Source organism: Pseudomonas sp. Leaf15, assembly GCF_001421425.1.
GTDB lineage: Bacteria > Pseudomonadota > Gammaproteobacteria > Pseudomonadales > Pseudomonadaceae > Aquipseudomonas > Aquipseudomonas salomonii.
Genome location: NZ_LMKI01000023.1, coordinates 519,045 through 576,715, shown reverse-complemented (window position 1 = coordinate 576,715; position 57,671 = coordinate 519,045). Strand labels below are relative to the sequence as shown.

At 60.9% G+C, this 57,671-nt stretch carries 47 protein-coding genes and 2 pseudogenes (2 of these 49 cut by a window edge); 16 read left to right on the top strand and 33 right to left on the bottom strand.

The window, feature by feature from the left end:
* The 4 genes from ASE80_RS18840 to ASE80_RS18825 form a co-directional block, all read left to right on the top strand.
* Positions 1–1,281, top strand: partial view of an efflux RND transporter permease subunit gene (locus ASE80_RS18840; RefSeq protein WP_056860274.1) — the 3' portion only. 1,095 nt of this gene lie to the left of the window's left edge; 1,281 of the gene's 2,376 nt are visible here — the last part of the coding sequence; its start codon lies beyond the left edge, outside the window; its stop codon occupies positions 1,279–1,281.
* Between the two features lie 188 nt (positions 1,282–1,469).
* Positions 1,470–1,766 (top strand): DUF5629 family protein, encoded by a 297-nt coding sequence (locus ASE80_RS18835; RefSeq protein ID WP_056860273.1) that lies wholly within the window; start codon positions 1,470–1,472, stop codon positions 1,764–1,766.
* A complete protein-coding gene (locus ASE80_RS18830) occupies positions 1,753–2,925 on the top strand; it encodes a lactonase family protein (RefSeq protein WP_056860272.1) in 1,173 nt (390 codons plus the stop codon). The genes ASE80_RS18835 and ASE80_RS18830 overlap by 14 nt, the downstream gene beginning before the upstream one ends.
* Before the next feature lie 158 nt (positions 2,926–3,083).
* Positions 3,084–3,263 (top strand): hypothetical protein, encoded by a 180-nt coding sequence (locus ASE80_RS18825; RefSeq protein ID WP_056860271.1) that lies wholly within the window; start codon positions 3,084–3,086, stop codon positions 3,261–3,263.
* 126 nt (positions 3,264–3,389) lie between these two features.
* On the opposite strand, the gene ASE80_RS18820 is transcribed toward ASE80_RS18825, so the two are convergent.
* From ASE80_RS18820 to ASE80_RS18810, 3 genes are read right to left on the bottom strand one after another with little or no spacing between them, the layout of a single operon-like run.
* Entirely contained in the window at positions 3,390–3,983 is a 594-nt protein-coding gene (locus ASE80_RS18820; protein ID WP_056860270.1) for a glutathione S-transferase, read from the bottom strand.
* Positions 3,980–7,618, bottom strand: a complete 3,639-nt coding sequence (locus ASE80_RS18815) for an SbcC/MukB-like Walker B domain-containing protein (RefSeq protein ID WP_056860269.1) — start codon at positions 7,616–7,618, stop codon at positions 3,980–3,982. The genes ASE80_RS18820 and ASE80_RS18815 overlap by 4 nt, the downstream gene beginning before the upstream one ends.
* The gene (locus tag ASE80_RS18810; RefSeq protein WP_056860268.1) at positions 7,615–8,856 is read right to left on the bottom strand and encodes an exonuclease SbcCD subunit D C-terminal domain-containing protein; all 1,242 of its coding nucleotides are present in this window, start codon (positions 8,854–8,856) and stop codon (positions 7,615–7,617) included. The genes ASE80_RS18815 and ASE80_RS18810 overlap by 4 nt, the downstream gene beginning before the upstream one ends.
* Before the next feature lie 273 nt (positions 8,857–9,129).
* On the opposite strand from ASE80_RS18810, the gene ASE80_RS31200 reads away from it, so the two are divergent.
* Entirely contained in the window at positions 9,130–10,053 is a 924-nt protein-coding gene (locus ASE80_RS31200; RefSeq protein ID WP_177336527.1) for a hypothetical protein, read from the top strand.
* Between the two features lie 327 nt (positions 10,054–10,380).
* Here the strand turns inward: ASE80_RS31200 and ASE80_RS18800 are convergent, their stop codons facing one another.
* Entirely contained in the window at positions 10,381–10,680 is a 300-nt protein-coding gene (locus ASE80_RS18800; RefSeq protein ID WP_082463651.1) for a DUF6124 family protein, read from the bottom strand.
* A 382-nt stretch (positions 10,681–11,062) separates the two neighbouring features.
* Here ASE80_RS18800 and ASE80_RS18795 point away from each other — a divergent pair, with 382 nt between their 5' ends.
* Positions 11,063–11,671, top strand: a complete 609-nt coding sequence (locus tag ASE80_RS18795; protein ID WP_133257288.1) for a hypothetical protein — start codon at positions 11,063–11,065, stop codon at positions 11,669–11,671.
* Positions 11,672–11,747: 76 nt separating this feature from the next.
* Here the strand turns inward: ASE80_RS18795 and ASE80_RS18790 are convergent, their stop codons facing one another.
* From ASE80_RS18790 to ASE80_RS18760, 7 genes are all read right to left on the bottom strand, one after another.
* Entirely contained in the window at positions 11,748–13,388 is a 1,641-nt protein-coding gene (locus tag ASE80_RS18790) for a BatD family protein (protein ID WP_056860266.1), read from the bottom strand.
* Positions 13,385–15,124, bottom strand: coding sequence for a tetratricopeptide repeat protein (locus ASE80_RS18785; RefSeq protein WP_056860265.1), 1,740 nt, complete (start codon positions 15,122–15,124; stop codon positions 13,385–13,387). Before ASE80_RS18785 ends, ASE80_RS18790 begins: the two co-directional genes overlap by 4 nt.
* On the bottom strand, positions 15,121–16,209 hold the full coding sequence (locus ASE80_RS18780; protein ID WP_056860264.1) for a vWA domain-containing protein: 1,089 nt from the start codon (positions 16,207–16,209) through the stop codon (positions 15,121–15,123). Before ASE80_RS18780 ends, ASE80_RS18785 begins: the two co-directional genes overlap by 4 nt.
* Entirely contained in the window at positions 16,202–16,696 is a 495-nt protein-coding gene (locus ASE80_RS18775; RefSeq protein WP_056860263.1) for a DUF4381 domain-containing protein, read from the bottom strand. The genes ASE80_RS18780 and ASE80_RS18775 overlap by 8 nt, the downstream gene beginning before the upstream one ends.
* Positions 16,693–17,625, bottom strand: a complete 933-nt coding sequence (locus ASE80_RS18770) for a DUF58 domain-containing protein (RefSeq protein WP_056860262.1) — start codon at positions 17,623–17,625, stop codon at positions 16,693–16,695. Before ASE80_RS18770 ends, ASE80_RS18775 begins: the two co-directional genes overlap by 4 nt.
* Positions 17,626–17,630: 5 nt before the next feature.
* The gene (locus ASE80_RS18765) at positions 17,631–18,590 is read right to left on the bottom strand and encodes an AAA family ATPase (RefSeq protein WP_003174327.1); all 960 of its coding nucleotides are present in this window, start codon (positions 18,588–18,590) and stop codon (positions 17,631–17,633) included.
* A 278-nt stretch (positions 18,591–18,868) separates the two neighbouring features.
* Positions 18,869–19,222: a hypothetical protein gene (locus ASE80_RS18760; protein ID WP_056860261.1), complete on the bottom strand. Its 354-nt coding sequence runs from the start codon at positions 19,220–19,222 to the stop codon at positions 18,869–18,871.
* A gap of 494 nt (positions 19,223–19,716) precedes the next feature.
* Between ASE80_RS18760 and ASE80_RS18755 the strand changes: the two genes are divergently transcribed.
* On the top strand, positions 19,717–24,585 hold the full coding sequence (locus tag ASE80_RS18755; RefSeq protein ID WP_056860260.1) for an NAD-glutamate dehydrogenase: 4,869 nt from the start codon (positions 19,717–19,719) through the stop codon (positions 24,583–24,585).
* A 195-nt stretch (positions 24,586–24,780) separates the two neighbouring features.
* On the opposite strand, the pseudogene ASE80_RS30840 reads toward ASE80_RS18755, so the two are convergent.
* The 5 genes and pseudogenes from ASE80_RS30840 to ASE80_RS18730 all read right to left on the bottom strand — a co-directional run.
* A pseudogene (locus ASE80_RS30840) lies at positions 24,781–24,984 on the bottom strand (FCD domain-containing protein); the annotation flags it as partial.
* Between the two features lie 247 nt (positions 24,985–25,231).
* Positions 25,232–25,834 (bottom strand): hypothetical protein, encoded by a 603-nt coding sequence (locus ASE80_RS18745; protein WP_056860258.1) that lies wholly within the window; start codon positions 25,832–25,834, stop codon positions 25,232–25,234.
* 69 nt (positions 25,835–25,903) lie between these two features.
* A pseudogene (locus tag ASE80_RS18740) lies at positions 25,904–26,562 on the bottom strand (GntR family transcriptional regulator).
* 17 nt (positions 26,563–26,579) lie between these two features.
* Positions 26,580–27,281: a FadR/GntR family transcriptional regulator gene (locus ASE80_RS18735; protein WP_056860257.1), complete on the bottom strand. Its 702-nt coding sequence runs from the start codon at positions 27,279–27,281 to the stop codon at positions 26,580–26,582.
* A gap of 145 nt (positions 27,282–27,426) precedes the next feature.
* Positions 27,427–28,752 carry a C4-dicarboxylate transporter DctA gene (locus ASE80_RS18730; RefSeq protein WP_177336530.1) on the bottom strand — a complete coding sequence of 442 codons (1,326 nt, stop codon included), beginning with the start codon at positions 28,750–28,752 and terminating at the stop codon, positions 27,427–27,429.
* Between the two features lie 217 nt (positions 28,753–28,969).
* Between ASE80_RS18730 and ASE80_RS18725 the strand changes: the two genes are divergently transcribed.
* Positions 28,970–29,599 carry a DNA-3-methyladenine glycosylase I gene (locus tag ASE80_RS18725; RefSeq protein WP_056860255.1) on the top strand — a complete coding sequence of 210 codons (630 nt, stop codon included), beginning with the start codon at positions 28,970–28,972 and terminating at the stop codon, positions 29,597–29,599.
* Between the two features lie 49 nt (positions 29,600–29,648).
* Here ASE80_RS18725 and ASE80_RS18720 read toward each other — a convergent pair whose 3' ends face one another.
* The 7 genes from ASE80_RS18720 to ASE80_RS18690 form a co-directional block, all read right to left on the bottom strand.
* Positions 29,649–30,416 (bottom strand): SDR family oxidoreductase, encoded by a 768-nt coding sequence (locus ASE80_RS18720; RefSeq protein WP_056860254.1) that lies wholly within the window; start codon positions 30,414–30,416, stop codon positions 29,649–29,651.
* Between the two features lie 22 nt (positions 30,417–30,438).
* Positions 30,439–31,506 (bottom strand): phosphotransferase family protein, encoded by a 1,068-nt coding sequence (locus ASE80_RS18715; RefSeq protein WP_056860253.1) that lies wholly within the window; start codon positions 31,504–31,506, stop codon positions 30,439–30,441.
* Between the two features lie 130 nt (positions 31,507–31,636).
* Complete coding sequence (locus ASE80_RS18710; protein ID WP_056860252.1) at positions 31,637–33,529, bottom strand: pilus assembly protein TadG-related protein; 1,893 nt, start codon at positions 33,527–33,529, stop codon at positions 31,637–31,639.
* 90 nt (positions 33,530–33,619) lie between these two features.
* Positions 33,620–34,570: a 2-hydroxyacid dehydrogenase gene (locus ASE80_RS18705; RefSeq protein WP_056860251.1), complete on the bottom strand. Its 951-nt coding sequence runs from the start codon at positions 34,568–34,570 to the stop codon at positions 33,620–33,622.
* Positions 34,571–34,665: 95 nt separating this feature from the next.
* On the bottom strand, positions 34,666–35,190 hold the full coding sequence (locus ASE80_RS18700; protein ID WP_056860250.1) for a cysteine hydrolase family protein: 525 nt from the start codon (positions 35,188–35,190) through the stop codon (positions 34,666–34,668).
* 182 nt (positions 35,191–35,372) lie between these two features.
* The gene (locus ASE80_RS18695) at positions 35,373–35,987 is read right to left on the bottom strand and encodes a TetR/AcrR family transcriptional regulator (protein ID WP_056860249.1); all 615 of its coding nucleotides are present in this window, start codon (positions 35,985–35,987) and stop codon (positions 35,373–35,375) included.
* A gap of 133 nt (positions 35,988–36,120) precedes the next feature.
* Positions 36,121–36,561 carry a hypothetical protein gene (locus tag ASE80_RS18690; protein ID WP_056860248.1) on the bottom strand — a complete coding sequence of 147 codons (441 nt, stop codon included), beginning with the start codon at positions 36,559–36,561 and terminating at the stop codon, positions 36,121–36,123.
* A gap of 493 nt (positions 36,562–37,054) precedes the next feature.
* Between ASE80_RS18690 and ASE80_RS18685 the strand changes: the two genes are divergently transcribed.
* The 3 genes from ASE80_RS18685 (at position 37,055) to ASE80_RS18675 (ending at position 40,711) form a co-directional block, all read left to right on the top strand.
* A complete protein-coding gene (locus tag ASE80_RS18685) occupies positions 37,055–38,332 on the top strand; it encodes a serine/threonine transporter (protein WP_056860247.1) in 1,278 nt (425 codons plus the stop codon).
* Between the two features lie 125 nt (positions 38,333–38,457).
* Positions 38,458–39,075 carry a ParB-like protein gene (locus tag ASE80_RS18680; RefSeq protein WP_056860246.1) on the top strand — a complete coding sequence of 206 codons (618 nt, stop codon included), beginning with the start codon at positions 38,458–38,460 and terminating at the stop codon, positions 39,073–39,075.
* Positions 39,065–40,711, top strand: coding sequence for a SulP family inorganic anion transporter (locus ASE80_RS18675; protein ID WP_056860245.1), 1,647 nt, complete (start codon positions 39,065–39,067; stop codon positions 40,709–40,711). Before ASE80_RS18680 ends, ASE80_RS18675 begins: the two co-directional genes overlap by 11 nt.
* 136 nt (positions 40,712–40,847) lie before the next feature.
* Here ASE80_RS18675 and acnB read toward each other — a convergent pair whose 3' ends face one another.
* The gene (gene acnB / locus ASE80_RS18670) at positions 40,848–43,457 is read right to left on the bottom strand and encodes a bifunctional aconitate hydratase 2/2-methylisocitrate dehydratase (RefSeq protein ID WP_056860244.1); all 2,610 of its coding nucleotides are present in this window, start codon (positions 43,455–43,457) and stop codon (positions 40,848–40,850) included.
* Between the two features lie 394 nt (positions 43,458–43,851).
* Between acnB and ASE80_RS18665 the strand changes: the two genes are divergently transcribed.
* Complete coding sequence (locus tag ASE80_RS18665; protein WP_056860344.1) at positions 43,852–44,322, top strand: DUF1289 domain-containing protein; 471 nt, start codon at positions 43,852–43,854, stop codon at positions 44,320–44,322.
* A gap of 125 nt (positions 44,323–44,447) precedes the next feature.
* Here the strand turns inward: ASE80_RS18665 and ASE80_RS18660 are convergent, their stop codons facing one another.
* Positions 44,448–45,311: a universal stress protein gene (locus ASE80_RS18660; RefSeq protein WP_056860243.1), complete on the bottom strand. Its 864-nt coding sequence runs from the start codon at positions 45,309–45,311 to the stop codon at positions 44,448–44,450.
* A gap of 150 nt (positions 45,312–45,461) precedes the next feature.
* Here ASE80_RS18660 and ASE80_RS18655 point away from each other — a divergent pair, with 150 nt between their 5' ends.
* Positions 45,462–46,064, top strand: coding sequence for a tRNA-(ms[2]io[6]A)-hydroxylase (locus tag ASE80_RS18655; RefSeq protein ID WP_056860242.1), 603 nt, complete (start codon positions 45,462–45,464; stop codon positions 46,062–46,064).
* On the opposite strand, the gene ASE80_RS18650 is transcribed toward ASE80_RS18655, so the two are convergent.
* Genes ASE80_RS18650 through ASE80_RS30830 form a run of 5 tightly spaced genes read right to left on the bottom strand, consistent with a single transcriptional unit; the run spans position 46,020 to position 51,331 of the window.
* The gene (locus ASE80_RS18650; protein ID WP_056860241.1) at positions 46,020–47,219 is read right to left on the bottom strand and encodes an MFS transporter; all 1,200 of its coding nucleotides are present in this window, start codon (positions 47,217–47,219) and stop codon (positions 46,020–46,022) included. The two genes, ASE80_RS18655 and ASE80_RS18650, sit on opposite strands and share 45 nt — an antisense overlap.
* Positions 47,220–47,263: 44 nt before the next feature.
* Positions 47,264–47,650 (bottom strand): ectoine synthase, encoded by a 387-nt coding sequence (locus ASE80_RS18645; protein WP_056860240.1) that lies wholly within the window; start codon positions 47,648–47,650, stop codon positions 47,264–47,266.
* 12 nt (positions 47,651–47,662) lie between these two features.
* Positions 47,663–48,781 (bottom strand): hypothetical protein, encoded by a 1,119-nt coding sequence (locus tag ASE80_RS18640; RefSeq protein WP_082463649.1) that lies wholly within the window; start codon positions 48,779–48,781, stop codon positions 47,663–47,665.
* The gene (locus ASE80_RS30835; RefSeq protein ID WP_236708849.1) at positions 48,774–49,862 is read right to left on the bottom strand and encodes a class I SAM-dependent methyltransferase; all 1,089 of its coding nucleotides are present in this window, start codon (positions 49,860–49,862) and stop codon (positions 48,774–48,776) included. The genes ASE80_RS18640 and ASE80_RS30835 overlap by 8 nt, the downstream gene beginning before the upstream one ends.
* Entirely contained in the window at positions 49,796–51,331 is a 1,536-nt protein-coding gene (locus ASE80_RS30830; RefSeq protein WP_111452757.1) for a class I adenylate-forming enzyme family protein, read from the bottom strand. Before ASE80_RS30830 ends, ASE80_RS30835 begins: the two co-directional genes overlap by 67 nt.
* A gap of 566 nt (positions 51,332–51,897) precedes the next feature.
* Between ASE80_RS30830 and ASE80_RS18625 the strand changes: the two genes are divergently transcribed.
* On the top strand, positions 51,898–52,605 hold the full coding sequence (locus ASE80_RS18625; protein WP_056860237.1) for a winged helix-turn-helix domain-containing protein: 708 nt from the start codon (positions 51,898–51,900) through the stop codon (positions 52,603–52,605).
* The gene (locus ASE80_RS18620) at positions 52,606–53,883 is read left to right on the top strand and encodes an ATP-binding protein (RefSeq protein WP_056860236.1); all 1,278 of its coding nucleotides are present in this window, start codon (positions 52,606–52,608) and stop codon (positions 53,881–53,883) included.
* A 150-nt stretch (positions 53,884–54,033) separates the two neighbouring features.
* Here the strand turns inward: ASE80_RS18620 and ASE80_RS18615 are convergent, their stop codons facing one another.
* The 3 genes from ASE80_RS18615 to ASE80_RS18605 all read right to left on the bottom strand — a co-directional run bounded on the left by ASE80_RS18615 (position 54,034) and on the right by ASE80_RS18605 (position 57,249).
* A complete protein-coding gene (locus ASE80_RS18615) occupies positions 54,034–54,825 on the bottom strand; it encodes a MipA/OmpV family protein (RefSeq protein WP_056860235.1) in 792 nt (263 codons plus the stop codon).
* A gap of 17 nt (positions 54,826–54,842) precedes the next feature.
* On the bottom strand, positions 54,843–56,666 hold the full coding sequence (locus ASE80_RS18610; RefSeq protein ID WP_056860234.1) for a serine hydrolase domain-containing protein: 1,824 nt from the start codon (positions 56,664–56,666) through the stop codon (positions 54,843–54,845).
* Between the two features lie 94 nt (positions 56,667–56,760).
* Positions 56,761–57,249, bottom strand: a complete 489-nt coding sequence (locus ASE80_RS18605) for a GFA family protein (protein WP_056860233.1) — start codon at positions 57,247–57,249, stop codon at positions 56,761–56,763.
* A 91-nt stretch (positions 57,250–57,340) separates the two neighbouring features.
* Here ASE80_RS18605 and ASE80_RS18600 point away from each other — a divergent pair, with 91 nt between their 5' ends.
* Positions 57,341–57,671, top strand: partial view of an AAA family ATPase gene (locus ASE80_RS18600; protein ID WP_056860232.1) — the 5' portion only. Its footprint extends 785 nt past the window's final position; the window shows 331 of its 1,116 coding nt (coding positions 1–331); the start codon lies at positions 57,341–57,343; its stop codon lies off the right edge, out of view.

The window sequence follows — 57,671 nt, the reverse complement described above, 5'->3', positions numbered from 1 at the left end:
GCCATCGGCGCCTCCATTGGCGTGGCGGTGATCGTGTTCACCAACCTGATCCTGCTGCCGGTGGCGATTTCCTACGCGGGTATCAGCAAGCGGGCCATCGAACGGAGCAAGAAGGACGCGCACCGCGAACACCCCTTCTGGCGCCTGCTGTCCAAATTCGCCAGCGCGAAGGTTGCGCCCGTCTCGATTCTGCTCGCGCTGGTCGCTTTCGGCGGCGGCCTCTGGTACAGCCAGAACCTCAAGATCGGCGACTTGGACCAGGGCGCACCGGAACTGCGTCCGGATTCGCGCTACAACAAAGACAACAACTTCATCATCAGCAACTACTCCACCAGCTCCGATGTGCTGGTGGTGATGGTCAAGACCAAGGCCGAGGGCTGTTCGCGTTATGAAGCCATGGCGCCCATCGACCAGTTGATGTGGAAGATGCAGAACACCGAGGGCGTGCAGTCGGCGATCTCGCTGGTGACCGTGTCCAAGCAGATGATCAAGGGCATGAACGAGGGCAACCTCAAATGGGAAACCCTGTCGCGCAACCCCGACGTGCTGAACAACTCCATTGCCCGCGCCGACGGCCTGTACAACAACAATTGCTCCCTGGCGCCGGTACTGGTGTTCCTCAACGACCACAAGGCCGAAACCCTCGACCGCGCCGTGCATGCGGTGCAGGACTTCGCCAAGGAAAACAACAAAGACGGCCTGGAATTTATCCTCGCCGCCGGTAACGCCGGGATCGAGGCCGCCACCAACGAGGTGATCAAGGAGTCGGAGCTGACCATCCTGATTCTGGTGTACCTGTGCGTGGCGACCATGTGCATGATCACCTTCCGCTCCTGGGCGGCGACCCTGTGCATCGTGTTGCCGCTGGTGCTGACCTCGGTGCTGGGCAACGCCCTGATGGCGTTCATGGGCATCGGCGTCAAGGTCGCGACCTTGCCGGTGGTGGCGCTGGGCGTGGGGATAGGCGTGGACTACGGCATCTACATCTACAGCCGTCTGGAAAGCTTCCTGCGCGCCGGGCTGCCGTTGCAAGAGGCCTACTACCAGACGCTCAAGTCCACCGGTAAAGCCGTGCTGTTCACCGGTTTGTGCCTGGCCATCGGTGTGTGCACCTGGATCTTCTCGGCCATCAAGTTCCAGGCCGACATGGGCCTGATGCTGACCTTCATGCTGCTCTGGAACATGTTCGGTGCGCTGTGGCTGTTGCCGGCACTGGCGCGGTTCCTGATCAAACCCGAGAAGCTGGCGGGGCAGAAGGGCAATTCGCTGTTTGCGCACTAGTGGTTTAACGGTTTTACTCGGTCAACCTGTGGGAGCGGGCTTGCTCGCGAATGCGGTGTATCAGTCGCCAGATGCATAGACTGAACGACCGCTTTCGCGAGCAAGCCCGCTCCCACATTAATTCCAGGTCCAACCTATAGGTTACGGCGTGGGCTATCATGGGCACTTTCCCCAAATGATTGACTGCCATGACTGCCGACACCGCTACCTTGCTCGATGCTTTTAAAGACTGCCAGATGGTCGAAATCGATGGGCTGCACACCTTCGATTTCAGCCTGGATGACCAGAAACTGTTGATCATTTGCATGGACGGTCGCGCCGAGAAGCGCTGGAGTTTCAGCCTGGAGCAAGTCAACGCGGCGGTGTTTGATCCAACCTTGCAAAGCTGGACCCTTACCGGTGACTCGGGCGAGCATCGCCTGGTGTGCATGAGCGGCGTCACCGGCAACAATAACGACGAGGACGAAGCGGATGATGATGCGTAAATTCTGGCCCCTGCTGATGGCGGGCAGTGTTGGTGCGATGTCGGTGCAAGCCGCGCCGGCCGACACCTATGAACTGTTGGTGGGCAGCTACACCGCCGGCACCAGCGAAGGTATTTACCGCCTGCAATTTGACAGCCGCACCGGCCAGTTCAGTGGCAAGCCCGTGCTGGCGGCCAAGGCGGCCAACCCGTCGTGGCTGACGATTTCCCAGGACCGCAAGCACCTGTTTGTGGTCAACGAGAACGGCCCGGGGCAAAAAGACCCGGTCGGCCGCGTCAGCAGTTACAGCATCGACCCGCAGAATCATCAGCTCAGCTTGATCAACCAGGTCCAGAGCCTGGGCAACGAGCCGACCCATTCCAGCCTGGCCGCCGATGGCCGTTACCTGTTTGTCGCCAACTATTCGGTGCTGGAGGATCCGGGCGGCAGCCTGGCGGTTTTGCCGGTTGATGCCAATGGCAAGCTCTCGGCGCCGGTGCAGTTGAGCGGGCACCCGGCCAGCCGCGTGAACCCGGAGCGTCAGGCCTCCAACCACGTACACTCGGTGGTGTCGTCGCCGGACGGCAAGTATGTGTTTGTGCAGGACCTGGGCGCCGACAAGGTGTTTGCCTACCACTACGACCCCAAGGCCAACCACGAACTGCCATTGACCCCGGCCGCTCCCGCCTTTGTGCAATTGCCGCCGGGCAGCGGCCCGCGCCACCTGTTGTTCAGCGCCGATGGCAAACATGCCTGGCTGACCACCGAAATGAGCGCCCAGATCGCGGTGTTCGATTACAACGACGGCAAACTCAGCCAGACCCAGTTGGTCGATTTTGCCGCCGGGCAGCCGGTGTCCGACAAGGCCGGTGCAGCGGTACACGCCTCAAGCGACGGCAAATTCCTGTATGTGAGCAACCGTGGCACGGCCAACCAGCTGCTGGTGTTCAGCATCGACCCGGCCACCGCGCACCTCAAGGAATTGCAGCGCCGTTCCGTCGAAGGCGACCATCCGCGCGAGTTCAGCCTCGACCCGAGCGGCAAGTTTTTGCTGATCGCCAACCAGAAAAGCAATGAAATCGTGGTGGTCGAACGCGACCCCAAGACCGGCCTGCTGGGTAAAACCGTGCAGAAACAGTCGATCGATGCGCCCAGCGACCTCAAGTTCCTGGTGCGTTAATAAGCCACAGGCCCCGCAATGCGGGGCCTGACTCTTTGTATTAATTGTATTAATAGCGGCTACTGTTTCAAAGCATTACCAAGGTTCAGCCCTCGGGCGTAAGTTTGGTTCCAAGGCCTTCCCGGCCACCTAACCAAACGAACACAAGGGTTACCGCCATGAACTTGAACCTCTTCTCCATCATCGCCGCTTCCGCTGTTTCCGCCACCGTGGCACTGCCAGCTGCCGCCAGCGTGGAAGTCTCCGGCAAAAAATCCAGCACCACCGCCTACACCCAGAAATACCTGCAACAAAGCGCCAACTTCTATGCCGCACTGGATCACAAAGCCCAGCACTGAGCTTGAGCCAAACGACGGTCAAATGTGGGAGCTGGCTTGCCTGCGATGAAATCAACTCGGTGTATCAGTTGCACCGAGTCGTCGGCATCGCAGGCAAGCCAGCTCCCACATTTGATTGTGTGGATCTCAGGGTTTTGCCATCACCGCCACAAAAAGCGGCGATTCCAGAAAGCGCTGCAACCAATGCTGCAAGCGCTTGTACGGCGTCTGAGCAAACCACTCGCGGTCCACATGCGCAAACTGGCGCACAAACGGCGCCAGTGCCGCATCTGCCAGGCTCAAACGCTCCGCCAGCAAGTAGTCATTTCCCGCCAGCAAACTTTCCAGCTTCTGCAAAAACACCTCGCCCTCGGCCCGATAGTGTTCCATCGGCTGCTCCGGGTAGCGCTCGGCGTACTTGTATCGATTCAAATGATGTTTGAACACCTGGTCGTTCTCAGCAATCAGTGCCTGAACCCTCGGGTCGCCCTGTAGCAACCAGTCGTCAGGATCGTGCTGCGCCAGCGCCCATTGCATGATCTCCAGGCTTTCCTCGAACACTCGGCCGTTCACGCAAAGCACCGGTACCGTGCCCTTGGGCGACAGCGCGAGCATCTCGGCCGGCTTGGCCTTGAGGCTCACTTCGATGATGTGCACGGGCACGCCCGAGTAGCGCAAGGCCAGGCGTGCCCGCATCGCATACGGGCAGCGCCGAAACGAATAGAGCAGCGCCTCGCTCACTTGACCTCCAGCGTACTCAAACCATTGCCCTGACGCTTGACCTGGATCTGCACCGGGATGCGCTCGTGCATTTCCTGCACGTGGGAGATCACCGCCACCTTGCGGCCCTGGGCCTGCAAACCGTCGAGCGCGTCCATTGCCAATTGCAGCGACTCAGGGTCGAGGCTGCCGAAGCCTTCGTCGATAAACAGCGACTCGATCTTCAAGGTGCTCGACGCCATCGACGCCAGCCCCAACGCCAGCGCCAGCGACACCAGGAACGTCTCACCACCCGACAGCGAATGCACCGAGCGCAATTCATCGCCCATCTCCGTGTCCATGACCAACAGCCCCAACATGCTGCCGCCGCGCTTGAGGCGATAGCGGCGCACCAGTTGGCGCAACTGCACGTTGGCGTGGTGTACCAGCAGGTCGAGGTTATAGGCCTGGGCGATCTTGCGGAACGTGTCGCCGGTGGCCGAACCAATCAGCGCATTCAGGCGTGCCCAGCGCTGCCACTCGTCATAGGCCCTGGCGATATGCTCGCCCAGGACATGGTTGGCGTCCTGGCGACGCTGGTCCTCAGATTGACGCGCACGCAATTCGGCGCAGCGGCTGTCGCCCTCGGCCAATTGCTGATTAAGCGCGGCCAGATGGCTGTCCAGCTGTTCGGCGTCCAGGTTGCCATTGTGCAAGGCCTGGTGTTCGGCCAGGCGCTGCTCGCGCTCCTGCAACAACACCCTGGCTTGCTCCACGGCTTTTTCGCTGTGCTGCAACTGCTGGCGCAAGGCACTGACCTGGCTGTCATCAAAGGCCAGCAAACGCGTGAGCCCGTCGTTATCGAGTTCTGGATGAAGCGCGCGCCATTCACCCAGGCGCGCGGCGAGGGTCTGCTGCTCGGCGGTCAGCGCCTGTTGGCGTTCCTGCAGGGCCTTGAGGTCGGCGGCCAATTGGATCAGGGCATCGCGGCTGTCTTGCAGCTGTTGGCTGGCGTCGCTGTCGCTGCGGCGTGATTGCGCCACGGCCTGATCCAACTGCTGTTGCCACTGTTCGGCAGTGGCGTGCTCGCCCAGCAATGCGCTGAGCTGTGCCTGGGCGGCCTGTTGCTGCGTGGTCAGCTCGCTGACGTGCTGCTGCAAGGTTTCCAGCTGCTGCTGGCGATGCTGCTGATGGGTCTGCTCTTTCTCGATGGCCTGCTGGCGCTCTTGCTGTTCGGCCAACTCATCGCGCTGATGGCCCAACTGTTCCAGGCGCTGGCTGACGTGCTGGTCCAGTTGCATAAACGTGGCTGCCGGTTCACGGCGCAAACCCTCGAGGGTGTCGGCCGGTAGCAGGCCGGCGAAGGCGTGCAGTTCTTCGTCCAGGCGCTCACGGTCGTTGGACAGTTCACGTTGCTGGTCCACCAGCAACTGGCGGGCTTGCTGGCTGGCATCCTGGGCCGCTTGCAGTTGTTGCTGCAAACGCCCGGCATTTTGTTGCAGGTTGAGCAGGGCGCTTTGGCGTTGCTCATCCTGGGCAATGTTCTGCGTCAGCTGACTCAACTGCTGGCCCAGCCAGGCGCTGCGTTTGCCGGCGTCCTGGTTGAACAGCGAGGCGGACAATGGGTGCGCTTGCAGGCTCGGCGTCAGGCTCTGCTGTTGCGCCGCCAACTGCTCCTGCTGGAGCAGGAATTCCTTTTGCTGGGCAATCAAGCCGCCCACTACGGCACGCAGTTCGGTGAGTTTTTCCTTGAGGGTGTCGACGGCCGTCTGCGCCGTGGCCTCTTCGTTTTCATCATGGCGGCCAAGGCTTTGCAGCAAGGCTTCGGGTTGATGGTACGGATGCTCATGGCTGCCGCACACCGGGCACGGCTGGTCGTCCTGCAACTGCTCGCGCAACTCCTCGACACTGGCACTGCGGGCCAAACGCTGGCGCTCCAGCAGTTGCTTGGTGACCGACAGGGTTTGCTCGGCCACCGTCAGTTCGGCCTTGGTTTGCAGGCCGGTCTGGTTCAGCTGCTCGCGCTGTTGCTGCGCGTCTGCGAGTTTTTGCGTCAGCGCGGCACTCTGTAGATCCAGCTGCTGTTGGCTGTCCCACAGGCGCGTGAGGTCTTCAAAGGCGCGTTGCTGCTTGCGGTTGTCTTGCAAGAGGCCGGCGAGCAGTTGGATTTGTTCGGCCACGGCGTGCGGTTCGGCACCGGCTTCCTGGTACAGCAGGTCCAACGCCTCGCGTTGCTGGGTGAATTTTTCGGCCGCGGTGGTGGCTTTGTGTTCAAGCTGCGGCAGTTCGGCCTGGCCCTTGTTCAGGCGGTTGCCGATCAGCATCAGTTGTTGCAGGCGGTCGCGGTAGGCGGTCCAGGCGTCGCTGAGCGGTGCCAACGCGGCGCTGCGCTCTAGTTCAGCGGCCAGGCGTTGCAGGCGCCCGGTAACCTGGGCCTGCTTCTCCAGCAAGCCATTGAGCAACGATTGCCCTTCGGCGCAGGCGGTGTCCTGTTGCTGCTTGTCGTCGCTGCGTTTGGCCAGGTCTTTGCTCAGGTGGGCGAGGGTGCTCTGCTGTTCGAACGCCTGGCGCAGCAAGGGCACGGCGTCGGCCTGGTGTTTCAAGGCGTCAGCCAGGGCGACCTGGGCGGCGGCCTGCTGTTGTTGCGCCTGCTCCTGGCGTGTTTGCAACGCGGTTTGCTGCTCGAGGTGCTGTTGAATCTGCACCGCCAGCGGCGTCAGCAGGGTGTCGAGTTCAGCCAGGCGCGCGAACTGATGGCGTTGTGGTGCTAACTGCTCCAGGCGGTTCAGGTCCTGACGTTGCGGGCCTTGGCTGTCCCAGACCTGTTGGGCTTGCTGCAACTGTTCGGTGGCACTGAGCTGGCGCTCCTGCCACTCACGCAGCTCCTTGAGCCAGGTGTGCTGCAATTCCAACTGCTTGAGTTGAGCCTGTTGTGTCTTGAGGTGCAGCTGCGCCTCGGCCAATTGCTGGTCGAGTTCGGCGCGGGCCTCAGGCGCCAGCGGCACCAGGCCGGTGGCCTGGTCTTGCAGCTGTTTATGCGCGTCCCGGGCATCCTTGGCCTTGTCAAAGGCGCGGCGGCCGAGCTGGGTGTACAGCGCGGTGTCGGTAAGCTTTTCCAGCAGTTCGCTGCGCTCATTGTCGTTGGCCTTGAGGAACGCGCTGAACTCACTTTGCGCCAGCAATACGGCACGGGTGAACTGCTCGAAGTTCAAGCCCAGGGCCAGCTCCAGCTGGGTTTTGTATTCGGTTTTCTGGCTGGCCAGCAGTTGGTCGCTGTCCAGGTCGATCAGGCTTTGGCGGCTGTTCTGCAACTTGCCGCTGGCCTTGTCGCGGGCGCGGTTGGCTTCCCAGCGTGCCCGGTAGCGACGGCCGTTGACGCCGACAAAATCCACCTCGGCATACCCGCCGCCGGTGCCGCGGCGGATCAGGGTGCGCGGGTCGCCGATGGAGATATCGCTGTCGGCATCCGGCATCTTCGCCTGGGCGGTATCGCCCAGGCGCGGCACGGCGCCAAAGAGGGCCAGGCACAAGGCATCCAGCAGGGTACTTTTACCCGCGCCGGTAGGGCCGGTAATTGCGAACAACCCGGCACTGGCCAGGGGCTCGGCGGTGAAGTCGATTTCAAACGGACCCGCCAGGGAGGCGAGGTTTTTCAGGCGGATGGCGAGGATCTTCATGGCTGTTCGCCCTCCTGTTGCACTTCCTGGAGCAGCACGGCGAAATCCTTCAAGGTCTGTTCATCCACCTCACTGCCGTAGTTGTCCTGCCAGGCGCGGCTGAACAGCTCCTGGGGCGTGAGCTGGTCCAGTTCGACCAGGCGGTCTTCGTCCGTGTCGTCGCTGCCGCGTTTGCCCGCGTATTCGGCGGCGATGCGCACCAGGCGCACGGCCTTGCCTTGCAGGGCGGTTTCGATTTGCTGGCGCAGGTCCGGTTGCGGCTCATCGAGGCGCACGCGCACTTCCAGCCAAGGGTGGCGCTGGGTTTCGGCGAGCAGGTCGATGTCGGGCAGGTCGGCCAGTTGCGCGAGGATATCCGCCAGTGGCGCGGCGTCCAGCCGTTGCAGGTTGACCGAACGTGGGATCAGGCGTGGCTCCACGCCCACCAGGCGCTGGCCCTGGAAGGTCACATCGAGAATCTGGTGCTTGTAGCCGATTTCGGAAAACGACAGGGGAATGGGCGAGCCGCTGTAGCGAATGCGCTCTTCGCCGTTGACCTGCTGCGGCTTGTGCAAATGGCCCAGTGCCACATAGCTCACACTGGCGTCGAACAGGCTGGCAGGCAGGGCTTCGGCATTGCCGATAATCAGGCTGCGCTCGGAATCCTCGGACACCGAACCACCGGCCATGTGCGCATGGCTGATGGCAATCAGCGCCTGGCCTTTCTTGCGCCTGGCATTGGCGGCCGCGATCAGCCATTCGTGTACCTGGCCGATGCCGCGCAGGTAATCATCACCCAAGTGCGCACCCGTGACTTCCGCCGGGCGCAAAAACGGCAGCGCCAGGCACCAGGCGGCGATCTTGCCTTTGGCGTCGGGCAGCGGTATCAGCAGGCGCTCGGCGTCCAATTGGCCGTCATCCAGCCACAGCACGCGACCCAGCGCATGGGTGCGCAAACGGCGCATCAACGGCGCGGGCAGTTCGATCCGCGAGCCGGAATCGTGGTTGCCGGCGATCATCACAATGGTCAGTTTGGGGTTTTGTTCGTGGGCGCTGATGATGAAGTCATACAGGCGCTCCTGGGCCTTGAGCGGCGGGTTGACCGTGTCGAAGATATCGCCGGCGATCAGCAGCGCATCCGGCTGCTCGGCTTTTAACTGGCCCAGCAGCCAGTCGAGAAAACAGGCGTGTTCGAAGTCGCGTTCCTGGCCGTGCAGGTTTTGGCCAAGGTGCCAGTCGGAGGTGTGGAACAGACGCAAGGCGAACTCCGTTAAATACAAGAGGTGAATGGCCGCCGTGAACAGAGAAGGGCGGTGAAAAAGAGGGGAGTTTACCTGTAAAAACCGCTGGCATGCGGGCTTGTCGGGGGAGCGACCGGGGAATCTTCGCCACACCACCGTGGAAACATTTGCCGACGAATGCAGCCCCATTCGGTGTTCCCTGTAAGGGAACCAGGGTTCTGGCCTGCGTCAATAAGAATGACCTCCCGTATTCAGCGAGGTATCTCTTTGTCCTTTTGGAGTCACTGCACAATGTCTCTGGGTAACATTCATCAACACCAACCTGAACAACGTGGCTTTTTTACCGCAGGGGAACTCTTCCCCATCTATGTGCCAACGCCTGCGCGCGGTCCCATCGACCCGCTGCGCGGCGAGAAAAATCAGCCTGTTGTGCCGAGGGAAAATCTCCCGCGTCCCCCGGGCGACACTCGGTCTGCTGAGCAAATCATTAATGACAACCCCATACTCAAATGGCTGGACAGCCAAAAAGATATTCGTCGTGACTGGGTGGGGAAAGTGAACGGCAAAATAGTCGTGAGACAACCGGTACGTGAAAACAATATCTACTTTGAAATGGCCTATAAACACTTGGGTGATTGGACCTCCAGTAACCCTTATCCCCAGTCCAGAGCGGATGCGGCCTACAACGCGGCCAGGGTACTTAATTGGATTGATGGGTCCCTGAGTGCAACCGGCAAAATCCGCAGTCAGGACGCAAACAACGGCGTACTGGAAGGGTTCACCCGCAGCGGCTACGCGGTGGCCGAAACACCGGCAAGTATGTGGCAAGCCTTCACCCAGGAGGGTTATGGCGCGCTCAGCGATAAGCAATGGCTGACGCCACGCGAAGACGGGCCGCCTACAGTCGGCCCCCAGCCATTCTGGAGCGACGAGTACTTACTGCGGCACATCGCCTACCACTTCCGCGAGTTTGCCGCCGGTAAAAACGACCGTTTTGTGAACATTAACGAGTTGAAAGAAGCCGCCGGCATGGTGCCCAGCACCCGGACGTTTTCGGCACAGACACAAGAGAGCGCTTTGGAACTTCTGGCCCGCCCTGAGTTGCTGCTGGCGCTGGATATCGGGATTGGCGACGATGGGCCGGGTAAGCAGGACGGCCGCTTCGATATCGAAAACATCGCCTATGTCTACAAGCGCAGCCGCGCAAAGACGTAACGTTCACGCGTAGACGCTGACCAGTGGGAGCAGGCTTGCCTGCGATGGCCATAGGTATCTACACAACCGGTTAGTGGCCATTGGGCTGTTGTGGCGAGCAGGCTTGTCGAATCGTCGCACCGCCTGCGTTGGGCTGCGAAGCAGCCCCAAACCCAGACACTGAGTTCTTTCAGGAAAATTGCAGTGCCTTTACTGGGGCCGCTTCGCGGCCCAACGCAGGGCAAGCCTGCTCGCCACAGGAGAGATTGGCTGCCTTCAGAGGTTGTGTAGAGACCTATGGCCATCGCAGGCAAGCCAGCTCCCACACCAGCCGGTTCCTGCAGAGCGTTACCCGGCGTGCAGGCACTCCAGTGCACGGTCTGCGAGGGTTTTGGCCTGGTTGACCAAGTGCTCGGTGGCGCCGGCCATGTGGCGCTCATCACCTGTCAGCGCCTGGCGGGTGCCCGCTGCGGTGGCGGCTGCACAGCGCAGCACGTCGCAGATTTGGGCGAGGGCGTCCTCGAAGCTGAGGTCGTGATGCACGGCGAAGGCGGGCGGCGAGTCGGGTTGTAGATAATGGCTGAGGGCGCGTTCAAAGATTTCGCGGTCGGGGGTGAAGCGGGGTGGGTCTGGAACGATTTTTTTCATGAATGAAACTCCTAAGTTTGGGAGCCATTCTTTTGCAGATCTCACTCGACAAAAGGTGGCAGCTATGTGCGGGGTGAGATAACCGGTCAGGAGCACCCGGCCAGACCAAAGTCTGCCCGCACACAGCCGCCATAGAGCATGTTGCTCGCGGTTGTGGCACTTGGCACTCCGTTCACAGGATCTCACCCCTGATCGCTGATAGGCAGCGACGAAGCGAAGGCTAGCCAGTGAAGTGAGCAGGCGCAAGGCCAAAGGATTGTCTAGGAAACTTCCCGCAAATTAAAGGGATATGGACTGCTGGCCTTTAATAATGCGCAACAACCCTTGGCATTTAGAGGGGAACCGGGCGCCTGGCGGGTGCCAACTACCTTGTGTGCCCCGCTTGGCGGTGGCCTTTCTCTATGTCTTTTCAAGGGTTATTCAGATGCTTAATTTTTCTATTGGTTTTCACTTTGTCAGGCCTCTGCTGGAACAACTGCTAAGTCCTGCAAAAGTGACTGTCGCGCGCTCTGCTTCTACAGTTGCCATCACCGGTGAAAAAGCCTTGGGCAGCGTGCCCACGCAGAACGTCCAGCGGCCCGCGAATGATCGTCGTAGCGCCGAGCAGATTATTCTCGACAACCCCATTCTAAAAAATCTGGGGCCGCAAAAAGACCTCCACCTGGCACTCATCAAGGAGCGTCTGGGTGATTGGAGCGCCAGCAACCCTGATCCGGCGTCGAGGGCGGACGCTGCCTACAATGCTGCCCGGGTTCTCACCTGGATTGACACGTCGTTGACGGCAGTGGGCGAAGACCGCGGTCAGTACTCGAACAACGGCGTCCTGGAGGGCTACACCCAAACCGGCTACGCCGCATTCGGCACGCCAGCCGGGGCGTGGGAGGGGTTTATAGAGCATGGCTACGACATCCTGAACCGCGATCGTCGTCTGGAATGGACCAATGACGCGAATGTGACCCCTGAAGGCAATTACCGCGACACTTATCGTTAACAGTTGACTGAGGCTTGATCGCCGATCAAGCCATGCCCACACCACATGGGTTTTGTGCTGTCAGACAGGTAGAGATTTACTTGGGATACAGCGGCGGCAAGCTGGTGGTATCCGTGGCCGGGTCTTGCGCACGTTCGACCATTGGAATCGCTTTGACCGCACGCCACAGATCTTCACCCAGCCAGTATTGGCCGCTCTCGCTGTACAGCGCGCCATTCAGCCCATCCAGGGCATCCGACAACGGCACAAACCGCGCCGCCATGTCGGCCAGGGTTTCCGGCTGTTGCCGCGCCCAGGCATCCAGCGCCTGGCGCGTGGCTTGCGGGTCGTTGGCCTGGGTGGCGCGTTTGAGGTCGTCCAGCAGCGAGCGTGGGCTCGGGCCGGTTTGCGCGGCGCGCTGCACGGCAGGTTGGCGACGGGCGCGCCACCACAGGCCGAAACCCAACAGCGTGGTGCAGGCGAGTATCAAGGTGCTCAGTTGCCACAGCCACAGGCGGCTATCGTCCGGTGCGGTAATCACCGTTGGCATGGCGGGCGTGTCCACCACCAGGCTTGGGTTGGTCGCCACTTGCAGCGTGCGCGCGGGCAGGCTGGTGCGTTCCAGGTGATCTTCGTGGGTGTTCCACCACACCACTTCCACGGCGGGCATTTCCACGCTGCCGGCGCGGGTGGGCACTAGGGCTTCGCGGTCTTCACGGCTGCCGATCAGGCCTCGGTCGCTGTTCTGGTTGGCGAGCACCGGTTGGTCCGGGTAACGGCGCAGGCCGTTGATCTCGCTGGTGGGCAGTGCCGACAATTGTGCGCTGGACAAACCCTCGGCCTTGACCGTGAGGCTGCGCGTCAGGGAGTCGCCGACTTGTACGTGATCGGGTTCAGGGTTCCAGGCTTCGCTCAGGGTCAGGCTGCGCGCAGGCAGCCAGGCGGCGTCGGCGGGGTAAAATTCCGGCTTGGGTTTTACCGTCAGCGGCAACTCGGCCGAGCTGACATGAATCAACTTGCCCGGTTTGGTGCCTTGCAGGGTGTTCTCCTGGGGCGGCCGCGATTCCACCAGGGTGGCACTGAAAGTCTGCGCCGGTATCACCAGGGCACCGCTGTGCTGCGGGTAGATCGCATAACGGGTTTCGATCACGCCGTGGCGAATGCTGTTGATGACCTTTTCGTAGGTGCGCGACTCGCCCAATTGCTCGATGCGCGCATCCGGGATTTGCAACGGCGTGAGGCTGCTGTCGTCATACAGCGACACCGAGTGGTACACGCGCACGGTCAGCAGCGCCTGGGCCTGCACGTACACACTGCTCTGGTCGAGGTTGGCTTCGATAAACACCGGGGCCAGTTCGGCGCTGGTGTTCTGGCTGGCGGTTTCCAGCACTTGCAGGCTGATCGGCTGGGTCTTGAGTTCGCCCACTTGCAGCGGCGGAATCACCACGGTGCCGTTTTCCTTGGGCAGCAACGTGATGATCCAGCGCGTGGTGGCGTGGTTATCGCCGCCCAGGGTGGTGAGCTGGTTGATCTGGCGCGTGCCGCTGACTTCGAACTGCGCATCCAGCGGTGACAAGTCGGGTTTGCCGAACTGGGTGACGTCACTGGACTCCACCGTCAGCTCCACCGTTTCCCCGGAATTGACGCGGCTGCGGTCGACACTCGCCACCAGGTTGGCCGCCTGGGCGTGGCCTGCCGACAGTGCAAGCAGGAGCAGAAGGGTGGTGCGGCGGCTCATCGAGTCTTGTCCTGATGTTGTTGCTGTTCGTACCAGAATTTACGTCGCAGCAGTTCGCCGGGGTTGTCCGGGATCTGCTGCAGCCATTGCTCCAGCGCCTGGCGATGCTCGCCATCGAGGTTGGCATCGGCGGGGCGCAAGGGCGGGGTGGTGGTGTGCTCGTCGCCCAGTTCGCTGCCGGGTACGTCATTGCCGCCGGCTTTGGGGGTGGCGCCCGTCTGGTTATCGCCGGCACTGGCCTGGCCTTGGCCTTGGGGCGATTGCTCGCCGCCCGTGGCACTTTGGCCGCTGCTGCCCGGTTGCGCAGTTTGGCCGGGTTGGGTGGTTTCGTCATCCTCATTTTTGGCGGGCTTGGCCGGTTCGGGCTGGGTTTTTTCCTGGATCAGGCTTTCGACCAGCGCTTTGTTTTTCAACGCCGGTTGCAGGTCGGGCTGGGCTTCGAGCGCTTGCTCATAAGCGTCGATGGCGGCTTCCAGTTCACCGGATTTGGCCAGGGCATTGCCGCGATTGTAGTGGGAATAGGCGTCATTGCCCTGGGCAAAACGCTTGATCGCCTCGGCGTAGTTGCCCGCCTCATACAGCGCTACCCCTTGCCATTGCGGGTCTTCGAAGTGTTCGGCGGCCTCGCTGGGGCGCTTTTTCTTCAGCAGGTATTGGCCCTGCTGGTCGGGGCGCAGCCACAGGTCCTGAAGTTCAAAGGCATAGCTGGGCTGCGGCGCACCCAAGAGCAGCAACGGCAAGCAGAACAGCCAGCCACGGCGGCCCGCACACGCGGCGAGCAGCAGCAGGGGCAGCAGCAACCAGTAACCCTGGTCGGCCCAGGTATCGAGGTGCAGCAGCTGGCCGTCATTGCGCAGCTGTTGCGGGCCGTCGAGCAGGTTGAGCTGGCGCAGGTCTTTGTCGTCCAGGCGCGCGGCGCGGTAACGGCCGCCCATCTCACTGGCGAAGGCCTTGAGGGTCGGGCTGTCCAGGCGCGGCACCAGAATGGCGCCCTGGTCATCCTTAAGGAACTCACCGCTTTCCTGGGTCACCGGCGTGCCTTCGCGGCTGCCGATACCGAGAATCGACAGGGTCGGGGCCTGGGCGCCTTGCAACTGCAGGCGAATGCCCTGGCGCTCCTGTTTGGACAGCGACGAGCCCACCAGCAGCAGGCGCCCCTGGCCAAGGCCGGCTTGCTTGAGCAGGCTCAGGGCTTTTTCTACCGCCAGGTCGGCGCGATGGCCGGGCTCGGGCATGATCGAGGGGCGCAAGGCTTCGAGCAGGTTGCGGCTGGTGGCCAGGTCGTCCGACAGCGGCACCAGCGTGTGCGCGCTGCCGGCATACACGACGATGGCGGTGGGCGCGTTGTCGCGCGCTTGCAGCAAGTCGTAGAGCTTGCGCCGCGCCTGCTCCAGGCGATTGGGCGGGCTGTCGGTGGCGAGCATTTCCGGGGTCAGCTCCAGCAGCACCACCAGCGGGTCGGCGGGTTTCTGGCTGTTCTGTTCAACCCTTTGCCAGCTGGGGCCGAGCAACGCCAACACGGCCAGCAGCCAGGCGATACCCAGCACCACCCAGGGTGATTTGCTCTCGCGACCGTTGCCGCCACTGAGCAGCGCCGCATGAAAGGCCGGCGGCAAAATCATCTGCCAGCGCCCGGCGCGCTTTTGCCGGTGCCACAGCTGCCACAGCAGCCAGCCGAGCAACGGCAGCAGCAACAGCCACCAGGGGCGGAACCAGTGCGGCCACAGGTCGATCATCTACGCCTCCGCAAGCGCAGGCGTTTAAGGCGTTGGCGCCATTGCGGGTGTTGCTGCAAAAAAATGCCTTTGGTCGAGAGCTTATTGAACCAGCGTTGCAATGCGTTATTGGGCCAGCGCTCCTGCACCACCAGCAGCATGCTCAGTATCAGGGCCAGCGCCAAGGGTGCGCTGTACAGCGCCTGGGCCGGGCGTGCCTGGGTCGGTTGTTGGGCCACCGGTTCCAGCTGGTCGAGGGTTTGCTTGATCTTTTGCAGCTCATCGCCGTCGCGGGCGCGGAAGTAGCGGCCACCGGTGGCGTCCGCGATGGCCTTCAAGGCCGGTTCATCGAGGTCCAGGCTCGGGTTGACGCCCAGGATGCCCAACGAGCCGGTTTGCTCCGGGTCGGCGCCGATGCCGATCGGGTAGATTTTTACGCCTTCTTCGGCCGCCAGGCGCGCAGCGGTCAGCGGGTCGATCTGCCCGGCATTGTTGGCGCCATCGGTGACCAATACCAGCACACGGCTTTGTGCCGGACGCTGGCGCAGGCGTTTAAGGGCCAGGCCAATCGCATCGCCGATGGCGGTGTTTTTGCCGGCGATGCCGATGCGCGCTTCATCCAGCCAGGTACGCACGGTGCGCCGGTCGAAGGTCAGCGGTGCTTGCAGGTACGCCTGGCTGCCGAACAGGATCAGGCCCACGCGGTCGCCTTCGCGGCTTTCCAGGAAGTCGCCGAGCAAATGCTGCACCAGGCTCAGGCGGCTGACGTCATCGTCGTGCCAGTGCATATCGGGGAAGTCCATGGAGCCGGACACGTCCACGGCCACCAGCAAATCACGGCCGCTGGCGGCAATTGGCAGCGGTTCGCCGAGCCATTCCGGGCGGGCGGCGGCGGTCAACAGCAGCAGCCACAACACCACGAACGGCGCTTGCTGGCGCCAGCCGGGCAGGTTGACCCGCGCACGGCGGCGCGCCAGGCCTTCAAGGTCGGCCAGGTAGCTGACCTTCAACGCGGGCTCGCCGCTGTCGGCCACCGGCAGGATAAAGCGCATCAACCACGGCAAGGGCAACAGGGCGAAGATCCACGGCCAGGCGAACTCAAACATGTTTGCGAATCCAGGTATCGACCGCTTGGGTCAGGCCGGCGATGGCCTTGTCGTCGAGTTTGCATTCGGGTTTGTAGGCGCCTTCGACCAACACCATCCAGCGCGTAAGGCCGGCGGCGGGGCAACGGTTGTCGAGGAACGCCAGCCATTTGCGCCCGTTGAGCGTGTGGCTCTGGCTGTAGGGGTAGTCGTTGCGGCACAGGCGCTTGAGCAGGCCATTGAGTTGTTGCAGCCAGGCACCGGCGGGCGCGCCGTCGTAAGGTTTGGGCATCAGCGCCAGTTCGGCCAGGGCGGCGATGCGCAGCGGGTCCAGTGGTTGTTCGGCGCGGGCCACGGGCCGGCTTGTGGGCAGGAACCGGCGCAACCACCACAAGCCCCAGCCCAGCAGGGGAATCACCAGCAGCAACAACCACCAGCCTGGGGCAGGCGGCCAGAAGCCGATGGCCGGCGGGGCGATCAGGGGCTGCAGTTGGTCGAGGCTGCTCATTGCTTTTTAACCGGGCGTTGCGGGTTGAGGTATTCGCGCAGTTGCTCGACCATTTCGCTTTGGGTGCTTAAGGGCATCAATAGAATGCGCAGCTTCTGTGCGAGCAGTTCCCAGCGCGCAATACGCTCCTCGGCCTGGGCTTTGTAAGCCTGGCGCAAATCGAAGTTCAGGGTGTCCAGTTCCAGTTGTGCGCCTCTTTGCGCGAAACGCAGCAGCCCCGCGGCGGGCAGGGCGTGGTCCAGCGGGTCAGAAATAGGCAGCAACAGCAGGTCGCAATGCCGTGACAGCAGGCTCAGTTGCTGCTCGGCGCCTTCGGTCAGGGCGCGCTCGTCGCAGATCACAATCACCAGACTGCCCGGGCGCAGCACTTCGCGGCCACGGCGCAGGGCCATGCCCAACGCGTCGGCTTCGGGGCGACTTTCGGTGTTCAGGCTCTGGTTCACCCGCACCAGACGGTTGAGCAATTGCAGCAGGCTTTGTTTGCTGCGCCGGGGCTTGATTTCGTAGTGCTCGCTGTCGCCGAACACCAACCCGCCCACACGGTCGTTGTGCCCCAGCGCGGCCCAGCCAATCAGGCTGGCGGCTTGGGCGGCGAGTACCGATTTGAACATCTGGCCGGAGCCGAAAAACAGCCGGCAGCTTTGCTCGACCATGATGAAAATCGGCCGTTCGCGTTCTTCGTGGAACAGCTTGGTGTGCGGCTCCTGGGTGCGCGCCGTGACACGCCAGTCGATGGTGCGCACATCGTCGCCGGCCTGGTACACGCGCACCTGGTCGAAGTCGACCCCGCGCCCACGCAGCTTGGAGTGGTGCAGGCCGATCAACGGGCTGCGCTGGCTGGGTGTGGAAAACAGCTGCACTTCGCGCACGCGATGGCGCATCTCAATCAACTCGCTGAGTGTGACGCGGATTCCATCGCCGGCATTCATGGGGTTCAAGCGACGGCTACGACGTCGAGAATGCGTTGCACCACGCGGTCCTGGTCAATGCCGGCCGCTTCGGCCTCGAACGACAGAATAATGCGATGGCGCAGCACGTCGAACAGCACCGCCTGGATATCTTCCGGGCTCACAAAGTCGCGCCCGGCCAGCCACGCATGCGCACGGGCACAGCGGTCGAGGGCGATGGAGCCGCGCGGGCTGGCGCCGTAGGCGATCCACTCGGCCATTTCCGGGTCGAACTTGGCCGGGGTGCGTGTGGCCATGACCAGTTGCACCAGGTATTCCTCCACCGCATCGGCCATGTACAGGCCGAGGATTTCCTTGCGCGCGGCAAAAATCGCCTGCTGGCTTACGCGCCGCTCAGGCTTGGTTTCGCCATTGAGTGCTTCGCCCCGCGCTTGCTGCAGGATGCGCCGTTCGACGGCCGCGTCCGGGAAGCCGATTTTGACGTGCATCAGGAAACGGTCGAGCTGGGCTTCGGGCAACGGGTAAGTGCCTTCCTGCTCGATGGGGTTTTGCGTGGCCATCACCAAAAACAACGGCGACAGGTCGTAGGTGCTGCGGCCCACACTGACCTGGCGTTCGGCCATGGCCTCGAGCAGCGCCGATTGCACCTTGGCCGGGGCGCGGTTGATTTCGTCCGCCAGCACCAGGTTGTGAAAGATCGGGCCTTGCTGGAACACGAAGCTGCCGGTTTCCGGGCGATAGATCTCGGTGCCGGTGATGTCGGCGGGCAGCAGGTCGGGGGTGAACTGGATACGATGGAACTGCGCTTCGATGCCTTCGGCCAACTCTTTGATGGCCTTGGTCTTGGCCAGGCCCGGTGCGCCTTCGACCAGCATATGGCCGTCGGCGAGCAGGGCGATCAGCAGGCGATCGATGAGTTTTTCCTGGCCGAGAATCTGCGTAGAAAGAAAGGTTCGCAGCGCAAGCAGCGCTTCACGATGTTCCATCGATGACGGTTCCTGGAGAGATGAGCCCCAACGTCGAAAAAACCGCCGGGCCTGGGGCGTCTACTTTAATGCATCGCGGGGTGTGGCGACTAACGGAGTGGTGGGTATTTTTAGCAAAACTTGTAGGATTTTTGTGTGCAGCGCACAAATTCCAGCGAGGTGTGCTCGACCCGTGTGGGAGCTGGCTTGCCTGCGAGGGCATCAACTGGGGTGACCTGATATACCGAGGTGCCTGCATCGCAGGCAAGCCAGCTCCCACATTTGATCCTTGGCGTCGTTTAAATCCGGCTGAAGGTGCCGGTGCCCTTGAGAATGTTCTGCAAGGTTTCTTCCACTTCAGCCATATCCGACACGGCGGTGGTGTGGGTGATCTCCAAACAGTCTTTGCCACCCAGTGCATCGGCATCACCCGCCGCCAGTTCAATCACCAATGTGGTGTCACTCAAGGTGACTTTCAGCCCATCCAGGGTTGACGGTTCGTAATCCCAGGTCAGCTCAACCTCATCCTCGTCCGGGTAACGGCTGAGCATGAACATCTCGCCATTGTTGCCGTGGCAGCACAGCATGGCCATGTTGTCTTCTTCGTCGTCGCAGGGCGTGGCCATCAGTGCATCGGTGTTCATTTGCAGCATGGGAAATCCTGTAGGGGGGAGGGCGCAGCGGAGCAATTGTGCCATTGCGGCGAATTTTGTGCTGCATTCTGTGTCAGACGCCAAGGCGTGACTTGACGGGTAATACCAGTCATTTTTGATACTCGGCAGGTTGGAAATAGCCGGTTTTTCCTCGGAAAAAATCCGGGTTACCCAAGTCGCAACCCCAAGCCTGCGTACCGATGACCGAATATGTCGCAGCGTCGCAAGCAGCTGTCTTCCTACACTCGTTAAGCTGCGCAACGGATGTGCCCTGTGCCGGGAGCCTGACCTGCCCGTCTTACCGTCGCCTGGCGTGGAGTACATCTTATGGAAGTTGTATGTGACCTCATTGTCTTGTCCAGCTTCACCCACCTGTCACCCTGATTCGTTTAAGGTGCTTGTTATCAGTACCGACGAACAGCGCTGACGGTCTCCCCGCAAGGGGATAACACGCGACGCTTCCATCAATAACAAGCCCAAGCGGAGTACCACAGATGGCGTTCTTCACCGCAGCCAGCAAGTCCGACTTCCAGCATCAACTGCAAGCGGCACTGGCGCAGCACATCAGTGAACAGGCACTGCCACAAGTGGCGCTGTTCGCTGAGCAATTCTTCGGCATTATTTCCCTGGACGAACTGACCCAACGTCGCCTTTCCGACCTGGCCGGTTGCACCCTGTCTGCCTGGCGCCTGCTTGAGCGCTTTGACCACACCCAACCGCAAGTGCGGGTCTACAACCCCGATTACGAACGTCATGGCTGGCAGTCGACCCACACCGCGGTTGAAGTGCTGCACCATGACCTGCCATTTCTGGTCGACTCGGTACGCACCGAGCTGAACCGCCGTGGTTACAGCATCCACACCCTGCAAACCACCGTGCTCAGCGTGCGTCGCGGCAATAAAGGCGAGTTGCTGGAAATCCTGCCAAAAGGCACCCAGGGCGAAGGCATTCAGCAAGAGTCGCTGATGTATCTGGAAATCGACCGTTGCGCCAATGCCGCCGAACTCAACGTGCTGAGCAAAGAGCTTGAGCAAGTGTTGGGCGAAGTGCGCGTGGCCGTGGCCGACTTCGAACCGATGAAAGCCAAGGTCCAGGACCTGCTGGCCGGTATCGACGCCAGCCAGTTCAGCATCGACGGCGAAGAAAAAGCCGAGATCAAGAGCTTCCTGGAATGGCTGGTGGGCAACCACTTCACCTTCCTTGGCTATGAAGAGTTTGTGGTACGTGACGAGGCGGACGGTGGTCATATCGAATATGACACCGGCTCCTTCCTCGGTCTGACCAAATTGCTGCGTGCCGGCCTCACCGCCGAAGACACGCGCATCGAAGACTACGCCGTGGCTTACCTGCGTGAACCGACCGTGCTGTCGTTCGCCAAGGCCGCGCACCCAAGCCGCGTGCACCGCCCGGCTTACCCGGACTATGTGTCGATCCGTGAGATCAGCGCCGACGGCAAGGTGATCAAGGAACACCGCTTCATGGGCCTGTACACTTCGTCGGTGTACGGCGAAAGCGTGCGAGTGATCCCTTACATCCGCCGTAAAGTCGCGGAAATCGAGCGCCGCTCGGGCTTCCAGGCCAAGGCGCACCTGGGCAAAGAGCTGGCCCAGGTGGTTGAAGTGTTGCCGCGTGATGACCTGTTCCAGACCCCGGTCGACGAACTGTTCAACACCGTGATGTCGATCGTGCAGATCCAGGAGCGCAACAAGATCCGCGTGTTCCTGCGCAAAGACCCGTACGGTCGTTTCTGCTACTGCCTGGCCTACGTGCCGCGCGATATCTATTCCACCGAAGTGCGCCAGAAGATCCAGCAAGTGCTGATGGATCGCCTGAAAGCGTCGGACTGCGAGTTCTGGACCTTCTTCTCCGAGTCCGTACTGGCCCGTGTGCAGTTGATTCTGCGGGTGGACCCGAAGAACCGCCTGGACATCGACCCGGTTCAACTGGAAAAAGAAGTGGTGCAGGCCTGCCGCAGCTGGCAGGACGACTACGCCAGCCTGGTCGTGGAAAGCTTCGGCGAAGCCCAGGGCACCAACGTGCTGGCGGACTTCCCGAAAGGCTTCCCCGCAGGTTACCGCGAGCGTTTTGCTGCGCATTCGGCCGTGGTCGACATGCAGCACCTCAACAGCCTGACCGAAGCCAACCCGTTGGTGATGAGCTTCTACCAGCCGTTGGGCCAGGTCTCCGGCCAGCGTGAGCTGCATTGCAAGCTCTACCACGCCGACACGCCACTGGCGCTGTCCGACGTGCTGCCGATCCTGGAAAACCTCGGCCTGCGCGTGCTGGGTGAGTTCCCGTACCGCCTGCGTCATGCCAATGGCCGTGAGTTCTGGATCCATGATTTTGCGTTCATCGCTGCCGAAGGCGTGAACCTGGATATCCAGCAGCTCAACGACACTCTGCAGGACGCGTTCGTGCACATCGTGCATGGCGATGCCGAAAACGATGCGTTCAACCGTCTGGTACTCACCGCCGGCCTGCCTTGGCGCGACGTGGCGCTGCTGCGTGCTTACGCCCGTTACCTCAAGCAGATCCGCCTGGGCTTCGACCTGGGTTACATCGCCAGCACCCTGAACAACCACACCGACATCGCCCGCGAGTTGACCCGGTTGTTCAAGACCCGCTTCTACCTGGCGCGCAAGCTTACCGCCGACGACCTGGAAGACAAGCAGCAACGCCTGGAGCAAGCGATTCTCACGGCCCTGGACGATGTTCAGGTGCTCAACGAAGACCGCATCCTGCGTCGCTACCTGGACCTGATCAAGGCCACCCTGCGCACCAACTTCTACCAGACCGACGCCAACGGCCAGAACAAGTCGTACTTCAGCTTCAAGTTCGACCCGCGTGCGATTCCCGAGCTGCCCAAGCCGGTGCCGAAGTTTGAAATCTTCGTGTACTCGCCGCGTGTTGAAGGCGTGCACCTGCGCTTTGGTAACGTGGCGCGCGGCGGCCTGCGCTGGTCCGACCGTGAAGAAGACTTCCGCACCGAAGTGCTCGGCCTGGTAAAAGCCCAGCAGGTGAAGAACTCGGTCATCGTGCCAGTCGGTGCGAAGGGCGGCTTCCTGCCGCGTCGCCTGCCATTGGGCGGCACCCGTGACGAGATCGCGGCCGAGGGCATCGCCTGCTACCGCATCTTCATTTCCGGCCTGTTGGACATTACCGACAACCTCAAGGACGGCGCCCTGGTGCCACCGGTCAACGTCGTGCGCCATGACGACGATGACCCGTACCTGGTGGTTGCGGCGGACAAGGGCACTGCGACCTTCTCCGACATCGCCAACGGTATTGCCATCGACTACGGCTTCTGGCTGGGCGATGCATTCGCTTCCGGTGGTTCGGCCGGTTACGACCACAAGAAAATGGGCATCACCGCCAAGGGCGCGTGGGTGGGTGTGCAGCGTCACTTCCGTGAGCGCGGCATCAACGTGCAGGAAGACAGCATCACCGTGGTGGGCGTCGGCGATATGGCCGGTGACGTGTTCGGTAACGGCTTGCTGATGTCCGACAAGCTGCAACTGGTCGCGGCCTTCAACCACCTGCACATCTTCATCGACCCGAACCCGAACCCGGCGACCAGCTTCGTCGAACGTCAGCGCATGTTCGAGCTGCCGCGTTCGGCCTGGACCGACTACGACACCAGCATCATGTCCGAAGGCGGCGGGATCTTCTCGCGCAGTGCCAAAAGCATCGCCATTTCGCCGCAGATGAAAGAACGCTTCGACATCTCGGCCGACAAGCTGACCCCGACCGAACTGCTCAACGCCTTGCTCAAGGCGCCGGTGGACCTGTTGTGGAACGGCGGTATCGGCACTTACGTCAAGGCCAGCACCGAAAGTCACGCCGACGTGGGCGACAAGGCCAACGACGCGCTGCGCGTGAATGGCAATGAGCTGCGCTGCAAGGTCGTGGGCGAGGGCGGTAACCTCGGCATGACCCAGCTGGGTCGTGTGGAGTTCGGCCTCAATGGCGGCGGCTCCAACACCGACTTCATCGACAACGCCGGTGGTGTGGACTGCTCCGACCACGAAGTGAACATCAAGATCCTGCTCAACGAAGTGGTGCAGGCCGGTGACATGACCGACAAGCAGCGCAACCAGCTGCTGGCGAGCATGACCGACGAAGTCGGCAACCTGGTGTTGGGCAACAACTACAAGCAAACCCAGGCGCTGTCCCTGGCCGCGCGCAAGGCTTACGAGCGTGCTGCCGAGTACAAACGCCTGATGAGCGACCTGGAAGGCCGTGGCAAGCTGGATCGCGCCATCGAGTACCTGCCGACCGAAGAGCAGCTTGTGGAGCGTGCCTCCACCGGTAAGGGCCTGACCCGTCCCGAGCTGTCGGTGCTGATCTCCTACAGCAAGATCGATCTCAAGGAAGCCCTGCTCAAGTCGCTGGTGCCGGATGACGACTACCTGACCCGTGACATGGAGACCGCGTTCCCGCCGAGCCTGGTGGCCAAGTTCGGCGAAGCCATGCGCCGTCACCGTCTCAAGCGTGAAATCGTCAGCACCCAGATCGCCAACGACCTGGTCAACCACATGGGTATCACCTTCGTTCAGCGACTCAAAGAGTCGACCGGCATGAGCCCGGCGAACGTGGCGGGCGCTTATGTGATCGTGCGTGACATTTTCCACCTCCCGCACTGGTTCCGTCAGATCGAAGCCCTGGACCACCAGGTGTCCGCCGACGTGCAACTGGAGCTGATGGATGAGCTGATGCGCCTGGGCCGTCGCGCTACGCGCTGGTTCCTGCGCAGCCGTCGCAACGAGCAGGACGCTGGCCGCGACACCGCGCACTTTGGTCCGCACCTGGCGGCGTTGGGCCTCAAGCTCGACGAACTGCTGGAAGGCCCGACCCGCGAAGGTTGGCAGAACCGCTACCAGGCCTACACCGAAGCCGGCGTACCGGAGTTGTTGGCGCGCATGGTTGCCGGTACGACTCACCTGTACACCTTGCTGCCAATCATCGAAGCCGCCGACGTGACCGGGCATGACGCCGCCGAAGTGGCCAAGGCCTACTTCGCCGTCGGCAGCGCCCTGGACTTGCCGTGGTACCTGCAGCAGATCAGCGATCTGCCGGTGGCTAACAACTGGCAGGCCCAGGCCCGCGAAGCGTTCCGCGACGATGTGGACTGGCAGCAACGGGCGATCACCATTTCGGTGCTGCAAATGGCCGACGCGCCACAAGACATGGAAGCCCGCGTGGCCCTGTGGCTTGAGCAGCACCAGGACATGGCCGATCGCTGGCGCGCAATGATGGTCGAAATCCGTGCAGCCGTCGGCACGGACTACGCCATGTATGCGGTCGCCAACCGTGAGTTGCTCGACCTGGCGTTGAGCGGTCAGTCGGTGCTGCAACCGGCTTGATCCCTCGGTAAAACAAAAGCCCCCGCCTCGTGAGAGGCGGGGGCTTTTTGTTGGCACCACATTCATCAAACCCCACACACCCAATGTGGGAGCTGGCTTGCCTGCGATAGCGGTCTTTCAGCAACAGGAAGGCTGCTGACCCACCGCTATCGCAGGCAAGCCAGCTCCCACAGTTTGATCTTCATCCACTTGGACTCAGTGGTGTTTGAGTAATTTGCTTTCCAGATGATCCAGGTGCTGAGTCATCAGGGTCACGGCGCCACTTGAATCGCGTTGCTCGACCGCATCCACAATCCCCACATGCTCCTGCCACGCGCAGTAGGTGCAGGCTTTCGCTTCATATTGCGCAATGATCAATGACGTCAACGGCACCAGGCTGTTGAGGAATTGCGCCAACGGCCAACGGTGCGTTGCTCGACCTGGCATTGAGCGGTCAGTCGGTGCTGCAACCGGCTTGATCCCTCGGTAAAACAAAAGCCCCCGCCTCGTGAGAGGCGGGGGCTTTTTGTTGGCGCCACATTCATCAAACCCCACACACCCCATGTGGGAGCTGGCTTGCCTGCGATAGCGGTCTTTCAGTAACAGGAAGGCTGCTGACCCACCGCTATCGCAGGCAAGCCAGCTCCCACAGTTTGATCTTCCAGCGTTAACGACTCCCCAAACACGGCTGGATAACTCTTTTCAACCCACTGTTGTTTGCCGGCAACGTGAAGGTTGCCGTCAGCGGCTTGCCGCCTGCCTTGGCAGGCGCCAACCAAAGTTTCAGCGTCTGGCCCCGTGAGGCATCACTGGCCCAGTAGGCCAGTTCATCACGCGGCACTTGGGTGCTGAACGCAAAGACCGTCCCTAGCTGGAAAGACCCGGCGTAAGTCCAGACGCCACTGACCGAAAGCTCAATGGCCGTGCGTGCTCCCGTGGTTATACGCAACGGCCCATTGGTGCGGGCGTCTTTGCCATGAAATGGCTCAATGTCCAGGCCCAGCGTTTCCGGGGTTATCTGCAGCGCCAGTCCGGCCGTTGGGTTTCCCGGATGGCAGCTGATTTCCAGGCTGGCTTTGGTGTGGAAGTCGTTGTAAGCGCTGTCACCAAAAGTCCGTGCGGTGGTCAACATCGGGCTGTCGACGTCGGGCCGCTCAAGCAACCACACGGGGTGCGCGGGTGTGATGATTACGTCGTCACCGGCGTGTGCGTAAACCGTGAGCGACGTTATGAAAAGGGCTGCAAGCAACGTAAAGGCGACAGGTTGCATAGAAGTATTCATCCATAGGTGGGCCTTGATGTAAGGAATGAATGCATTCTGCCGCTTAGCGAGCGCTGGTTATGTCGGGCGTTTCCCAAGCGGGAGTAGTTTGGCTTCCAGGTGATCCAGATGCCGGCTCATCAGGCTTGTCGCACTGCGCACGTCGCGTTGCTCGACCGCATCGACAATCGCCAGATGCTCCTGCCACGCGCAGTAGGTGCAGGCTTTCGCTTCATATTGCGCAATGATCAATGACGTCAACGGCACCAGGCTGTTGAGGAATTGCGCCAACGCCCCGATAATCGAATGGCCGGCCCGCGCTGGTCGCGTTCGATGCAGTCGCGCTCCCGTGCAATCAACTCGCGCAGCTGGCGTATCTGCGTGGTGGTCGCTTGGGCGCAGGCCAACTGCACCACGGTGATCTCGGTCATCCGTCGTGCTTCCAGGATCTGCCGCGTCTGCTGCGCATCCGGCGCCGCCACTTGGGCACGCTGGTTGGGGCGTAGGATGATCACTTGCTGATGGGACAGCTTGGCCAGCACACGGCGAATCACGCTGCGGCTCACGCCAAAGGTTTCGCCCAGGCTTTCTTCGGTAAAACGGCTGGCCGGGGCGATGCGTTGTTCGAGGATGGCGTCGAACAGGCGTGGGTAGATGTCATCCACCGACAGTTTTTTGCCGCCAACCAGGCGCAGGGCAGGGAGGACGGCATTGCGTTGCAGGGCGTGGGCGCTCATGGTCGGTCTCCAAAAAATCAGCTGCCCAGATGGTCGTCCGGGATATTCAAACGAATGCCCATGCGCAGGCCTTCCTGGAGGATGTGCCGGCGCATTTCGGCGCTGGCCAGGGCGCTGTTCTTGTTGCGGATGGCGCGCACCACGGCGTCGTTCTCCTGCAGGCGTTCGGCCAAGTGCTCGGGCGAATTGCGCAGTACCTGGGCGCTTTGCTTGAGAGCGTTGCTGGTCTGCTGCACCACATTCTGGAAGATCGGGTTTGAAGTCAGCGCGAACAGCTCTTCGTGAAAGCCGATGTAAGCGTTCATGCCCGCTTCGGCGTCGCCGGCCTCCAGGGCTTCGCGCATGTCCATCAAGGTCAGGCGCAACTGGCCGACTTCCTTGCTGCTGATGGACTGGGCAACCAGGCCGACAATAAAGGGTTCGAGGGTGTAGCGCAGTTGCAAGATATCTTCGAGGCTGGCGTCGGCCACGGCGTCGCTGGATTGTGGTTCGCTGATGCTGGTTTCCAGCACCACCACGCCTTTGCCGGGCATCGAGCGCACCAGGCCGAGGGTTTCCAGCACGATCACGGCTTCGCGCAGGCTCGGGCGGCTGATGCCCATCTGCTCGGCCAGTTCACGCTGGCCGGGGAGCATGTCGCCCTGGCGCCACTGGCCCCGCTTGAGTGCGGCGCGCAGTTTTTCTACGACTGAATTGACGACGGTTGAAGTGCTGATCACGTCTACGTCTCCTTGGATGTTGCCAATACGATGACGATTCCATGTGGGAGCTGGCTTGCCTGCGATGACTGACTGCCAGCCAACATCTCTATGGCTGACCCACCGCTATCGCCGGCAAGCCAGCTCCCACAGTTGAATTATGTTGCTAGAACTCCTGATGCGCCGGCAGCACCGGCTTCTTGGCCTGGAAGGCATACCCTTGCTCGCCGTCGAGCACCTTGTTGGCGCGCTGGATATCAATGTCTTTTTCCCAACGGGCGATGGCCACGGTGGCCACGCAGTTGCCGATCAGGTTAGTCAGCGCGCGGCCGATGCCCATGAACCAGTCCACCGCCAACACCAGCACCAGCCCCACCACCGGAATCGCCGGGATCGCGGTCAGCGTGGCCGCCAAAATCACCAGCGCCGAGCCCGGAATGCCGTGGGCACCTTTGGAGGTGATCAACGACACCAGCAGGATGGTCACCAAATCAGTCATCGACAGCGGCGTGCCGGTGGCATTGGCGATAAACACAATGGCCAGGGTCAGGTAGATCGAGAAACCGTCGAGGTTGAATGAATAACCGGTGGGAATCACCAGGCCGACGGTGGAGCTGCCAATGCCCAAGTGCTCGAGTTTACGCATGATCTGCGGCAATACCGCGTCGGAGGAGGCGGTGCCCATCACGATCAGCAGCTCTTCGCGCAGGTACTTGAGCAGCGGCAGCATGCGCAGGCCGGACAAGCGCATCACCAGGCCCAGCACCAGCCCGACAAAGGCAAAGCAGGTCAGGTAGAACAAGCCCACCAGGCTGCCCAGGTGTTGCAGAGAATCGAGGCCGTAGGTGCTGGTGGTGAAGGCGATGGCGCCGAATACACCGATTGGCGCCAGGCGCACGATCATGCCCATGATGCGAAAGATCACATGGCTGAGTTCGTTGATCAGCCGCGAGATGCCGGAAGCGGCTTCGCCCACCAGGTTCAGCGCGCTGCCGAACAGCACCGAAAACAGCAGCACTTGCAGCACGTTGTTGTCGGCAAAGGCGCCGATCACCGAGTTGGGGATCAGGTCCATCAGGAACTGGCTGGTGCCGCGAATGTGCTGGCCCTTGTCAGCCAACTCATTGAGGCCGGCGGACGATAGCTGCTCCAAGTGAATATTGGCGCCTTGGCCGATACCCGTGCTGAACGCCATGATCAGGCCGATCACCAGGGCGACGGTGGTCAGCACTTCAAAGTAGATCACTGACTTCAAGCCAATGCGCCCGACCTTCTTCAGGTCGCCGGCACCGGAAATACCGCTGACCACCACGCAGAATACGATCAGGCCGATCAGCATTTTGATCAGCTTGATAAAGCCGTCACCCAGGGGTTTGAGTTGCGAGGAGAATTCGGGAAGGGCCAGGCCGCAAATAACGCCTAACATCAGGCCAATCACGACTTGCAGGAAAATCGAACGCGAGCACCATCTGAGCATGGGAGGGATCTCTATTCGGTGCCCTGGTGGTTCCAGGGCTTAATTGTTGTGGTCTTACCGGTATGTCCAGTGCGCGGCCAGTCTACGCCGGGTTTTTTTCAAATCACAAGTAAATATTCGGCGGTTGCCAGGTCCCGGTCTGACCAGTTGGTCGGTAAGGGTGATGCTTGAGCGGTTGGCAGGTAATATTTTTTTTCGCTTATCATCCGCGCCTTGATTGGCGAGGTGACACATGGATAGACCCGGGCTGACCACCGACGCAGCAGGGCTGACGCACTGCACCTGGCGCACTGCCGCACCTGAATATCCGCGTTACCACGACCACGAGTGGGGCGTGCCGGTGGCAGACGACACCCCGCTGTACGAGAAAATTTGCCTGGAAGGTTTTCAGGCGGGCATGGCGTGGATCACCATTTTGCGCAAGCGCGAGCAGTTTCGGGCGGCGTTCGAAGGGTTTGATTTTCGCCGCGTTGCGCAATACGGCGAGGCCGATATCGAGCGGCTGATGAACGACCCAGGCATCGTGCGCAACCGCGCGAAGATCGTCTCGACCATCAACAACGCGCGCAGGGCCTGTGAACTGGTGGACGAAACCGGTTCGCTGGCGCGCTGGTTGTGGGCATTTGAACCTCCGCCAGAGGAACGCCCGGCGGTGGTGGACATGGCTTACTGGACCGGCAACCCGACGTCACCGGCATCGGTGCGCTTGTCCAAAGCCTTGAAGAAACGCGGCTGGACCTTTGTTGGCCCCACCACGATGTACGCGCTGATGCAGGCGATGGGGATGGTCAATGATCACTTGGAAGGCTGTGTGTGCCGACCGCGCATAGAGGCTCTACGCCAACAGTTCAAGCGCCCTTGAGTCAACGACTGCCGCTCCCACAGGGATTGGCAGTGCCTGCAAGGTCCGGTCAGGACAGGAAACCACCGTCCACATTCAGCGACACACCGGTGGTGTAGCTGGACGCATCGCTGGCCAGGAACAGCACCGCACCGGCCATCTCGCTTGGGTCGGCCACGCGCTTGAGCGGGATCTGCGCCAGGGCCATCTTCAGGATCGAGTCGTTCTTGACCAGCGCCGAGGCGAACTTGGTGTCGGTCAGGCCCGGCAGCAGCGCATTGCAACGGATGCCGAACGCCGCGCATTCCTTGGCAAACACTTTGGTCATGTTGATCACGGCGGCCTTGGTCACCGAGTAGATGCCCTGGAACACGCCCGGGGAGATGCCGTTGATCGAGGCCACGTTGATGATGCTGCCGCCGCCGTTGTCGCGCATCAGCTTGCCGGCTTCCACCGACATGAAGAAGTAGCCGCGAATATTCACGTCAACGGTCTTCTGGAACGCACCCAGGTCGGTGTCCAGTACGTTGCAGAATTGCGGGTTGGTGGCTGCGTTGTTAACCAGGATATCCAGGCGCCCGAACTGCTCACGGATACCGGCGAACACCTGGGTAATCTGCTCCATTTCGCCAATATGGCAGGCCACGGCGGTGGCTTTGCCGCCGGCGGCGATGATCGCATCGGCCACGTGCTGGCAGCCTTCGAGCTTGCGGCTGGAGACGATCACATGCGCACCTTGCTGGGCCAACAGCTTGGCGATGGCTTCACCGATGCCACGGCTGGCGCCGGAAACAAATGCGATTTTGCCGTCGAGGTCGAACAGATGGGTCTTGGACATGCTGGGTTCCTTGCTCGTGTAGTCAGAGGGCTGATTTAGCGATGACGTTCAGGCTCATTTGCTCCAGCAGCTTGTTCATATGGATGAACTGCGCAAAGCGTTTGTCCTGGGTCTGGCCGTGGAAAAAACGGTAGTAGATCTGCTGCACAATGCCGGCCAAACGGAACAGGCCGTAGGTGTAGTAGAAGTCGAAATTGTCGATCTGGATGCCGGAGCGCTCGGCGTAATAGTCGACGAATTGGCGACGAGTCAGCATGCCCGGCGCATTACTGGGCTGGCGGCGCATCAGTTGCACCGGCGCCGGGTCTGCGGCTTCGATCCAGTAGGCGAGGGTGTTGCCCAAGTCCATCAGCGGGTCGCCTAACGTGGTGAGTTCCCAGTCCAGTACGCCGATGATCTGCATCGGGTTGTGCGGGTCGAGGATCACGTTGTCGAAGCGGTAGTCGTTGTGCACGATGCTGGAGGTCGGGTGGTCAGCCGGCATCTTGTCGTTGAGCCACGCGCGCACGGTTTCCCAGCTGGGTGCGTCGGGCGTCAGGGCTTTTTCGTAGCGGTCGCTCCAGCCACGAATCTGGCGCGCTACATACCCTTCGGGCTTGCCCAGGTCGGCCAGGCCGCAGGCGGCGTAATCCACTTGGTGCAGTTCGACGAACTTGTCGATAAAGCTTTTGCACAGTGCCTCGGTCTTGGGCGCGTCCAGGCCCAGCTCGGCGGGCAGGTCCGAGCGCAGGATGATGCCGTTGACGCGCTCCATCACATAGAACTCGGCGCCGATCACCGACTCATCAAGGCAGTGCACATAGGCTTTGGGGCAATACGGGAAGCCGTCCTTGAGCTGATTGAGAATGCGGTATTCGCGGCCCATGTCGTGGGCGGACTTGGCTTTGTGGCCAAACGGCGGGCGACGCAGCACGAATTCCTGGCCGGGGTATTCCAGCAGGTACGTCAGGTTGGATGCGCCACCGGGGAACTGGCTGATTTTGACCGGGCCGGCAAGGCCGGGAATATGCGCCTTGAGGTAGGGATCGATGAGGCTGGCATCAAGTTCTTCGCCGGGGCGAATCTGGGTCGATTGGTCGTTAAGCGCCATGCTTATCCCTTCTGCTTATTCTAAAGGCCTTGGACTATTGGCTAATCTAATGCGCACCGCCGCCCAGCGACAAGGTCGGGGCGGCTTAATAGGTTAGCGTGTTGGACGATGATCAGCGGGCCTGATGTGCTCAGATCACCAGCATCGCCCGGCCACCGGGGTTGCACGACAGGTTGGCACCGATTTCGACTTTCGCCAGGTCGATGCCCAGGCCGGCGAGCAGGTTGTTGACGATGGGGTCGAGCAGCGGGCCGAGCAGCCCGGCAATCACACCGCCCAGGGTGGTGAGCAAACCGTTGACCACGCCCGTGACCAGGCCCAGCACGGCGCCCAACAGGCTGACCATTTTGGGCGGGTGGTTGATCAGTAGGATGCCGGTGAGTGTTTCCTTGAGGCTGCTGACCGCGTTCGAGCTGGCGAATGCGTAATAGAGCGGTTGCTGGTTGATCGCGGGCGGGTCGGTGTAGGTGTGCGCACGCGCGGTTTTCAACACTTCGCTGTCGACTCGGATGCCCAGGCCGCCCGCCGCGAAGGCCTGCCTGTCGCCGCACACGCCGGTGCCGCGCTTGCAGGTTTTAGTGCCGATATCCACCAGCGGGTACTCGTCCACCTTGAGTGTTTCGGTGGATGAGTACAGATTCTTGGGGTCAACCTGGCCAATCATCGCGCGCAATGCCGAGGTTTCGCCGAGTACCGACAACGACTTTTTACCGCTGTCGCAACTGTAGCCGGTGACCCTGGCGCTGCCGCCGGCGGCTTCGAGGGCGATGTCGAGGGTGTCGCCGATTTCCAGGCTGGCGACCAGGCAGCAATTGGGGTCGAGCAAGCCAAACAGCCCGCCCAACAGGTCACTGAGCGCCTGCACCACGCCCCCCAGCAGGTTATTGACCAGGGTGACGATCGGCAATTTTACCGAGATCAAGGTGCGCACTTGGGCGGTGCGCACATAGATGGGCTGCCTGGCGATATCTTTGGGGTTGCCGATGCTGGAAACCTGCCCGGGCTCGATCACTTTGGTCGACACGGTCACGCCGAGCAGGCCCAGCACATTGACCGGCAACTCCACGGCAACCGCGCTGGCCTTGTTCGACAGTTGCACAAAACCCTGGATCAGGTTGAACAATTGCAGGTTCACATCCAATGCAGTTTTGTCGGTGCCATTCTGGATATTGATCAGGTCGCCCAGGTGCAGGATCTGCGTGCCCGGTGCAATCAGCTTGATGGCTTCCAGATTGTTGATCACCACGTTGACCGCATCACCGCCCAGCTTGAGCACATCAATGGCCGCCTGGATCAGTTGGCCGACGGTGGCGTCGGTCTTGAGCAACTGGTCGTAGTTGCCGGCGCTGACTTTCAGTTGGACGGCCAGCGCATCCAGGTACTTGAGCAAGCTGATATCGGTGTTGAGCAGGCCATTCCAGCCCACTGCGTCCAACTGCAACTTGCCGCCCAGCAGGCCACCGATCAAGGCGTTAAGGGCGACAGACTGGGTGCTGTCCACGGTCAATAAGGTGCTGCGCACCGTGAGCTGGGCAACCGTGGGGGTTGGCGCGGCGGCGACGGCGGTGGCGCTCAGCTGCGTTGTCAGGTTTACGGGCTGACCCGAGAACAGGGTGCGCACGCCATGGGCAATGCTGGTGTGCACGCGATGGGTGGCAACCACCCGGATAGCGTCGGTTTTGCTCGGGTCGGCGCTGAACGTGCGCATAAAATCTGCGCCGGTGGCCAGGGTGCCGCAGGCGGTGGAAAGCGTGCGATTGTCGTCGAGGCTGAAGTTGTTGCGCGCCGCGCTTTCAGTTGCAAACTGCGCAGCATTGTTGGCGGGCGCCGCGCATGTGCCGCTGCGGCTTACCGCCTCCAGCGCTGCGGTGTCGGCCACACGCTGCAATTTGCGCTTCTCCAGGTACAGGCGACCGCTGTCGACCACCAGCAGCAGAAACAGCAGCGCAATACCGAGGGTTAAAGCGCCTATCAGGCCGATGGCGCCGCGCTGGCGGGCCGGGCCGAGTCCATGGCCAATCATTGTGCGTTCCTTCGCCGGTCCTGCACCGACGTCCTGAGCATACCCGCAAGCAGTGTAGTCAGGTTTTGCGCAGGCGCTGGCTAAACGCTACTAGCTGCGCGGCGGTAGCGTAACCGGTGTCAGCACTGGGCGGCCGGCGAAGTATTCCACCAAGTTATCGGCCACGCGTTGCACGGTGTCGTGGGCCGCTTCCGGCGACAGGCCGGCGACATGGGAGGTGAGCACGGTATTGCTCAGTCGCTTGAGGGCGTCGGGCACTTTCGGCTCATCGTCGAATACATCCAATGCGGCGCCGCCGATACGGCGTTGTTCCAGCGCTGCCACCAGGTCGGCGGTCACCACCACGCTGCCGCGTCCGATGTTCACCAGGTAACCGTTCGGTCCCAACGCGTCCAGGGCATGGCGATCAATCAAGTGGCGGGTGCTGGCCCCGCCCGGCGTGGCCAGGATCAGGAAGTCCGAGGTGCGCGCCAGCTCCACGGCAGTTGCACAGTAGGTGTAGTCCACATCATCGCGGGGCTGGCGGTTGTGGTAACTCACTTCCATGCCAAAACCGAGGGCGGCACGCTTGGCAATCTCCATGCCCACTGCGCCGAGGCCGAGAATGCCCAATTGCTTGCCGCCCAGGGAAGGGCGCATCACTTTCGGCCACTCGCTACGCCGCACCGCCGCGTCAGTCTGGGGAATGCCACGCACCAGCGCCAACAGCAAGGCCATGGCGTGGTCAGCCACTGACGGCGCGTTCACGCCGGCGCCGTTGGTGACTACGATCCCGCGATTGCTTGCTGCTTGCAGATCCACGTGCTCATAACCTGCGCCGATTACGCAGATAATCTCCAGCAACGGCAGCGCCGCGATTTCTTCGGCATACAGCCCCAGCGGGCCACGGGTGAGTACCGCCTTGATCTGCGCGCCGTGGGCCTTGATTGCTTGGGCGCGCTCGGCCGGCGTCGGCGCCAGAATCACATGAAAGTCATTGCTCTCGATGATTTGCAGGTATTCGTTGATGGTTTCAACCAGGACCAGAACAGTGGTGGGCATCGGAAGGCTCTTCCTGAAGGGTTTGATAGGAGGAGTATGCGGGATTTGTAAGACGGAACGATTTGCTCAATCAGAAAAATCCCGCACAGGTGACGCTAGAACTCGATATCCAGCGCTTTCACCCGCTTCACAAATGCTCCCGCCAAGGTCGCATTGTGATGCTCGATGATCGCCTGGGCCGACAAGGTCGGGGTGTCCATGCAGGTATGGCCGTCCTCGGGCAGCACCACCGAAAACCCAAGCTCCACCGCTACTCGGCACGTGGTGTCGATGCAAAACTGGGTTTTCATGCCGACCACCACCAATTCGTCGACCTGCGCTGCCGCCAGTTGTTGCGCCAGTTCAGTGCCCAGGAAGCAACTGGGGCGGGTTTTATTGAACAGGTGGTCGCGTGCTGCGTCCACCTCGAGGCCGTGCCACAGTTGCCAGAGCGGGCTGCCAGCTGCAATCGGCGAACCCGCCGGGCCGGTGTGGCGGGCGACGAAGATGGGGGCGCCGGCGTTGCGGGCGCGCTGGATCAGCTGGTTGATGGTGCCCAGCACGCGCTCGCGCTCGAAGGGGTGTTCCGGCCCGTCGTATAAACCGGTTTGCATATCGATGATCAACAGGGCATTTGCCATGGTCTTGCTCCTTGCAGTGGCCAGCGGGCGGGGCAATAAAAAGGCCCCGTCCATTACTGGCGGGGCCTTGGGTTGTTACTGGGTGTCTTTAGCTCCGGCACCCACAGCAACCGCACGACCCGCCATAAGCGGTCGTGGTAGTGGTGCGGGTGAGACAGGGCTGAATCAGGTTCATGGCCTGATCATGCTGGGGAGGGTACGTGGCTGTCAACGGCGCTGTCCGAGTTCTGCTCTTGCAGCAGGGTGTTTCTTGCAGCCTCAAGGAATTCATCTGACAAGCTGCTGCCGCGTGTCGCACGGGCGAGGGTGAGCGCGCCGATCATCATTGCGTACTTGGCCAGCATCGCCTCGCGGTCTTCATCCTGAAGCTGGGCGAAAACCTCCAGTGACTGTTCAACGCCGTCGATAAAGGCGTGCTGCAGTGCGGTGTCAGCGGGCTCATGGCACATGTCCGGGGTGAAGGCCGAGATGGGGCAGCCGTCGCCAGGGGTGTCACGGTGCTGTGTGGAAAAATACGGGCGCAGGATGGCTTCGCGGGCGGCGCGCACATCATCACTGTGGCGGATTTTTTCCTGCCAGCCCAGGTTCGATTGCTCGAATGCCTTTTGGCACGCCTCGGTGGCCAGCGCTTCCTTGGATGCGAAGTGCCCATAGAAACCGCCGTGGGTCAGGCCGGCTGCGGCCATTACGTCAGACAGGCTGATACCGTGCAAGCCGCGCTCTCGGAAGAGGTGCGTGGCTGCCTCGACGATGATTTCGCGGTTGAGTTCGGCTTGTTTGCGGGAGACGCGCGGCATGGCTGGGTTCTCAGGATGTAGGCGGACACTGCCTGAAACGTACAGGAATGGGTGGGATTCTAAAATAGATTTGTTGTGGAATGTATTCTCCATGGGCTGCCGTGATGTTTGAAACGGCAGCCCCGCATCGCGACTACTGAGTGGTTTGCGCTTGCCGCGCCTTGGCTTGCTCCGCTTGGGCAATGGGCATGAAGTCGTAGGTAGGGAAGAATTGCGTGGTGTAAACACCCCAAGCGGTGTTTTCGATCGCCAGGTTAACTTCTGTAAGACGCGACGCCGGGAGGCGCAGGACGATGACCTGCCCGATACCCATGGCTATATTCCAACTCACCACTTCTACGCCGGCAGGCGGAAATGCCTTGTGAAATTGCTGCTTGGCCAATTGTGCTTTCAACTCACTCAAGGGCCGCGACTGATCATGTTTAAGCAGTACCGTTAACATGACGGCGTTATCAGGCGTGGCCGTGTTAACAGTGGTGTGGGTACTGGTTGTGGCGGTGGCTGCGCCGGGAAACAGTACGGCGGTTACCAATGCAGGTATTAAAAGCAGTTTGAGCGCGTTGTTGCGATTCATGTCGGGCACCTTCAGTGTTGTTAACTTGCAGGGTGCAGCATTGGGGGGAGATATCACTCATTCGGCATGGCTGTTTTTGTTATTGGACCGTTAACGGGTTAACAGCACGGCACGGTGTTTGTGTGAAGTGTGAGTGGGAATCTTAGTTTGCACCTTGGCGATGGCTCAATGGCTATGTATGGTTCTGTAACAGTTATAGGTCTATTAAGATGAAAATATAAATTAGATGCAGGACGTGTCTTTTTTTAATGTCGGATGTGTCTTGTAAGTTGGTTGTTTTAAATGGATTCCTGATCATGCCCCTACGCTGCCCCAGCCCTCGCAAACGGCCGCCCTGGCGCCCCTTGCACGCCTGCACCGGCTAACCATTCCTCAGCTAAGTCTTTGCTTATTCGAGAGAATCCCGGACAATCCGGCCCCTTCTATGGGCGGGGCGCTGCCTGTCAGGTTTTTCTGACTCGCCCCGGCCGTGTAAATGCGGAGATCCGACCGGATGAATGATCAGGCCAATAGCGTCGACGAACGCTATGCAACGACACCTGCAACCCTCACAAGCTGGAGCCGCCAGGACACCACCTGGATGCTCGGCCTGTTCGGCACCGCCATTGGCGCCGGTACTTTGTTTTTGCCGATCAACGCCGGCCTGGGCGGCTTCTGGCCCCTGGTGATCCTGGCATTGCTGGCATTCCCGATGACGTTCTTCGCTCACCGTGGCCTGACGCGCTTCGTGCTGTCCGGCCGTGCCGGCTCCGACATCACCGACGTGGTTGAAGAGCATTTCGGCCTCAAGGCCGGTGCGCTGATCACCTTGCTGTACTTCTTCGCCATCTTCCCGATCCTGCTGATCTACAGCGTGGCCCTGACCAACACCGTCAGCAGTTTCATGGAACACCAACTGCACATCATGCCGCCGCCACGCGCGATCCTGGCCTTTGTGCTGATCCTCGGCCTGCTGGCCGTGGTGCGTTGCGGTGAGCAAGCGATCGTCAAGGCCATGAGCCTGATGGTGTATCCGTTCATCGTCGCCTTGCTGTTCCTGGCGGTGTACCTGATCCCGCACTGGACCGGCGGCATCCTCAGCACTGCCAGCGAAGTCCCGGCGCCGTCCGCGCTGCTCAATACCCTGTGGCTGGCGATTCCGGTGATGGTGTTCTCGTTCAACCATTCGCCGATCATCTCGGCGTTCGCGGTCGACCAGAAGCGCCAGTACGGCGCCAATGCCGATGAACGCAGCTCGCAGATCCTGTGCCGTGCGCACCTGTTGATGGTGGTAATGGTGCTGTTCTTCGTGTTCAGCTGCGTGCTGACCCTGTCGCCGGCGCAGTTGGCCGAAGCGAAAGCGCAGAACCTGTCGATCCTGTCGTACCTGGCCAACCACTTCGACAACCCGACCATTGCCTTCGCCGCACCGTTGATTGCATTCGTGGCGATTGCCAAGTCGTTCCTGGGCCACTACATCGGCGCCAGTGAAGGTCTCAAGGGGCTGGTATTGAAAACCGGGCGTCGTCCGGCTGCCAAGTCCCTGGACCGCATGACCGCCGCCTTCATGCTGGTGGTGTGCTGGCTGGTCGCCACGCTCAACCCGAGCATTCTCGGCATGATCGAAACCCTCGGTGGCCCGATCATCGCGTCGATCCTGTTCCTGATGCCGATGTACGCGATCCGCAAGGTGCCGGCCATGGACAAGTACCGTGGGCAGGCGTCGAATGTGTTTGTCACCGCTGTAGGCCTGGTCGCGATTACTGCGTTGGTTTACTCGCTGCTGTCCTGATAACCGGCAGCAGGCAGCAAAGCCGATTCGCGCACTGCGTGAGTCGGCTTTTTTTGTGTCCGAAAAAAATCCCGATTGCAATGAGGGCTAAGCTGTCGACGTGTTGGTTCCCTTTGGAGATACCCATGGCTCGGCCCCGCCCGCAACTGGTCACAGGCAAACTGGAAAAACTGCACCCTACACAATTGACGGTCGGCATGGCGGAAGTCGCTGCCAAGCGCGACGCCTGGACCAAACTCAAGCGCAAGGAGCGCGCCGCCGCCCTCGACAAACACTGGTTTCCTTGTGTGCTGGGGCCGGACGAGCGCTACTACATCACCGACCATCACCATTTTGGTTTGGCCTTGATTCTGGAAGAGGTCAAGAGTGTGTCGCTGCTGATGCTCAAGGACCTGTCTTTCGTCGAGCGCAGCACCTTCTGGAATGTCATGGCATTCAATCAATGGGTCCACCCCTACGACGCGCGCGGTTTGCGGCGTACCTATGAAGCCATTCCCCGCAAGATAACCGATCTGCAGGACGACCCTTACCGCAGCCTTGCCGGTCTGCTGCGCACCGCCGGTGGTTACGCCAAGGACGCAACACCGTTCAGCGAGTTTTTGTGGGCGGACTTTTTTCGCAGCCGTATCGGCAGCGATGTTGTCAGCCAGCCAAATGCCAAATTAGTGGGCAAGGCCATGACCCTGGCGCGCAGCCAGGAAGCCCGTTATTTGCCAGGATGGGTTGGGCCGATTGAAAACTGAAACCGTTACGCCCGTTGCCGTACCACCCAATCGTACCCAGGACATCCTTGCCGGGCTGTCCATCGCCGGTTTATTGCTGCCGGAGGCTGTGGCGTATTCCAGCATCGCCGCATTGCCACCGCAGGCCGGTGTGATCGCCTTGTTCGCCGGGCTGGTGTGTTACGGCCTGCTGGGCACCAGCCGTTTCGCGATTGTGTCGGCCACGTCCTCTTCGGCGGCGGTATTGGCGGCGGCTACCGCCAGCATGGCCGGGGATGATCCGGCGCTCAGGCTGTCCCTGGCCTTCGGCCTGGTGCTGATCACCGGCGTGCTGTTTGTGTTGGCCGGTTTGTTCAAGCTGGGCGGTGTGACGTCGTTTATCGCCAAGCCGGTGTTGCGCGGTTTTGCCTTTGGCCTGGCGCTGACCATCATCCTCAAGCAATTGGCGAGTGTGGTGGGCGTACACCTGGCCGATAACAACCTGATCCGTTTCCTGCCGCAACTACTGGAACAACTTGCGCGCTGGAACTGGCCGGCGGCGCTGGTGGCAGCGGCAGCATTGGCCGTCTTGTGGCTGTGCGCGCGAATCCCGCGTTTGCCGGGCGGCTTGCTGGTGGTGGTGCTGGGGATTGTTGCCGGGCAGTACCTGGGCTTGCAGGCCCATGGCGTGGCCTTGATCGGCATGATTGATCTGCGTCTGGAACTGGGGCACTTTCCGGTGCTGCCGTTCGCGGATTGGTTGCGCCTGGGCGAGCTGGCCTTTGCCTTGGTCATGATCCTGTATGCGGAGTCCTACGGCTCTATCAGTTCGTTCGCACTTAAACATGGCGACCGGGTGTCATCCAATCGCGACCTCTTGGCGTTGGGCGCGGCGAATCTGGTGTCCGGGTTGTTCCATGGCATGCCCGCCGGTGCGGGCTATTCGGCGACGTCGGCGAATGAGGCCGCCGGCGCCGTTTCGCGTCTGGCGGGCGTCATTGCGGCGTTGGTGGTGCTGGTGATCGTGTTGACGGTGCTGCCGTATGTGGCGTTAACACCGGAGCCGGTGCTCGCCGCCATCGTCATCTACGCGCTGGGCCGTGGTTTGAGCCTGCAACCCTTGGGCCGTTATTTCCGGTGGCGCCGTGACCGTTTGCTGGTGGTCTGCGCGGTAGCGGCGGTCCTGGTGTTGGGCGTGCTGGATGGCTTGCTGGTGTCGGTGGCGATCAGCGTGGTGTTGATGTTGCGCCAGATGTCTTCGGCGGATATTCAAGTGCTGGGGCGCTTGGGCGACACTCACGATTTTGTTGACCAACAACACCATGCTGACGCGGTACAAGTGCCTGGGCTGTTGATTGTGCGGCCCAGCGAAGCGCTGTTCTTTGCCAATGCCGAGCGCATCCTGGGTGCGGCGTTGCGCTTGATGCGTCAGTCGCCGGTCGATGCGGTGGTGTTGAGCCTGGAGGAGTCTCCTGACCTTGACGGCACCAGTATCGAGGCGCTGGCAGCGTTTTTTGCGCAGGTGCACGGGGAGGGCAAGCGGCTGGTACTGGCGCGGGTGCGGCATGCGGCGATGGAAGTACTGCAAGCCTTGCCCGAAGCCGTTGCGCCACAGGTTTTGCTGAGTGCCTTGAGTGTCGATGGCGCAGTGCAGTTGGCGTTGCACACCAGGCCGTGAGTACCAATGATCAAAAAGTGTGGGAGCAGGCAAGCCAGCTCCCACATTTGTTTGGTGGTGTTGTTAGCGCTGTATTCCAGGCATAAAAAAACGCCGCGCATCTTGCGATGCGCGGCGTTTTTTAAATCACCACATCTTAGGCTTGAATCACCGGGATGTTGGCGCTTGCTGCGATTTTGCGGAACTCGGCGATCTGGTCGAAGTTCAGGTAGCGGTAAACGTCACTGGCCATGGTGTCCAGTTTCGCTGCGTAACCCATGTACTCTTCGACGGTCGGCAGGCGACCCAGCGTGGAGGCAACTGCCGCCAGCTCAGCCGAGGCCAGGTAGACGTTCGCGCCATCACCCAGACGGTTCGGGAAGTTACGGGTCGAAGTCGACACAACCGTCGAGTTCGGCTCTACACGTGCCTGGTTACCCATGCACAGCGAGCAGCCCGGCATTTCCATGCGCGCGCCAGCCTTGCCGTAGATACCGTAGTAGCCTTCTTCGGTCAGTTGGTGTGCGTCCATCTTGGTCGGCGGCGACAGCCACAGACGGGTTGGCAGCTGGCCCTTGACCTGCTCCAGCAGTTTACCGGCAGCGCGGAAGTGACCGATGTTGGTCATGCACGAACCGATGAACACTTCGTCGATCTTCTCACCGGCAACGCTGGACAACAGACGGGCATCGTCCGGGTCGTTTGGTGCGCAGAGGATCGGCTCGTTGATTTCGGCCAGGTCGATCTCGATGATTTCGGCGTATTCGGCGTCGGCATCGGCTTCCATCAGCTCCGGGTTGGCAACCCAGGCTTCCATCGCTTGGGCGCGACGTTCCAGGGTGCGTGCATCGCCGTAGCCTTCGCCGATCATCCAGCGCAGCAGGGTGATGTTGGAGTTCAGGTACTCGGTGACCGACTCTTTGGACAGCTTGATGGTGCAACCGGCAGCCGAACGTTCAGCCGAGGCGTCGGACAGCTCAAAGGCTTGTTCCAGCGTCAGGTCGTTCAGGCCTTCGATTTCCAGGATGCGGCCGGAGAAGGCGTTCTTCTTGCCTTTCTTCTCTACGGTCAGCAGGCCAGCCTGGATCGCGTAGTAAGGAATGGCATGAACCAGGTCACGCAGGGTGATACCAGGTTTCATTTTGCCTTTGAAGCGCACCAGGATCGATTCCGGCATGTCCAGTGGCATAACGCCAGTGGCTGCGGCAAACGCGACCAGACCGGAACCGGCCGGGAACGAAATGCCCATCGGGAAACGGGTGTGGGAGTCACCACCGGTGCCGACGGTATCCGGCAGCAGCATACGGTTCAACCAGCTGTGGATGATGCCGTCGCCTGGACGCAGCGATACACCGCCACGGGTCATGATGAAGTCAGGCAGGGTGTGGTGGGTGGTCACGTCGATCGGCTTGGGGTAGGCCGCGGTATGGCAGAACGACTGCATGACCAGATCGGTCGAGAAGCCCAGGCACGCCAGGTCTTTGAGTTCATCACGGGTCATAGGACCGGTGGTGTCCTGAGAACCCACGGTGGTCATCTTCGGCTCGCAGTAGGTGCCAGGACGAACGCCTTTGCCTTCTGGCAGACCGCAGGCCTTGCCGACCATTTTCTGTGCCAGGGTGAAGCCTTTGCCGGTGTCGACAGGGGCTTCAGGCAGCTTGAACAGGTCGGTAGGGCCCAGGCCGAGTTCGGCGCGCGCCTTGTCGGTCAGGCCACGGCCGATGATCAGCGGGATACGGCCGCCGGCGCGAACTTCGTCCAACAGCACCGGGGTCTTCATTTCGAAGGTGGTCAGGACTTCGTCGGTGCCGTGTTTGCAGACTTTGCCAGCATGCGGGTACAGGTCGATCACGTCGCCCATGTTCATGTTGGTAACGTCGAATTCGATTGGCAGTGCGCCAGCATCTTCCATGGTGTTGTAGAAGATTGGAGCGATCTTGCTGCCGAAGCAGAAGCCGCCGGCGCGCTTGTTCGGCACGTACGGTACGTCGTCGCCGAAGAACCACAATACCGAGTTGGTTGCCGATTTACGCGACGAACCGGTACCCACCACGTCGCCGACGTAGGCGATCGGGAAACCCTGGCCGCGCATCTCTTCGATCTGCTTCATCGGGCCGGTTTTGCCTTGCTCGTCCGGCACGATGCCTTCGCGTGCCATTTTCAGCATGGCCAGGGCGTGCAGCGGGATGTCAGGGCGGGACCAGGCGTCCGGGGCAGGGGACAGGTCGTCGGTGTTGGTTTCGCCGGTGACCTTGAATACGCGCAGGCTGATCTTGTCGGCCAGGGTTGGGCGGTTGCGGAACCACTCGCCGTCAGCCCAGGACTGGATCACGCCTTTGGCGTGCTCGTTGCCGTTCTTGGCCTTTTCGGCCACGTCGTGGAACGCATCGAACATCAGCAGGGTGTGCTTGAGTTGGGCGGCCGCGACAGGGGCCAGCTCGGCGTCGTCCAGCAGGTCGACCAACGTCACGATGTTGTAGCCGCCTTGCATGGTGCCAAGCAGTTCAACCGCGCGTTTTTTGTCGATCAGGGGAGAAGTGACTTCGCCCTTGGCCAGGGCGGACAGGAAGCCGGCCTTGACGTAGGCAGCCTCGTCAACGCCTGGTGGAATGCGGTTGGTGATCAGGTCAACGAGAAATTCTTCTTCGCCAGCCGGAGGATTCTTCAGCAGCTCGACCAGGCCTGCGGTTTGTTCGGCGTTAAGCGGCTGGGGAACGATACCCAGTGCTGCGCGCTCTTCGATATGTTTGCGGTAGGCTTCAAGCACAGTTATTACCCTCATCAGTGGTCCCACGGGACGCTCATCCAGAAATGAACGGCACGCATGCGCTCGGGGGCTTTTTGGGCCGCAAAGCCAGCGCTGCCGGCATTCCTCACAGAAGCTGCTTTCAAAGTTTTACGCCTGCAGAACGGAGCTGATGAGGGTTGGCGCGGGCTCTGACCTACCGGGTCGAACCTGCGCCAACACCGTTCTGAAGGAACGACTGTGCTCGTGACGCTTTGAAAACAGCTTCCAGCGGATTATTGGCGCCTTACAAGGCCGGATGATTCTACGGCAAAAAAAATCTAAAGGTAAGTTACCTCACCAAGTTTGCTGGGTGATCAACCTTAGACAAAGGGCTAACATGGCGCATCGTTTCGCTGATTTGTGTGCGCTGCCCATGTCCAACCAAGCCATCAAGACCCCCTGCGTCGGCCTGTGCTCCACGGTTTACGGCGATCTCGTGTGCCGCGGCTGCAAGCGCTTTCACCATGAGGTGATCCAGTGGAATGGCTATAACGAAGAAGAAAAACGCGCGGTATGGTTGCGATTGGAGCAGCTGTTGGTGCAAGTGATGGCCGGCAAACTGGAAGTCTTCGACCCCAAGATGCTGCGCGGGCAGCTTGAGCAGCGCAAGATTCGCTTCGTGCCGCACCAGTCCGAGTACTGCTGGGCCTACCAGTTGATCGCCCGCGGCGCGCGGGTGATTTCCAACTTGGAAGCCTATGGCATGGTGCTGCTGCCGGAGTTTCGTGAGTGGGCACTGCCGGAACTGCGGGATGCCATTGATCGTGAGTTCTTTATCTTGTCCGAGGCGCATTACCAGCGCTATATCGCGCCGGGGTTCCTGAAGGACGCACTGGGCCACTGACCGCAGAGGTCAATGTGGGAGCTGGCTTGCCTGCGATGGCGGTAGATCAGCCAAAGGTGTGTTGACTGAAAGGTCGCTATCGCAGGCAAGCCAGCTCCCACCTTTGATTTCCAGCGCCCCGTAGATCAAGGCTTGGTCGCCAACTCCTGCAGATGGTCCATCAACGCCTGCGGCTTAAGCACCAATACATCACCTTCCACCGCATCCAGCACCACCTCCGCCGTATTGCCGATCAGCGCCCCGGAAAGCCCGGTGCGCGCCACCGTGCCGATAATGGTCACCGCCGCCTGCAAGGTATGCGCAGCATGGGGAATCAACACATCCGCCGGGCCTTCCTCGATATGCAGGTGGGTGTCGTCGATATCAAACTCGGCCTGGAACGCCTTGCACTGTTCGCGATAGCGCGCCTCGATGGTTTCCTTGAGCTGGAAGGTCGGGTCTGCCGCCGACAGCATCGGCGACGGATGGGCACTGATCACGTGCAGCTGCGCTTTGGCCAGGCGCGCAATGTCGAAGCCATGGTCGATGATGGTGTTGTGCAGCGCCTGGTGTTCGCTGTCGCTGTTGCCCACATCAATCGCCCCCAGCACCACCTTGTCGGCCCAGGGCGTCGAGGTTTTCACCAGCAGCACCGCGGTAGGGCAGTAGCGCAGCAGTTTCCAGTCTGCCGGCGTCAGCAGGGCCTTTTTCAATGGGCTGTCCGGGAAGTGCTGCTTGATTACCAAGCCACAACCTTCGGCCTGCTGCACGTCGATGATGGTTTCATGCAGGCTGTCATTCCACGCCTGCTCGGTGGTCACGCTGTAGCCGTCCTCCTGCAGGCCGGACTTGAGCAGGCTGAGCAGCGCCGAATGCTCGTGCTTTTTGTCGCACACCAGCAAATGCAGGTGCGCGCCGGTGACCCCGGCAATCAGCTTGGCGCGCTTGAGCGCCAGGCTTTCGGAATGCTCAGGTTCGATCACCACCAGGATGCTGCGAATGGCTTGCATGGTCGGGGTCTCCAAAAGGGTGGGCCTGGAACAACTATAGTTGCTGCCCGCCAGACGTCATGTTGATGCACATCAAGGCCGGTGGCTGGTGGTCTGCGGCGGGGTCGGTATAATCGCCGGCCTTTTGTGATCCTTTTGCCCGTGAGCCCGATGAACCTGCCCGAAATCCACGAATTCCTCGGCTGCCGCACCCCCGATGCCTGGGTCCAGGCCGCGTTGGCCGATCAGCACACCCTGCTGATCGACCACAAGAACTGCGAATTCAAAGCCGCCAGCACCGCCCTCAGCCTGATCGCCAAGTACCACGCTCATGTGGACCTGATCAGCATGATGTCGCGCCTGGCGCGTGAAGAGCTGGTGCACCACGAACAAGTCATGCGCCTGATCAAAAAGCGCAAGGTCGAGCTGCGCCAACTGCATGCCGGCCGTTACGCCTCGGGTTTGCGCAAGGTGGTGCGCAGCCATGAGCCGGTCAAGCTGGTGGACACGCTGGTGGTCGGCGCCTTTATCGAGGCGCGCAGTTGCGAGCGTTTCGAAGCCCTGGTGCCGCATTTGGACGAAGAACTCGGCAAGTTCTACTTCGGTTTGCTCAAAAGCGAGGCCCGGCACTTCCAGGGTTATCTGAAGCTCGCCTACCAGTACGGCGACGCCAAGGACATCGCCCAGGTGATCCAACGGGTACGCGCCGCCGAGCAGGAACTGATCGAGTCACCCGACATCGAGTTCCGCTTTCACAGTGGCGTGCCAGCCTGAGGCAACGGCCACGCCGATCAGCGCGGTGATCCCGGCCAGCAGCAAGATCACCGTTTGCGTGCCCAACGGCGCCGCCAGCACGGCGATCAACAGGCCCGCCAGCGGCTGCGCGAGGTTATTGAGCAAGGTGATCACGCCCACTGTCTTGCCGAAGTCCTGCACCGGAATCACCCGCTGGCGGGTGCTGCGCATGTACACATTGAACATCTTGTCGAAGCCGGTGATCAGTAGGAACCCCAGGGTGTAAGCCCACAGATTGGGGCTGACGGCCATGATCACCGCCCCCGCCGCAATCATGGAATAGGACAACCCACCCAGCACCTTCAACGGCAGGCTGGAACGCGCCAGGTAAAACAGAATAACGATGGTCACCACCGCGCCCGCAGCCTGCAACAACGCATAGGCATCTTTGCCGGCGTCGAACAGGCCAGTGACCATGGCCGCAGACGTCGCCAGCGTGACCCCGATGATCAGGTTGACGCCCACCGCCAGGGCAATGATCCGCTTCAATTCCGTCAGTTTGCGAATGTGCCCGAAGGCAATGCGCAACGGTTGCAGCCAGATATCCTGATGCTGCTCAAAGCTCTCCAGGCTCACCGTGGTGTTGCGCTGCCACACCAGCATCGCCAGGTCCGCAAGCACAAACAGCCCGGCAATGCCCACCACCACCCACGGCCAGGCCCACACCTCGAGCATCAGCGCCGCCACCAGCGGCCCCAGCACCAGGCCGGTCTGGTCGGCGATCTGCGAGTAGGACAAGGTCTTGGCATAGGTGTAATGCTTGAAGATATGCGGCATCACCACTTCGCGGGCCATGATGCCCTGGGTCGTCAACACGCCGCACAGCGCCGACAGGATCACCAGCCAATAGATGCCGTCGAACACGCCATACAACGCCACTGCCAGCACGCACGCCAATGCGCGGTAAACCTGGCTGATATGCAGGATGCGCACCGGCGAGAACTTGTCGCACAATGCGCCGCACACCGGGAACGCCAGGTAACGCGGCAGTGACTCGACGAAGAACGCCAAGCCGGCCCACGACACACTGTTGGTGGTTTGGAATACGATCAGCGGCACGATAAACAACAGAATCTGGTCCGCCAGCCGCGACAGAAACAGCGAGATAAAAAAAGCCAGGTAGTCCTTGCGCATGGTGCTCTCGTTTCAATCGATCAAAGCGTCAACACACGGGCCGCTCAGTAGCTTGAGCCGCCGGTATCGGTGAGGTTATGGCGCTCATCGCCACGAAGCGGCGGGTTGAACACGCTCACCAGTATCAGATCCTGATGCACGCCACCGCGCAGATAATGCCGGTCATGTTGGTCCAGGACATACATATCGCCCGGGCGGATCGGGTAGATATTGCCGTCCATATCTTCAACCTCACCTTCACCGGCGATGCAGTAACAGGCTTCCAAGTGATTGCGGTAGTGCAGCAGCGACTCTGTGCCAGCACGCACAACGGTATGGCAGACGGTATAGCCCATTCCGTCTTTCTCCGTCAGCAGGCGGTGACTGGTTCCAGCGCCCCATTCAACAAAGTGAGCGGTGTTCTCAATATCGGTCTTGTTGCGAACAAACATGGTCGTCTCCTGTTAATGCCGGGCGTTAAGGCAGTGATTGAGTTCTGAGGTGGCACTGGCCAGCATCGCCGAGTCCCAGTGCACGTCACGGTGGGCGGCCATGGTCTGCAGGTCGCGCCAATGCCTGTGCAACGGGTTCTCGGTGGTCATCAGCGAGGCGCTGCTGTGTTCGACCAAACGTCGTACCGCTTCGACGCATTGGTGGGTGAGGTAGCTGCGATCACGCTTGAGGGCCAGCAACTGGCGCTCGGTGAGCGCGCGTTGTGCCTGGCCCGACGCATGCAGACGATCGACCAGTGAATCAAACAGCGCACCGGCTGCTGTCAACTGCGCGCCACTATGGGCCGCACGCTCAAGGGCGATGGCGCAAGGGGCTGTGTTGTCTCGTGCCAGTGCCTGGAGGTGCAGCTCATAAGCGCCCTCGGCGCATCCCAGAACTGGGCCGATGATCGACGTCGTGATGAACGGCACGATGGGTACGCAGTACAGGTACTCGTGCCCAGCCCCGGCCGGCCGGTGGCCAAACACGTGTTGAAGTGGGAACACTTCGTGATGAGGCACCAGCAGATCGGGCGTCACTACATCGTGAGAGCCTGTCGCACGCATGCCCGTGGTGTTCCAGGAGTCGAGTACAACCACGTCTTTTTTCGCAATGACAACCAGCAAGCGTTCAGTGGTGCCGGCCGTGGGATGGTTGGGGCATGGGGCATTCAGGATCAACCACGTGGCATGTTCGATGCCGGAACTGAAGCGCCATCGACCACTGACGCGCATGCCCTCAGGTTCAATCGACAATCGACTGTCCGGGCCTGCTGACGCGGAGGCAAATAGTTGAGGCGTGCCTGTACGGTAGAGTTTCGCCTCAAAGGCCTGGTTCAGGCGTGCGGCGATGGCGGCGTGTCCGCCCACCAGGCTGATCAACCAGCCCGTCGACGCGCATGCCCTGGCTGCCGTCCTGGATGAGCGCACCAGCGTTGGCCAGCCAGGCAATGTCGGTTGCGCCCGGCGCGGGCACACTAACGACAGCAAGCCGCTGGCGTGCAATTCACTGAGTGTTTGATCGCTCAATTGGCGATTTTTGTCGGCCAGGGCTGCGCGTTCGCGCCACCTTGATAGATAAGCTTCAGGCATTGGGCGCTTCCTTTTGTGTCTGCTTGCCCAGGGAGGCGTGTTCGAAGCAAAAGGAGCGCGGTTGGTTGATTGGGCCAAGCAAATCAATAAACTGCTCAATATGGTCGAGGTCGTCTGAAGCAACGAACTCGCAGAAATTGGTGCTGTTCCAAAGCAGGAACACGTACTTGAAGTGCCGCTGAAGGGCTGCCACCAGCACGTCCATGCACACTTGGCCGTTTTCCATCTGATCGAGCATTTGCAGGCGCTTCCACTCGATTTCTGCGGCGGTGAAGTAGCGCGTCTTGAAGTCCTGGTCCTTCAACGCTTCTCGGCGCAGATACTCTTGAGGGTCGACGTGATTGACCTTTTCCAAAAAGAACGCCAGGCCGCCTGGCTTGAGCAGCGGTTTGACATGGCTGAGCTGTAAGTCGCGGTCCTGGGTGTAAAACTGGAAGGCCGCGGTTTCGTAAAGGTAATCAAAACCTTCGGCAAATCGTACAAGAGGTGGTGAGCCAAGTAGCGCCGGGATGACTTTGAAGAACGACTCCGGGTAGAACAGCGAGTGTTCGGGGCTTGCAAACCGGTCGAAGGCGAGCTGATTGGCACGGTTAGGCGAGCAGGTCAGTGTCTGCACCAGGCCGGCAGAGTGAGCTGCCAGCGCACGGCCGTTGCTGCCGTCGAAGGCGTCGACTTCAAAAAAGCTGAAGCGTTGCTCCGGCCCTGTGCGACGGGCCTGGGAAAGCCGGGTGAGCGCCACACCAACACGTGCCATTTCCTCAAGAATGTACGGCACGCTGGCCAGGAAATGTGAAAACAGCGGGCCGGCCTCAGCGACCAGTTGATCGTGATAAGCGACGACATCGGCGTCAACGATTGTCTCGCGCAGCTGGCTGGTGAGTGGGCGCGAAGGAACCTGTGTGGAGCCAGTGGCCAGGCTGTGAAAATGCTCGGCCAGTTTAAACATCGAGCTGTTTTGTAAGTCTGTTTCGAGCCTGCTGTTGTGCAAGTGATCCATCGAATCGCTCCTTGATGTCAAGCCAGGCCTTTGCCGGTCGTCTTGCCTGAATCGGTTTGCGGCAATGCGTCCATAAACGCCCATTGCGCAGGGACCATGTGCCAGTCCATATGCCGTTTGCAGTATTCATGCAGTGCGGCTTCGCAACTTGAATCATGGTTGCGCTCCAGCACCACACAGGCCTTGGGCAAAAAGCCGGCAGACTCATCCGCCACAGGCACTACAACCACTTGGGCGACGGCCGGGTGAGAGGCCAGGCACTGCTCTATTTCGCGCGGGTTGACATTCCATATGTTGCGTGCAAATACATCATCCTTGCGGGCTACGTAATAGAGAAAGCCTTGATCGTCTCGCTTGAAGAGGTCGCCCGTGCAATAGAATCTTTGTGCGCCGACTACACCGGTCTTGATAGCCGTATGAGTAGCCTCGGGCATTTTCCAATACTCCAGCATCAGGTAGTCGCTGCTCACCCAAAGTTCACCAATAACTCCCGGCTGTGTTATCTGTTTGCCGTCCTCATCGACAATAAGTGCGGTGACGCCGGGTAAGGGTTTACCAACTGAAGTGGGGTATTTATCAATGTAATCAGGTGGCAAGTAGCTGACCCGCTTGCATTCGGTCAGCCCATAGTTGGAGTAAATCTGAACAGCGGGAAGTGCAGCACGAATGCGTTTTATGTGGCGGGTATACAGCGGCTGGCCGCTGCTGGAAATGTAGCGCAGACGAGGCAGTTGACGTTGCCAGTGTTGTTTTGTTTCGGCCAGCAGGAAAAATATCGGCGGGAAGATGTGCATGCCAGTCACCCCCTCGCGTTCCGCGACCTTCAGCACCGCGTCTGCATCCTGAGGCGGGCGACTTTCAATGACCGACGTGCCACCGAAATACAAGGGCATCAGGATGTTGTACACGCCGTAATCGGAAGCCAATGTGGAATAGCTGAGGATCACGTCGTCGGGTGTGTTGTTCAAATAGGCGGTAACGCTCGTCGTTGCGGCAACCATGATTGAGTGGTTAACGACCACACCTTTTGGATTGAAAGTCGAGCCGGACGTATAGAAGATCGAGGTGATGCGGGCGTCGTCCTGCAGGTCGGGAAGTGCTGCCTGCGCAACGTCGGGCGCCAATAAGGCGTGGTCTAGAGAGATGACCTCAGGCGGCGTTGCCGCAGCGTCGCCGATCATTATTATTCGTTCTAAATCGGTGTCCCGACCCAGTGTTTCCAGCGCCTCGCAGCCTTGGGTGATGAGGACCCTGGCACCGGTATGCTTGAGTTGGTGAACCAGTTTCTCGCGGCTGTAAGTGGGGTGCGTTGCCGCCGTAATCGCACCCACGCGCAGGACGGCGAGATAAGCGGCAACGAGATCGATGCAGATCGGTGAATACAGGGCGACGCGATCGCCTGGTTGAACACCGCTGGCGACCAGCAGTCGGGCTATTTGTGTCGTTCTTGCTTGAAGCATTCCATAGCTGTAATGGACGGCATCGAGCGCAACAGCGCACTTGTGCGGGTGGCGGGAGGCGTTATGTTCGATGACCTCGTGATACAAAAGCATGGTGTGTACCTGTATTCAATAACACGCTTAAATAAAGACAGAACGGCTGTGTAAGAGCGGTTCGCTAAATTAAATAAGGGCTGTGTTTGAATAAGGCGCGGAGGTAAGCACCAGGGGTGGCAATCGATAAAAGTTGCGGGTGCACGCTATCAACTCCTTTGATATTTATTTTAATTATCTTCCATGACTTTCACCGGCAGGTGTCGCTGAAAAGTGCATGGATAGTTTCATTGGCGTTGTTGGGCTGTCAACGACGGCCGCGTCACTGTTTTGTCACTGCGTCGTGACAATTTAAGGCGTTTGCTGAATAAATGTTAGTGTCGAAACTTCCGAAAATGACGTGAGTTATGGCTGTCGGAAAAATCACGATCTTTCTTGGGCAAGGCTGCTAACGCCGCGATTTGATACGTTAAAAACTCCGGGTGAAATGTTAAAAACCTTTAAAAACATGAAGGTTGTTCGAAAGCCCCACACAAAGGCGTTTTTTGCCGCGCCCAGTACCTTTTCAGGCCAGCTTGCCACCTATAATGCGCACACTTCAATCCGCGCATCCACACTGAGAACTTATGGAAAACCTGGGTCTGGGCAAGGTCCTGCTCGTTGAGGACGATGAAAAGCTGGCAGGGCTGATCGCGCACTTCCTGTCGCAACACGGTTTCGAGGTGCGCGTGGTGCACCGGGGCGATGAGGCCCTGGCGGCCTTTCTCGACTTCAAACCGAAGATTGTGGTGCTCGACCTGATGCTGCCGGGCCAGAGCGGGCTGCACGTGTGCCGGGGGATTCGCAATGTGTCCGACACGCCCATCGTCATCCTCACCGCCAAGGAAGACGACCTGGACCACATCCTGGGCCTGGAGTCGGGCGCCGACGACTACGTGATCAAACCGATCAAGCCGCCGGTATTGCTCGCGCGCCTGCGTGCCTTGCAGCGCCGCCAGGTGCCGGAGCCCGCGGTGCGTGGTGCGCTGGAGTTTGGCCGGCTGTCGATTGACCGCAGTTGCCGCGGCGTCAGCCTGGGCGGCGAGGCCATCGACCTCACTACCATGGAGTTCGAACTGCTGTGGCTGCTGGCCAGCAACTCGGGAAAAATCCTTTCGCGCGACGACATTCTCAACCGCATGCGCGGTATTGCCTTCGACGGCCTGAACCGCAGTGTCGACGTGTACATCAGCAAGTTGCGCAGCAAGCTCAACGACAACCCGCGCGAACCGGTGTGCATCAAGACCATCTGGGGCAAGGGGTATTTGTTCAATCCGTTTGCGTGGGAGGTTTAGATGCTGCGCCTGTTTCTGCGCCTGTATGTGATCCTGGCGCTGGGGTTGGCCGGGGCAATCTGGCTGGTCAACTACACCTTCGATGAGTTATTGCCCGAGGCCAACGAGGTCTATAACCGCGAAGCCTTGCGCGGGCCGGCCTACGGGCTGGTCGAGCAACTGCGCCCGGTGCAGGGCGCGGCCCGCGATGCGCGCCTGGCGGAGCTGCAACCCCATTACGGCCTGCGCCTCAAGCTGGTGCCGCGCGACACCCTGGCGCTCAATGACCGCGAACAGCAACTATTGGCGGGCGGCCAATTGGTGGTGCGCGGCGACTTCATGGAGTTCCTGACCACCATTGATGGCGGTCCGCAATTGCTGCAGATCAAGCTGCCGGAAGAGCCCAAATGGTTGTACCTGTGGGCCTACGGCTTCCTGGGTGTGAGCCTGGCCATCGTCCTGTATTTCTGGGTACGCCCGCACTGGCGTGACCTCGAACATATCCGCCTGGCCGCGCAGCGCTTTGGCGATAACGACCTCGGCTCGCGCATCCTGCTGCCACGCCGTTCTACCGTGCGCGAGCTGGCCGGGCACTTCAACCAGATGGCCGAGCGTATCGAAAGCCTGATCGCCAACCAGCGTGAGCTGACCAACGCGGTGTCCCATGAGTTGCGCACGCCGATTGCGCGCTTGTCATTTGAGCTGGATCAGCTCAAGCAACAGGCCGACCCACGCCAGAGCCGCGAACTGATCGCCGATATGTACGCTGACCTTGGCGAGCTGGAAGAAATGGTCTCCGAACTGTTGACCTACGCCAGCCTGGAGCGCGGCGCCACCCAGGTCACTCGGGAGAATATCGAAGCCCACAGCTGGCTCGACAGCGTGATCGGCAGCGTGGCGCTGGAGGCCGAGGCAGCCGGGGTGCAGTTGTCGTTGCGCACCTGTGAGGTCGACTTTATCCAGATCGAGCCGCGCTTTATGGCGCGTGCAGTGATCAACCTGCTGCGCAATGCCATTCGCTACGCTGAGCGTCGTGTAGAAGTGTCGCTGGTCAAGTTCGGCAATGGCTACGAAGTGCGGGTTAATGACGACGGCCCTGGTGTGCCGATGGAGGGGCGGTCGAAGATCTTCGAACCGTTCCTGCGCCTGGATGCCAGCCGCGATCGCCGCACCGGCGGCTTTGGCTTGGGGCTGGCGTTGGTCAAGCGCGTCAGCCAGTGGCACGGCGGGCAGGTGGAAGTGCTGGATTCGGAGTGGGGCGGGGCGTCTTTCAGAATGACCTGGGCGTACGCCGAGTAAAGCTCGGGCCTAGCAGGGAACAGGTGTGATAACCCCTTCAATGTGGGAGCTGGCTCGCCTGCGAATGCGGTGTATCAGTTAAAGAATTATTGACTGACACACCGCATTCGCGAGCAAGCCCGCTCCCACACGTTCTGATCGGCTAGCCGATCAGAACGTGTATTCCAAAACCCCCATCACCGACGTCTGCAACCGTCGCTCCACAATCGGGCTCTTGCCCGCTTCATCTGCCAGGTACTGCACATCCAGCAAGGTCGAAAACTGGGTGTGCTCGCTGATCGGCAGGCTCCACACCAGGTTCAGGCCATTGCTGATATTGCCCGCGCCGGCCTTGTAGGCTTTGAAGCGGCTTTGCGCGGCCTGGCCGGTGGTTACGCCATACCAGGTCTGCAAGTAGTTGCGGTCGCCAAAGTGGCTGCTGAGGCTGGCATCCACCGAACCGTAGCGCCCTTCATACAGGTTGGTGCCCAGGCTCAGTTCCAGGTGGGTGTAGGCCTTGCCGGTGTCTTTGCGGTCGTTCTCCTTGAGGGCATGTTCCAGGGTCGCGCCGACGATCACACCGCCCAGGTTATAGCTGGCGTTGACGCCCAATTGCGGGCGGGCCTTGATCTCGCCCATGCCTTTAAGGCGTTTGGAGCCGGCGTGCAGGCTCTCGTTTTTGTCCTTGCGTGCGGCGCTTGCGCCGACATACGCGCTGAAGCTCAGGGCATTGCCTTCGTAACCCCAGCCCAGGCCCTTGTCGGTGTCGAGGAAAATCCCCCATGGGCTGACGACTTTGCCGCCCAGCAGCGGCGCGGTCATGCGTTCGTCGCTGCCGCTGTAGCGCGGCAGGTTGCCCACGCCGGCCTTGAGGCTGTATTGCCAGTCTTCGGCAATCGCAGTGTCTGCAGCTGCGAGCAGGCACAGTGAGGTGATTGACAGGCAGAGGTTTTTTGAGCGCATCCGGGTATTCGTCCTTGTTAAAAATTCAAGAGGTTGTTGGGCGATTGCGTGCGTTTGAAGGAGTAGCCCGAGGCGCTGAGGCCGTTGACCTGGCGGCTGACGGTATCGCCCAGGCCGTAGCCGTTGCCGGCCAGTACCGCGTGGGCGTTGTCGACGGGAAGCAGGATGTAGTCGGTAAGCGGCTCGTTGTGCAGTTGGCCGCGAATCACCAGGAAGCCTTCTTCCAGGCGCACGCTGATGCCGCTCAACGGCGCGTCGGGCTCATGGGTGTTGAGCACCTGATAGGTGCCGATGGTGGAGGCCCAGGCCAGCGGCAGCGGCGGCGGGTCGATGCGTTCACCGATGGCCAGGCGTTGGCCATGGCTGCGGGCGGTGAGCACTTGGCGGCCCTGCACCGTGACCACGTCCAGCTGTACGCGGCCCAAATCACCGAGGTCCTTGAGCCAAAAGCCCAGGACTTTTTTCTGCGCGCGCAGCCAGCCGTGTTCGTCGCGCAATAACTCGAAGTCAAACCCGGCCAGCTCACCGCTCAGCCGATCGCCGTCATCCTTGACCCGGAATACGCCCCAGGCCGTGGCATAAAACCCGGCCAGGCGCTTGCGGTCGACGGCGGCGGGCACCTGGCGCAACTTAAGCCCATGGCTGGGTGCCTGGCAGTCGTCGGCGCACACGGCCTGCCCGGTTTGCGCCTGGAGCATCAGGCGCAGGGTCTCGGTGGCCAGGCGCGCGACCAGTTCTTCGGCGTTGCTGTCATTGGCCATGATGATCACCGCCAATTGCTGGTCGGGCAGCACGCTCAATTGCGCGGCAAAGTCATCACCGCCGCCACTGTGCTGGTAGGTGCGCACGCCGGGGGCGACGGGTTCATCGCCGCAGGGCGCGAGGAACCAGCCCAGGCCCATCCGGCAATCGAAGTCCAGGGCATTGCCGGTGTTTTGCTGGGTAAACATCTGATCAATCGACGGGCTTTCAAGCACACGGGTGCCTTTATAGAGGCCATGGGCAAACAGCATCTGCACGTAGTGGCTGAGGTCTTTGGGGCTGGCCCACAAGCCGCCGGCAGCGAGGTCGCGCACCTGCGCATCGGTACTCGCCACGCCGTCTTCGTACCCAAGGGCGCGAAAGCTCAACTGCGTGCCGGTGCCGACAAAGCTCGATTGGTTCATTTCCAGGGGCTTGAGCAGGCGGCTTTGCAGTTGGGCTTCAAAGCTTTTGCCGCTGCTGCGCTCGATGGCCGCGCCGACCAGCGAATAACCGAGGTTGGAATAGGCCACCTGAGAGCCCGGCGGGCTGCTTAGCCACACGCCCGACACGCGCATCGGCATCTGGCCCATGGCATAGGTGCTGCGCACGTCGCGCAAATGTTCACTGGGCAAGCCGGACTGATGGCTGAGCAGGCGTCGCAGGGTGATATCGCGGTCAGCGGCGGCCTGGTCAGTGTGAAAGCGCGAACGCACGTAAAATTCGCGCAAGGTTTGCTGGATCGGCGCGTCCAGGCCCAGGCGCTGTTGCTCGACCAACTGCATCGCCGCCGTGGCTGTCAGAAGTTTGGAAATGCCGCCGGCGCGAAACGCCGTGTTGGCGGTCACCGGCACACCCTGGGCCTTGTCGGCCAAGCCAAAGCCGCGCGCCCAGATCAGCTCCTGGCCATTGACCAGCGCAATCGACAACCCGGGCACATTCTCGCGGGCCAGGTCTTTGGGAATGCGCGCTTGCAGGTAGCGGATGATCGCGCCGTAATCGCCCTTGGGAATCGCCGGCGGGGCAGGCGGCTGCACGTGGCAGCCGAGCGTGCCCAGCAAGCAGCCCCATAACGGAATACCGCGCAATGTGCGAAACATGAAGAGCACCCGGATGGTGGTTTGGATGCTCGAATGCTAGGGCCATGCCGGCCAACAATCTTTGAGAGCTTTGTCGAGAAACTGTCAAAGAGTGTTAACGCGTCAGCCCCAAACGCTCATGCCACTGGGCAATGGATTCTTCGGGGTATTCGTCGAACTGCAAATCGCCCTTGCGCACACTGACTTCGACCCACGGTGCCTTCGAGCCGAGCATCAGGTGCGTATGCTCAGGCGGCACCGGCAACGGCGTGTCGATGGCCGAAGCAAACGGGTGAATCAACTCCGGCCACTGCGGGCTGAAAAGCCACAAGGCGCTGCCGCACTGCGAGCAGAAATGCCGTTCGGCAGTGCTCGCATGCGCACGGCTGGCGCCTTCGGGCTTGAGGCGGGCGCGGTAGATCGAGATATGCTTGCGTCCCTGCACCTTCAGGCTTTGCGTATCGCCGGCAAGGTTGATCGCATAACCGCCGCCGCCTTGGGTTTTGCGGCAGATCGAGCAGTAGCAACGCTGGTAGGGGTAGGGATGCTGGCTGTTCAGGCTGAATGTTACGGCGCCGCAATGGCAGGATCCTTCGAGTTGCATGAGCTGACTCCTCAAGGCAGGTTGTAACAACGCTTTGCTAATACCTTAGCCTCAGGCAAGATTCCCCGCTTTGGTTTCAGGGAAGATACCCATGATTGCTCAGTTGCAAAGCGCTGCCACGCAAATCCGCCACGCTGTGCGTAAGGCTACCGAGGGCTTGGTCGGGCGCGAGCAATTGGCCGAGCTGATTGTGCTGGCGGCGGTCGCCCAGGAACACATTCTGGTGATCGGCCCGCCTGGCACGGCCAAGAGCGCCGTGGTACGCCGTGTGGCGCAGTCCATGGGTGGGCGTTACTTCGAATACTTGTTGGGGCGCTTCACTGAGCCGTCGGAGCTTTTTGGTGCCGTAGACCTGAAGAAACTACGTGAAGGCACGGTGGAAACCGACGTCAGCGGCATGCTGCCGGAGGCCGACATCGTGT

Coding starts and splice junctions, on each gene's coding strand:
- ASE80_RS18695 (WP_056860249.1), bottom strand. CDS start 35,987: ATGCCGCGCGTCTCCCGCAAACAAGCCGAACTCAACCGCGAAATCATC.
- ASE80_RS18610 (WP_056860234.1), bottom strand. CDS start 56,666: ATGTTTCGCACATTGCGCGGTATTCCGTTATGGGGCTGCTTGCTGGGC.
- ASE80_RS18830 (WP_056860272.1), top strand. CDS start 1,753: ATGATGATGCGTAAATTCTGGCCCCTGCTGATGGCGGGCAGTGTTGGT.
- ASE80_RS18815 (WP_056860269.1), bottom strand. CDS start 7,618: ATGAAGATCCTCGCCATCCGCCTGAAAAACCTCGCCTCCCTGGCGGGT.
- ASE80_RS18700 (WP_056860250.1), bottom strand. CDS start 35,190: ATGGCAAATGCCCTGTTGATCATCGATATGCAAACCGGTTTATACGAC.
- ASE80_RS18790 (WP_056860266.1), bottom strand. CDS start 13,388: ATGAGCCGCCGCACCACCCTTCTGCTCCTGCTTGCACTGTCGGCAGGC.
- ASE80_RS18785 (WP_056860265.1), bottom strand. CDS start 15,124: ATGATCGACCTGTGGCCGCACTGGTTCCGCCCCTGGTGGCTGTTGCTG.
- ASE80_RS18720 (WP_056860254.1), bottom strand. CDS start 30,416: ATGTCCAAGACCCATCTGTTCGACCTCGACGGCAAAATCGCATTTGTT.
- ASE80_RS18645 (WP_056860240.1), bottom strand. CDS start 47,650: ATGTTTGTTCGCAACAAGACCGATATTGAGAACACCGCTCACTTTGTT.
- ASE80_RS18825 (WP_056860271.1), top strand. CDS start 3,084: ATGAACTTGAACCTCTTCTCCATCATCGCCGCTTCCGCTGTTTCCGCC.
- ASE80_RS18605 (WP_056860233.1), bottom strand. CDS start 57,249: ATGCAACTCGAAGGATCCTGCCATTGCGGCGCCGTAACATTCAGCCTG.
- ASE80_RS18715 (WP_056860253.1), bottom strand. CDS start 31,506: ATGGCGCTTAACGACCAATCGACCCAGATTCGCCCCGGCGAAGAACTT.
- ASE80_RS18685 (WP_056860247.1), top strand. CDS start 37,055: ATGAATGATCAGGCCAATAGCGTCGACGAACGCTATGCAACGACACCT.
- ASE80_RS18775 (WP_056860263.1), bottom strand. CDS start 16,696: ATGAGCAGCCTCGACCAACTGCAGCCCCTGATCGCCCCGCCGGCCATC.
- ASE80_RS18655 (WP_056860242.1), top strand. CDS start 45,462: ATGAACCTGCCCGAAATCCACGAATTCCTCGGCTGCCGCACCCCCGAT.
- ASE80_RS18705 (WP_056860251.1), bottom strand. CDS start 34,570: ATGCCCACCACTGTTCTGGTCCTGGTTGAAACCATCAACGAATACCTG.
- ASE80_RS18620 (WP_056860236.1), top strand. CDS start 52,606: ATGCTGCGCCTGTTTCTGCGCCTGTATGTGATCCTGGCGCTGGGGTTG.
- ASE80_RS18835 (WP_056860273.1), top strand. CDS start 1,470: ATGACTGCCGACACCGCTACCTTGCTCGATGCTTTTAAAGACTGCCAG.
- ASE80_RS18625 (WP_056860237.1), top strand. CDS start 51,898: ATGGAAAACCTGGGTCTGGGCAAGGTCCTGCTCGTTGAGGACGATGAA.
- ASE80_RS18650 (WP_056860241.1), bottom strand. CDS start 47,219: ATGCGCAAGGACTACCTGGCTTTTTTTATCTCGCTGTTTCTGTCGCGG.
- ASE80_RS18710 (WP_056860252.1), bottom strand. CDS start 33,529: ATGATTGGCCATGGACTCGGCCCGGCCCGCCAGCGCGGCGCCATCGGC.
- ASE80_RS30830 (WP_111452757.1), bottom strand. CDS start 51,331: ATGCTTTTGTATCACGAGGTCATCGAACATAACGCCTCCCGCCACCCG.
- ASE80_RS18690 (WP_056860248.1), bottom strand. CDS start 36,561: ATGAATCGCAACAACGCGCTCAAACTGCTTTTAATACCTGCATTGGTA.
- ASE80_RS31200 (WP_177336527.1), top strand. CDS start 9,130: ATGTCTCTGGGTAACATTCATCAACACCAACCTGAACAACGTGGCTTT.
- ASE80_RS18665 (WP_056860344.1), top strand. CDS start 43,852: ATGTCCAACCAAGCCATCAAGACCCCCTGCGTCGGCCTGTGCTCCACG.
- ASE80_RS18640 (WP_082463649.1), bottom strand. CDS start 48,781: ATGCCTGAAGCTTATCTATCAAGGTGGCGCGAACGCGCAGCCCTGGCC.
- ASE80_RS18615 (WP_056860235.1), bottom strand. CDS start 54,825: ATGCGCTCAAAAAACCTCTGCCTGTCAATCACCTCACTGTGCCTGCTC.
- ASE80_RS18725 (WP_056860255.1), top strand. CDS start 28,970: ATGGATAGACCCGGGCTGACCACCGACGCAGCAGGGCTGACGCACTGC.
- ASE80_RS18745 (WP_056860258.1), bottom strand. CDS start 25,834: ATGCAACCTGTCGCCTTTACGTTGCTTGCAGCCCTTTTCATAACGTCG.
- ASE80_RS18765 (WP_003174327.1), bottom strand. CDS start 18,590: ATGGAACATCGTGAAGCGCTGCTTGCGCTGCGAACCTTTCTTTCTACG.
- ASE80_RS30835 (WP_236708849.1), bottom strand. CDS start 49,862: ATGGGCGTTTATGGACGCATTGCCGCAAACCGATTCAGGCAAGACGAC.
- ASE80_RS18680 (WP_056860246.1), top strand. CDS start 38,458: ATGGCTCGGCCCCGCCCGCAACTGGTCACAGGCAAACTGGAAAAACTG.
- ASE80_RS18780 (WP_056860264.1), bottom strand. CDS start 16,209: ATGTTTGAGTTCGCCTGGCCGTGGATCTTCGCCCTGTTGCCCTTGCCG.
- ASE80_RS18760 (WP_056860261.1), bottom strand. CDS start 19,222: ATGCTGCAAATGAACACCGATGCACTGATGGCCACGCCCTGCGACGAC.
- ASE80_RS18660 (WP_056860243.1), bottom strand. CDS start 45,311: ATGCAAGCCATTCGCAGCATCCTGGTGGTGATCGAACCTGAGCATTCC.
- ASE80_RS18770 (WP_056860262.1), bottom strand. CDS start 17,625: ATGAATGCCGGCGATGGAATCCGCGTCACACTCAGCGAGTTGATTGAG.
- ASE80_RS18755 (WP_056860260.1), top strand. CDS start 19,717: ATGGCGTTCTTCACCGCAGCCAGCAAGTCCGACTTCCAGCATCAACTG.
- ASE80_RS18800 (WP_082463651.1), bottom strand. CDS start 10,680: ATGAAAAAAATCGTTCCAGACCCACCCCGCTTCACCCCCGACCGCGAA.